Source organism: Desulfovibrio diazotrophicus (genome assembly GCF_902498985.2).
GTDB lineage: Bacteria > Desulfobacterota > Desulfovibrionia > Desulfovibrionales > Desulfovibrionaceae > Desulfovibrio > Desulfovibrio legallii.
The window spans coordinates 2046388-2104058 of sequence record NZ_OX346397.1; the positions used below are offsets into that span (position 1 = coordinate 2046388).

General features: G+C 62.6%; 44 protein-coding genes and 1 riboswitch (2 of these 45 only partly in view). Of the genes, 33 read left to right on the plus strand and 11 right to left on the minus strand.

The genetic code is table 11. The annotated features are described in order from the left end of the window. The 9 genes from J7I12_RS08865 to hypF form a co-directional block, all read left to right on the plus strand. Positions 1–374 carry the 3' portion of a thioesterase family protein gene (locus tag J7I12_RS08865; protein ID WP_118229309.1) on the plus strand. The gene continues 34 nt to the left of window position 1, outside the view, so only the last 374 of its 408 coding nucleotides appear in the window; its start codon lies beyond the left edge, outside the window; its stop codon occupies positions 372–374. A gap of 104 nt (positions 375–478) precedes the next feature. After that, complete coding sequence (locus J7I12_RS08870; RefSeq protein WP_118229310.1) at positions 479–1024, plus strand: NADPH-dependent FMN reductase; 546 nt, start codon at positions 479–481, stop codon at positions 1022–1024. Positions 1025–1330: 306 nt separating this feature from the next. Beyond that, on the plus strand, positions 1331–2410 hold the full coding sequence (locus J7I12_RS08875) for an iron-containing alcohol dehydrogenase family protein (protein WP_118229311.1): 1080 nt from the start codon (positions 1331–1333) through the stop codon (positions 2408–2410). Positions 2411–2569: 159 nt separating this feature from the next. Continuing rightward, a complete protein-coding gene (locus J7I12_RS08880) occupies positions 2570–3757 on the plus strand; it encodes a DegT/DnrJ/EryC1/StrS family aminotransferase (RefSeq protein WP_118229312.1) in 1188 nt (395 codons plus the stop codon). 65 nt (positions 3758–3822) lie between these two features. Beyond that, entirely contained in the window at positions 3823–5499 is a 1677-nt protein-coding gene (locus J7I12_RS08885; RefSeq protein WP_118229313.1) for a cytidine 5'-phosphate N-acetylneuraminic acid synthetase, read from the plus strand. 9 nt (positions 5500–5508) lie between these two features. Next, a complete protein-coding gene (locus tag J7I12_RS08890; protein ID WP_118229314.1) occupies positions 5509–6213 on the plus strand; it encodes a cytidylyltransferase domain-containing protein in 705 nt (234 codons plus the stop codon). A gap of 97 nt (positions 6214–6310) precedes the next feature. After that, the gene (locus tag J7I12_RS08895; protein WP_118229315.1) at positions 6311–6769 is read left to right on the plus strand and encodes a DVU0524 family FlgM-associated protein; all 459 of its coding nucleotides are present in this window, start codon (positions 6311–6313) and stop codon (positions 6767–6769) included. Between the two features lie 196 nt (positions 6770–6965). Continuing rightward, positions 6966–7277 carry a flagellar biosynthesis anti-sigma factor FlgM gene (gene flgM, locus J7I12_RS08900; RefSeq protein ID WP_288908567.1) on the plus strand — a complete coding sequence of 104 codons (312 nt, stop codon included), beginning with the start codon at positions 6966–6968 and terminating at the stop codon, positions 7275–7277. 177 nt (positions 7278–7454) lie between these two features. Beyond that, positions 7455–9908, plus strand: coding sequence for a carbamoyltransferase HypF (hypF, locus tag J7I12_RS08905; protein WP_302548442.1), 2454 nt, complete (start codon positions 7455–7457; stop codon positions 9906–9908). A 120-nt stretch (positions 9909–10028) separates the two neighbouring features. Here the strand turns inward: hypF and J7I12_RS08910 are convergent, their stop codons facing one another. The 5 genes from J7I12_RS08910 to J7I12_RS08930 all read right to left on the minus strand — a co-directional run bounded on the left by J7I12_RS08910 (position 10029) and on the right by J7I12_RS08930 (position 14964). Next, positions 10029–10718 carry an RraA family protein gene (locus J7I12_RS08910; RefSeq protein WP_302548439.1) on the minus strand — a complete coding sequence of 230 codons (690 nt, stop codon included), beginning with the start codon at positions 10716–10718 and terminating at the stop codon, positions 10029–10031. A 31-nt stretch (positions 10719–10749) separates the two neighbouring features. Next, positions 10750–12000, minus strand: a complete 1251-nt coding sequence (gene larAH5, locus J7I12_RS08915) for a nickel-dependent malate racemase, LarAH5 family (RefSeq protein WP_487125630.1) — start codon at positions 11998–12000, stop codon at positions 10750–10752. A 97-nt stretch (positions 12001–12097) separates the two neighbouring features. Next, entirely contained in the window at positions 12098–13378 is a 1281-nt protein-coding gene (locus J7I12_RS08920; protein WP_303192880.1) for an MFS transporter, read from the minus strand. Between the two features lie 136 nt (positions 13379–13514). Beyond that, positions 13515–14675 (minus strand): UxaA family hydrolase, encoded by a 1161-nt coding sequence (locus J7I12_RS08925; RefSeq protein ID WP_118229323.1) that lies wholly within the window; start codon positions 14673–14675, stop codon positions 13515–13517. A 4-nt stretch (positions 14676–14679) separates the two neighbouring features. After that, positions 14680–14964, minus strand: coding sequence for a UxaA family hydrolase (locus tag J7I12_RS08930; protein WP_118229324.1), 285 nt, complete (start codon positions 14962–14964; stop codon positions 14680–14682). 329 nt (positions 14965–15293) lie between these two features. Here J7I12_RS08930 and J7I12_RS08935 point away from each other — a divergent pair, with 329 nt between their 5' ends. The 9 genes from J7I12_RS08935 (at position 15294) to J7I12_RS08975 (ending at position 30252) form a co-directional block, all read left to right on the plus strand. Beyond that, positions 15294–16925 (plus strand): sigma-54-dependent Fis family transcriptional regulator, encoded by a 1632-nt coding sequence (locus J7I12_RS08935; protein WP_302549047.1) that lies wholly within the window; start codon positions 15294–15296, stop codon positions 16923–16925. A 116-nt stretch (positions 16926–17041) separates the two neighbouring features. Beyond that, a complete protein-coding gene (locus J7I12_RS08940) occupies positions 17042–18964 on the plus strand; it encodes a SurA N-terminal domain-containing protein (protein ID WP_487125631.1) in 1923 nt (640 codons plus the stop codon). Positions 18965–19083: 119 nt separating this feature from the next. Further along, on the plus strand, positions 19084–20913 hold the full coding sequence (glmS, locus tag J7I12_RS08945) for a glutamine--fructose-6-phosphate transaminase (isomerizing) (RefSeq protein ID WP_288908575.1): 1830 nt from the start codon (positions 19084–19086) through the stop codon (positions 20911–20913). Between the two features lie 77 nt (positions 20914–20990). Further along, the gene (locus tag J7I12_RS08950) at positions 20991–21788 is read left to right on the plus strand and encodes a type III pantothenate kinase (RefSeq protein ID WP_118229328.1); all 798 of its coding nucleotides are present in this window, start codon (positions 20991–20993) and stop codon (positions 21786–21788) included. Positions 21789–21847: 59 nt separating this feature from the next. After that, positions 21848–23149, plus strand: a complete 1302-nt coding sequence (eno, locus tag J7I12_RS08955; protein WP_118229329.1) for a phosphopyruvate hydratase — start codon at positions 21848–21850, stop codon at positions 23147–23149. A gap of 142 nt (positions 23150–23291) precedes the next feature. Then, positions 23292–24152 (plus strand): bifunctional methylenetetrahydrofolate dehydrogenase/methenyltetrahydrofolate cyclohydrolase FolD, encoded by an 861-nt coding sequence (folD, locus tag J7I12_RS08960; protein WP_118229330.1) that lies wholly within the window; start codon positions 23292–23294, stop codon positions 24150–24152. Continuing rightward, positions 24149–27103, plus strand: a complete 2955-nt coding sequence (uvrA, locus tag J7I12_RS08965) for an excinuclease ABC subunit UvrA (protein ID WP_118229331.1) — start codon at positions 24149–24151, stop codon at positions 27101–27103. The genes folD and uvrA overlap by 4 nt, the downstream gene beginning before the upstream one ends. 248 nt (positions 27104–27351) lie before the next feature. Then, positions 27352–28554, plus strand: a complete 1203-nt coding sequence (locus J7I12_RS08970; protein ID WP_118229332.1) for a saccharopine dehydrogenase family protein — start codon at positions 27352–27354, stop codon at positions 28552–28554. A 75-nt stretch (positions 28555–28629) separates the two neighbouring features. Then, a complete protein-coding gene (locus tag J7I12_RS08975) occupies positions 28630–30252 on the plus strand; it encodes a gamma-glutamyltransferase family protein (RefSeq protein ID WP_288908578.1) in 1623 nt (540 codons plus the stop codon). 89 nt (positions 30253–30341) lie between these two features. Here the strand turns inward: J7I12_RS08975 and J7I12_RS08980 are convergent, their stop codons facing one another. Together J7I12_RS08980 and J7I12_RS08985 are read right to left on the minus strand one after the other, a co-directional pair. Further along, on the minus strand, positions 30342–31379 hold the full coding sequence (locus J7I12_RS08980) for a CNNM domain-containing protein (protein ID WP_118229441.1): 1038 nt from the start codon (positions 31377–31379) through the stop codon (positions 30342–30344). Positions 31380–31718: 339 nt separating this feature from the next. After that, positions 31719–32519, minus strand: coding sequence for a DNA/RNA nuclease SfsA (locus J7I12_RS08985; protein WP_302549094.1), 801 nt, complete (start codon positions 32517–32519; stop codon positions 31719–31721). 86 nt (positions 32520–32605) lie between these two features. Between J7I12_RS08985 and J7I12_RS08990 the strand changes: the two genes are divergently transcribed. After that, positions 32606–33799: a pyridoxal phosphate-dependent aminotransferase gene (locus tag J7I12_RS08990; RefSeq protein WP_118229335.1), complete on the plus strand. Its 1194-nt coding sequence runs from the start codon at positions 32606–32608 to the stop codon at positions 33797–33799. A 291-nt stretch (positions 33800–34090) separates the two neighbouring features. Here the strand turns inward: J7I12_RS08990 and J7I12_RS08995 are convergent, their stop codons facing one another. Next, positions 34091–34552 (minus strand): nuclear transport factor 2 family protein, encoded by a 462-nt coding sequence (locus tag J7I12_RS08995; protein ID WP_242621184.1) that lies wholly within the window; start codon positions 34550–34552, stop codon positions 34091–34093. Between the two features lie 242 nt (positions 34553–34794). Here J7I12_RS08995 and cysK point away from each other — a divergent pair, with 242 nt between their 5' ends. After that, positions 34795–35709: a cysteine synthase A gene (gene cysK / locus J7I12_RS09000; RefSeq protein ID WP_118229443.1), complete on the plus strand. Its 915-nt coding sequence runs from the start codon at positions 34795–34797 to the stop codon at positions 35707–35709. Between the two features lie 134 nt (positions 35710–35843). On the opposite strand, the gene J7I12_RS09005 is transcribed toward cysK, so the two are convergent. Both J7I12_RS09005 and J7I12_RS09010 read right to left on the minus strand, forming a co-directional pair. After that, entirely contained in the window at positions 35844–36068 is a 225-nt protein-coding gene (locus J7I12_RS09005; RefSeq protein WP_118229336.1) for a hypothetical protein, read from the minus strand. A 183-nt stretch (positions 36069–36251) separates the two neighbouring features. Then, complete coding sequence (locus J7I12_RS09010; RefSeq protein ID WP_130957845.1) at positions 36252–37751, minus strand: M23 family metallopeptidase; 1500 nt, start codon at positions 37749–37751, stop codon at positions 36252–36254. Between the two features lie 240 nt (positions 37752–37991). On the opposite strand from J7I12_RS09010, the gene J7I12_RS09015 reads away from it, so the two are divergent. The 12 genes from J7I12_RS09015 to J7I12_RS09070 all read left to right on the plus strand — a co-directional run bounded on the left by J7I12_RS09015 (position 37992) and on the right by J7I12_RS09070 (position 55366). Continuing rightward, the gene (locus tag J7I12_RS09015; protein ID WP_118229338.1) at positions 37992–39317 is read left to right on the plus strand and encodes a helix-turn-helix domain-containing protein; all 1326 of its coding nucleotides are present in this window, start codon (positions 37992–37994) and stop codon (positions 39315–39317) included. A gap of 145 nt (positions 39318–39462) precedes the next feature. Next, a complete protein-coding gene (gene dnaN, locus J7I12_RS09020; protein ID WP_118229339.1) occupies positions 39463–40617 on the plus strand; it encodes a DNA polymerase III subunit beta in 1155 nt (384 codons plus the stop codon). Beyond that, a complete protein-coding gene (gyrB, locus tag J7I12_RS09025) occupies positions 40617–43022 on the plus strand; it encodes a DNA topoisomerase (ATP-hydrolyzing) subunit B (protein WP_118229340.1) in 2406 nt (801 codons plus the stop codon). Before dnaN ends, gyrB begins: the two co-directional genes overlap by 1 nt. A gap of 81 nt (positions 43023–43103) precedes the next feature. Next, a complete protein-coding gene (gene gyrA / locus J7I12_RS09030; protein ID WP_130957846.1) occupies positions 43104–45650 on the plus strand; it encodes a DNA gyrase subunit A in 2547 nt (848 codons plus the stop codon). A 51-nt stretch (positions 45651–45701) separates the two neighbouring features. Beyond that, a complete protein-coding gene (locus tag J7I12_RS09035; protein ID WP_498793580.1) occupies positions 45702–46478 on the plus strand; it encodes a tetratricopeptide repeat protein in 777 nt (258 codons plus the stop codon). A 6-nt stretch (positions 46479–46484) separates the two neighbouring features. Further along, the gene (purF, locus tag J7I12_RS09040) at positions 46485–47888 is read left to right on the plus strand and encodes an amidophosphoribosyltransferase (RefSeq protein ID WP_302548490.1); all 1404 of its coding nucleotides are present in this window, start codon (positions 46485–46487) and stop codon (positions 47886–47888) included. Between the two features lie 243 nt (positions 47889–48131). Beyond that, positions 48132–49391, plus strand: coding sequence for a histidine--tRNA ligase (gene hisS, locus J7I12_RS09045; protein WP_303192955.1), 1260 nt, complete (start codon positions 48132–48134; stop codon positions 49389–49391). Further along, positions 49384–51258, plus strand: coding sequence for an aspartate--tRNA ligase (gene aspS, locus J7I12_RS09050; RefSeq protein WP_242621186.1), 1875 nt, complete (start codon positions 49384–49386; stop codon positions 51256–51258). The genes hisS and aspS overlap by 8 nt, the downstream gene beginning before the upstream one ends. 159 nt (positions 51259–51417) lie before the next feature. Further along, a complete protein-coding gene (def, locus tag J7I12_RS09055; protein ID WP_118229345.1) occupies positions 51418–51936 on the plus strand; it encodes a peptide deformylase in 519 nt (172 codons plus the stop codon). Beyond that, positions 51909–52901, plus strand: coding sequence for a methionyl-tRNA formyltransferase (fmt, locus tag J7I12_RS09060; RefSeq protein ID WP_302548492.1), 993 nt, complete (start codon positions 51909–51911; stop codon positions 52899–52901). The genes def and fmt overlap by 28 nt, the downstream gene beginning before the upstream one ends. Positions 52902–53114: 213 nt before the next feature. Beyond that, entirely contained in the window at positions 53115–53978 is an 864-nt protein-coding gene (locus J7I12_RS09065) for a DUF116 domain-containing protein (RefSeq protein WP_302548494.1), read from the plus strand. After that, entirely contained in the window at positions 53978–55366 is a 1389-nt protein-coding gene (locus J7I12_RS09070; RefSeq protein WP_302548495.1) for an RsmB/NOP family class I SAM-dependent RNA methyltransferase, read from the plus strand. Before J7I12_RS09065 ends, J7I12_RS09070 begins: the two co-directional genes overlap by 1 nt. Positions 55367–55495: 129 nt before the next feature. On the opposite strand, the gene J7I12_RS09075 is transcribed toward J7I12_RS09070, so the two are convergent. Continuing rightward, a complete protein-coding gene (locus J7I12_RS09075; protein ID WP_118229349.1) occupies positions 55496–56410 on the minus strand; it encodes a sirohydrochlorin cobaltochelatase in 915 nt (304 codons plus the stop codon). Positions 56411–56444: 34 nt separating this feature from the next. After that, positions 56445–56646, minus strand: a riboswitch (cobalamin riboswitch). A gap of 288 nt (positions 56647–56934) precedes the next feature. Here J7I12_RS09075 and J7I12_RS09080 point away from each other — a divergent pair. Next, positions 56935–57671, plus strand: the beginning of a protein-coding gene (locus tag J7I12_RS09080; protein WP_118229350.1) for a 30S ribosomal protein S1. Its footprint extends 979 nt past the window's final position; the window shows 737 of its 1716 coding nt (coding positions 1–737); the start codon lies at positions 56935–56937; the stop codon falls past the right edge of the window.

The window sequence follows — 57671 nt, forward strand, 5'->3', positions numbered from 1 at the left end:
AAGAACTGGTGGTGACCCCGGCCATGCTGGCCAGCAGTGTGGGCAGTGGTTTGGTGGACGTTTTTTCCACGGCCATGATGGTGGCCTGGATGGAGGCCACGGCCGTAGAAGTGGTGCAGGGCCTGTTGGAAGACGGCCAGACTACCGTGGGCACGGGCATCCAGGTTGCACATCTGGCAGCCACGCCCTGCGGCATGGCAGTACGCTTTGAGGCCGAGCTCACGGACGTTTCGCCCAACGGCAAAGGCCTGAGCTTCAAGGTGGCCGCCTACGATGCCGCCGGGCTCATCGGCGAGGGCACGCATCAGCGCGTGGTGGTGCTGCGCGAAAAGTTTGAGGCGCGGGCTCAGGCCAAAGGCCAGGCCCCGGCGTAGAGCATTGCAACCCTGCAATGCCCGGCGGTTGCGTCAGCAGACGCCCGCCGGGCAGGCGGAAGCGGACATTCCCGCGCCGCCGTATATATAGATAAGGAGTTATTATGGCTGATCTGACCTTTGTGGGCATTTCCGGCAGCTTGCGGCAGGCCTCGCGCAATACGGGGCTGCTGCGCTGCTGCGCGGCCCATCTGCCGGCGGGCGTACGTATGGAAATTGCCGACATCAGCGCCTTGCCGTTCTATAATGCCGACCTGGAAAAGCCCAAGGCCGCGCAAGCCCTGATTGAGCAGGTCAGCAGGGCGGACGCCCTGGTGCTGGCCTGCCCGGAATACAACTATTCCCTGGCCCCGGCCCTGAAAAATGCCCTGGACTGGCTCTCGCGCGAACCCAATTTGGCCCCGCTCAACGGCAAGGCCGCCTGCCTGCTGGGCGCGGGCGGGGGCATGGGCAGCAGCCGCAGCCAATACCACCTGCGGCAGGTCTGCGTATACCTGAACCTGTGCCTGCTGAACAAACCGGAGGTCTTCTCCAACGCCTTTGGTCCGGCCTTTGCGGATAACGGCGACGTGCAGGAACCGGGCCTGACCAAACAGGTGGCTGACCTCATGCAGGCCCTGGCGGACCGGACCCGGCAACTGCGCGCCTAAAGCAGATCGGCCTTGAGAATAGCTCTTCTCAATGTTGCAATGCCTTAAAGCCGCCTGAAAATAGCCATTAACATGCTGAAAAAGCAGCATAACATCGCATGCTTGCCAGTACAGCGCGGATGGCGTATGCCCGGAAAACTCCGCGCCGCAGGCGCGGGAGCCCTTCCTGACTTTTGGTTCAGGGCACGCCTGTGGCGCCCCTGAACGGAAAAGTTTTTGCCGGGTGGGGAGGTGGGGGAAGAGAGCTTTTGTGCATAACAGTTCTCTTCCCCCCACAAAAACAAACTCTTCGGAGGACACACGGCCATGTATCGCAATGCGAAAAATGTGGGTTATTATATGATCGGCAAAGGATCCCTGTCGCAGCTGGGGGATCTGCTGGCCGTGCGGCGCAAGGCGCAGGCCGGGCCGGCGGTGTTTTTTCTGGACCATTATTTTGAAGGCAAAGACCTGGCCTCGCGCCTGCCGATGGAAAGCAGAGACATGCTCGTCTATGTGGACAGCAGTGAGGAACCCACCACCGAGGGCGTGGACGCCTACACCGCACAGGTCAAGACTTTTTTGCAGGGGGCCACGCCCTGCGCCATGCTGGCTTTTGGCGGCGGCTGCACCATGGACACCTGCAAGTGTGTGGGCAACCTTCTGACCAATCCCGGCAAGGCCGAGGACTACCAGGGCTGGGAACTGGTCAAAAATCCCGCCCCGTACAAAATAGCCGTGCCCACGCTTTCGGGCACAGGTTCCGAAACCTCGCGCACGGGCATTGTCTGCAACGAGGTCAGGAACATCAAGCTGGGCATGAACAGCGACTTCACCATGTTTGACCAGGTTCTGCTGGACCCGGACCTCACGGCCAGCGTGCCCCGCAACCAGTTTTTTTACACAGGCATTGATACGTATATGCACTGCTTTGAGAGCATCACGGGCTCCTACCGCAACGTGGTGGTGGACTCTTTGGCCGAAAAGGCCATTGACCTCTGCAAGCAGGTTTTTCTTTCGGCAGACATGATGAGCGACGAAAACCGTGAAAAGCTCATGATCGCCTCATTTCTGGGCGGCATGGCCGCCGGATTCGTGGGTGTGGTGCATCCCCTTTCCGCCGGGCTCAGCATGGTGCTGCACATGCACCACGGCGTGGCCAACTGCCATGCCCTGAGCGTGCTGGAAGACATTTATCCGCAGGAATACAAAGACTTCATGACCATGATGGAGCGCCAGGGCATTGATTTGCCCAAGGGCATCTGCCGCGGGCTTACTGACGCCCAGTTCGACGCCCTGTACGCGGCCAGCATTGTGCACGAAAAACCCCTGACCAACCGTCTGGGGCCGGACTTCAAAAAAATCCTCACCAAAGAAAACGTCACGGCCCGCTTCAAGCGCATGTGACGCGGCGTCCAGGCTGTCGCCCTGCGGGGCCGCTGCCGCCTTTGGCGGGGCGGTCCGGGGGCGGCGGCGCGTCCGACCCGCCCCAAGGCGGCAGGCCTACAATCCCGGCCCAAAGCCTCCGGCCGATAATCCGGCCCGATAATCCGGCAAGGAGCAACCATGGATCTCAAAATCAATTTCAGCGGCCGCGCCATCCGTTACACGGAAGAGGAAATCGCCGTGGTGGTGGAGGCCATGCGCCATGCCGACCCCCTGACCCAGGGGGAATACATGCGCGCCTTTGAAAGCAAATTTGCCGCATACCAGGGCGTGGCCCAAGGCAGTTGCTTCACCACCATGAACGGCTGCGCCGCGCTGGAAATGTCGGCCCAGCTCTGCTGCTTTACCCCCGGCGACGAAGTGGTCATGCCTTCGCACACCTTCACGGCCTCGGCCTATCCGTATGTCAAAAAAGGCGCGCGGCTGGTCTGGGCGGACGTGGACCTGCACACCCGCGTGGTCACGGTCGCCGACATTGAAAAAGCCCTCACGCCGCGCACAAAGGCCGTGGTGGTGGTGCACCTCTACGGCTACGTGGCGGATATGCCCGAAATCGCCGCCCTGTGCCGGGAACGTGGCCTCATCCTCATCGAGGACGCGGCCCAGGCCATCGGCACGGAAGTAGGCGGCAAAAAGGCCGGCAGTTTTGGCGACATGGCTGTGTTTTCCTTCCATTCACACAAAAACCTCACCACCCTGGGCGAAGGCGGCATGCTCTATGTTCGCGACCCCAAGCTGGCGGCCCTGGTGCCGGCCCTGCGCCACAACGGCCACTGCGCCTACGACTTTGCGCGCCCAGACTACTGGAAGCCGGCCATGGGCAATGTGGACATGCCCCTGCTGGACGGCCGCATGCTCCAGCCCAACAACTACTGCCTGGGCGAAGTGGAATGCGCCCTGGGGGCCAAACTGCTGGAACGCATCGACCAGATCAACGACGAAAAGCGCGCCAGGGCCCTGCGCTTTATCGACGGCCTGGCGGACTTTCCTGAGCTGGAATTCCACCGCGTGGACACCCGGCGGCACAACTACCACCTGCTGGCCGCCCGCATGACCACGGGGCCGGAAGCGCGCGACCGCTTCATCCGCGCCATGCACGACGACAAGGGCGTCAAATGCGTGGTGCAGTACATTCCCCTGGACCGCTATGACTACTACCGGCGTCAGGGCCTGGGCACGGCCCATTGTCCCAATGCCGACGCCTTTTTTGACAGCATGATTTCCTTCCCCTTCCAGCACTGGATGCCGGAGGAGGACTTCAACTACATGCTCGCCGCCAGCCGCGAGGTTCTCGCCGCGCTGCGCTGAAAAAGGTCTGCAGGGGCGGCGCGAGGCTTCCGCCCCTGCCCGCCCGTCAGACCCATAGGTTCCCCGTGAAAGAACGCTGCATCATCATTCCGGCCATCAAAAAGAACGCCGTCATCCCCGATCAGCTGGTCAAGCGACTGGCGGGCGTCACCCTGGTGGAGCGGGCCATCAACACGGCCCGCAGCGTGCTGCCCGGCACGGACATCGTGGTCCTTACCGACAGCCAGGAGATTGCACTCATCTGCGAACGCGCGGGCGTGGGCTTTCGCTGGAACCGCGACCTGCACTTCACCAGCCTGGACATTGTGGCCGAAATGCGCGGCCTGCTGGCAGAACTGGCCGCCGCCTACGAGCACGCCGTTATTTTGCGGGCCTCCTGCCCCCTGCTCACCTGGGTGGACGTGGAAGACGCCTGGAAAAAATACTGCCGCAGCGGCGCGGACAGCCTGGTCACGGTCAAGGAGATGCGCCAGCGCCTCTGGAACGTGCGCGGCGAAGGGCTGGAAAGCCTGCTCAGCCAGGATGCGGACCACCAGGGCGAACAGACGCTGGTGGTGGAAAGCCGCGCCCTGATCATCCTGCGCCTGGCCCTCCTGCGCGACAGCGCGGGCAGCGCCCCCCTGCGCTACGCGCGGGGCAGAATCGTGCCCTACTTCCTCAACGACCGGGGCATTGAAATCCAGGGCTATCAGGACTGGTGGATCTGCGAGCACCTGCTCCAGCGTCGGCACGTGGTCTTTGTGGTGGCGGGCTGGCCTGCCATCGGCATGGGGCACGTCTTTCGCGCCCTGATGCTGGCGCACGAGATCACCAACCACAAAATCACCTTTGTCTGCACCCGCGAAAGCGAACTGGCTGTGGAAAATATCGCCCGCCGCGACTACAAAATCGTCCGCCAGGGGCCTGAAGACCTGGCCGCAACCGTGCTGCGTCTGCGGCCGGACCTGGTGGTCAACGATATCCTCAACACCACCACGGCCTATATGGCCCGGCTCACGGCCGCCGGCGCGCGCTGCGTCAATTTTGAGGACGAGGGCCCCGGCGCGGACTGGGCCCGCCTGATTGTCAACGCCCTCTATGAAGACCGCCGCTCTACCGACCGCCTGCGCTGCGGGCCCGCCTATTTCTGTCTGCGGGACGAATTTCTGGCCGCCGCGCGCAATTCCTTTCGGCCACAGGTCAAAACCGTGCTCATTACCTTTGGCGGTACGGACCAGAACAACTGCTCCCGCCGGGTGCTGGACGTCATTGAGCCCATCTGCCGGGCTTACGGCATCACCATCCGCCTGGTGGCCGGACCAGGTTACGCCCACAAGCAAGGCATGGAGGCCCACTTGGCCGCCCTCAGAAATCCCCTGGTGGAGTTCACCTGGGCCACCAACGTCATGAGCCGCATGATGGAAGGCGCGGACCTGGCCATCTGTTCCGCGGGGCGCACGGTCTACGAGCTGGCCCACATGCGCGTGCCCGGCATGGTCCTGGCCCATCACGAACGCGAGGCCCGCCACACCTTTGCCCGTCCGCGCAACGGCTTCGCCTTCCTGGGCCTTATGGACCGGGTCAGCGACGCCAAGATCCGCAACGTCTTCCTGGCCATGCTCAAAACGCCCCGGCGCCAACGCTTCTGGAGCCGTCAAGACGCCCTGGATTTTACCGGCAACAAGGCCCGTGTAGTACGCCTTATGCTCGACCTGCTGGCCGAAGCCCCCGCCGCCGCGCCCACCCCCGCACCACAACCCTGAGGTCAGGCCATGTCCGCTCCCCACCCCCACGACAAGGTCGTCGCCATTGTTCAGGCCCGGCTGGGCTCCAGCCGTTTGCCCCTAAAGTCCCTGCTCTGCCTGCGCGACGTGCCCCTTATCGATTGGGTCGTCCGTCGCCTCAAAACCGCCGCCCGCCTGGATGGACTGGTGGTGGCCGTACCGGATACCCCCCTGGACCGCGTCCTGCTGGAGCACCTTCAGCGGCGCGGCGTGCCCTGCCTGGCCGGGCCGGAACAGGATGTGCTGGCCCGCTTCTGCCTGGCCGCCCGTCAGGCGGACGCCGGGCTGGTGGTGCGCGTCTGTGCGGATAACCCCCTTATCTGGGGCGAAGCCGTGGACCGCCTGGTGGACTTTTACCGCGCAGGCCGGTGGGACTACGCCTATAACCACATCCCCCGCAACAACCTCTGGCCCGACGGCCTCGGCGCGGAAATCCTCTCCCGCGAACTCCTGGACGCCCTGGACGCCCAGGCTCGCCAAACAGCCCAGCGCGAACACTGCCTCAACTACCTCTGGGACAATGCCGCCCGCTTCCGCCTGGGCACCTTCAACCCCACAGAACCGTGGCTGCAGCGCCCGGACCTCAAACTGGACGTGGACCAGCCCCAGGACTTTCAGCGCCTGGCACTGCTGCCCCTGCACCCCGATATGGACGCCCGCGCCATTGTGGACGCCTGTGACGGAGAACGTTAAGGAGCCCCTGCGGCAGTCCGCCGTTTACGGCGGGTCGTAACAGACTCTAAAGTTTTTTTGCAATTTGCCGACATAGCATGTGAGGACGGTACATGCCATGCCCGACACCACCACCGCACGTCTGCGCATTATGCTGCAAGGCTACGAACAGCAGCTTCTGGCAGCCCGCAGGCTGGCGCGGTTTCGGGTCCGACGGCGGCTGGCCGCGGGCGAGGATCCACGCGAACCCGATCCCCTGCCCAAACGGCACGCCACGGTGGAGCAAGTGGCCAGAGAACTGTACGATATGCTGCTTTACACGGGCAGCGACAACCCGGTGGTGGAAGACATCCGCCAGGAGTTGAGTCAGGAATTGGGCCGCGAAGTCCACTTCACCTACCCTCCGGACGGCAGTCTGTGCATTCTGGGCCAGGGGCCCGACGGCACAGGCGCCCTGACTCCAGAACAGCAGCGTGCCGCACGCCACGCCCTGTGGCGCATTACCCGCCGCCGTGTGGACAAGGGCGTGCTGCGCCCCGCCCCCGGCTTTTGTCCAGGGCATTCTGGAGCAGAGTAACGTTGAGAATATGTATTCTCAACGTTTACGGCACGCTCGTTCCGGCGTTTAACTGCGCAAATAAATTGCGCCTGCGCCTCCACGGCGGGCGTCTGCTTACGCAACCGCCAGGGCATTTCAACGTTGAAATACCCTAAAACCAACGACTGAATTTCCCGTGCGGCCTGTTTTCGACCGTGCCCGAGGGAGATACTTCATGAAAATAGACGCAAAAACATATACCCTTTTTGATCCCTATGCCGCCGGCAGCCTGGATAAAACCACCCAGGCCCGCACCGATGCCGCGGCCGCCGCTCCCCAGACCGAAGGCGGCGGCGATACGGTGAGCGTATCACAGGACGCCCTGCTCCTGACCGAAGCCCGCCGCACGGCCCAAAGCACACCCGACGTGCGCGCCGACAAGGTGGAAAGCCTGCGTCAGCAGGTGGCTGCAGGCACGTATGTTGTTGACAGTCGCCGCATTGCCGAAAGTCTGATCCGCGAAGAACCAGGCCTGTTCCAACTGTAGCCAAACCTTGGGCCAGGTTCTGAAGCGCCTTGCGACGGAGGCCCCGTTTTTGCTTCGGCGCGGGGGCACAGACATCCCGGCCATGGCTCCAGCATAGCGGCCGTTTCTGTCAGCAGGCGCACAAAGCCCGCGCTGCCGCCGCATGACAGGGCGCTCACCTTGCGTTATGCTGCCCCTATGAGCGAACAGACCTTGGAACGGCGGGCCTTTGTAGCCTGCGGGCAGGTGCAGGGCGTGGGTTTTCGCCCCTTTGTCTATCGTCTGGCCCACGAAGAGGGACTCACGGGCAGCGTGGGCAATACCTCCGACGGCGTGCGCATGGAAGTGCAGGGCCCGGCTCAGGCCGTGGCCGCCTTTGGCCGCCGTCTGCAAGACGAGCTCCCCCCCCTGGCCCGCCTCACCAACCTGCGCCAGGAAGCACTGCCCTTGCTGACAGGCGAAACCGCCTTCCGCATTGTGCCCAGCCAGGGGCACAGCGGCCACAGCGTGCTGGTCAGTCCGGATATGGGCCTCTGCGACCAATGCCTGGCCGATATGCGCGACCCCGCCAATCCGCGCTATGCCTACCCCTTCACCAACTGCACCAACTGCGGCCCGCGCTACACCATCACCCGCGCCATCCCCTATGACCGGGCCGTGACCAGCATGGCCTGCTTCCCGCTCTGCCCGCGTTGCGCCGCCGAATACGCCGACCCCCTGGACCGGCGCTTCCACGCCCAGCCCATAGCCTGCCCGGACTGCGGCCCCCGGCTCTGGTTTGTGACCCGGCCGGACAGGGAGGCCGGGCGCACGGCCCCGCCCCTGCTTGCCGGCCGGACCGCTGCGGCAGCCGCCCAGGCGGCCATCTGCGCCGCCGCGGATCTGCTCCAGGCCGGCGGGCTGCTGGCCCTCAAGGGCCTGGGCGGCTTTCAGTTGGCCTGCGACGCGCGTCAGGCGGAAGCGGTGCGCCGCTTGCGGCAACGCAAACAACGCCCGCACAAGCCCCTGGCTCTCATGGTGGACAGCCTGGAAGCGGCCCGCAGCCTGTGCGCGCTGACGCCGGAACACGAAGCCCTGCTGCAAAGTCCGGAAAAGCCCATAGTGCTCTGCCCCCGCCGCGCCAACGCGGCCCTGCCGCCGGAAATAGCGCCGGACACCACGCAGGTGGGAATCATGCTGCCCTATACCCCTCTGCACGCCGTGCTTTTTGATCTGCTCACAGCCCGCACGGCCCAGCCGCCCGTTTTGGTCATGACCTCGGCCAACGCCAGCGGCGAACCCATCTGCCTGGGCAACCGCGAGGCCCTGGCCCGTTTGCCCCATCTGGCCGATGCCTGGCTGCTGCACGACAGGGATATTCTGGTGCGCGTGGACGACAGCGTGGTCACCCTGCAGCCGCAGGAGGAGGCCCCCCACGCCGCCCAACCGCTTTTTTACCGGCGGGCGCGGGGCTATGTGCCGCGTCCGGTCTTTCTGCCGCCCACGGAGGCGCCCGCCCCCTGTGTGCTGGGCGCGGGCGCGGAGCTCAAGGCCACGCTCTGCCTCACACGCGGACGGGAGGCCTTTGTGGGCCAGCACATCGGCGACCTGGAAAACCCCGCCACGCTGCATTTTTATGAAGAGGTGGCCGCCCATCTGGAGGCCCTGCTGGAGGTGCGCCCGGCGGCCCTGGTCTGCGACCTGCACCCCGATTTTCTCTCCACCCGCTACGCGCAGGAGCGCGCCGCGCGGGAAGGGCTGCCCCTCTGGCAACTGCAGCACCACGCAGCCCACGCCGCCGCCGTCCTGGCGGAAAACGGCCGCTGCGAACCGGCCCTGGCGCTCTGCCTGGACGGCACGGGCCTGGGAACGGACGGCACGGTCTGGGGCGGCGAACTGCTGCTTGTAGATTTGGGTGCGCCGCGCTGGCAGCGCCTGGGTCGCCTGGCCCCTTTTGCCTTGCCCGGCGGGGACGCCGCCGTGCGCGAGCCCTGGCGCATTGCCCTGGCCCTGGCCCGGCAAGCGGGCCTGACCGAGGCTGCCGCCCCCTGGGCAACGGAAGCGGGCGACGCCGCCCGCGCAGCGGTGCAGGAAATGCTGCGCCGCAAGGTCAACTGCCCGCTGACCTCCAGCTGTGGACGACTGTTCGACGCCGTAGCCGCAACACTGGGCCTGTGCGCGCGCACCACCTATGAGGGGCAGGCGGCCATTCGCCTGGAGGACGCCGCCCGCAGGGCCACCGACGTGGAAGCGCCCACAGCCGCAGCCCTGCGGGGGAAAGACGCCCAGCGCACGTCCTGCTGGCCCTGGGAGCCTGTGCGACGCGGCGAACTGTGGGAGCTGGACAGCGCGGCCCTGTTCGCCCAAACGGTCACGGCCCAGCAACGCGGCCTGCCTACGGGAGAAATCGCCGCCCGCTTTCACCTCAGCCTGGCCCACGGTCTGGCGGATCTGGCGGCCCAGGCCGCGCGGGAGCACGGCGTGAACCTGGTGGGCCTTTCCGGCGGGGTCATGCAGAACGCCCTGCTGGCCCGGCTGCTGCCGCTGACCTTGCGGGCGCGCGGCCTGACGCCCCTCACCCACCGCGAGCTGCCCCCCGGCGACGGCGGCCTTTCTTTGGGGCAGGCGGTGTGGGGCCGCCGCCTGCTGGCGACGGAGGGCGGCGCAGGATAATGTTTGTTTAGGGGGGGAAGGGAACTTTTGTTCACAAAAGTTCCCTTCCCCCCCATCCTTCAAAAAACTTTTTTTCTTACAGGACCCGACGGCCCAGGTCTAAAAAGCCTCTGTTCCAAATCACTCCGTGCCGCAAGCGCTGTCGCGCACAACGCAACCGCCGCTCTCCAGCTTTTTGTACAGCCAAGCGTAGTCCAGTCTGCCCTCACGCGCGATCTGCGCCAGTTTTCCTTGTCCGTCTTCGGCCAGACGCCGCGCCTTTTCCGCTGCTTCCTGCGCCTCCTGCGGGCGCACGGCCACCAGACCGTCGGCGTCACCCACGATGATGTCGCCGGGGCTGACCACCACATTGCCCAGGGCCACGGGCACGTTGACCGCGCCGCAGGCGCTCTTGTACGGCCCGTTGGGCGAAACCGCGCGGGCGTAGACGGGAAAATCCAGCTGCCGCAATGCCGCGGCATCGCGCACGGCCCCATCAACGACAAAACCCGCCAACCCCCGACGCAGGGCCACGTTAGCCATGATCTCGCCCGTGACGGCGCGCTCCGTATACCCGGCGCAGGAAACCACCAGCACGTCGCCCGGCTGGGCGTTGTCCACAGCATAGTACAGCAGCAGGTTTTCGCTGGCGGGCAGATTGACGGTATAGGCCGTGCCCAGCAGACGGTCGCGGCCAAGGGGCTTGAGGGCCGAAGGCAACGCGGCGTTGCGGCCCAGTACATCGCAGATGTCGGCCACGGCCAGATCGGTAAACAGGGACAACAATTCGGAAGCGGGACGCACAAATTCACGGGTAATGCTGTAGCGCATGGAATATCCTTTCTGAACGCGCCGCGCGCCGTTATAAGCTGTAAAAAAATGTGGAATTGGCGTGGGTGAGTATGCCCACCCTGGCGGCGGGCTTTGCGGCAAGCCAGGCGTTGAGCGTTGCTTGCGCATCGCCTTTGCGCAGCAGGCAACGGGCCACATCGGCTTCCGCAAGGTCCGTGTGCAGTACCAGCTCATGGGCAGAAGCTACGCGACCAAACAAAAAGGCTTTGTGCGCCCCCATCTGAAACTCATGTTGCGCAAAGTCCCGCATCAAATCCTGCTGACTGTGAAACCGGCACACATACTCTTCGTAACGTTCGTCGCCAATGCCTTGGGCGCACTGGGCCACCAGCAGAATTTTGCCGTCGGGGGCGGCGCAGTGGCGGGCTGCATCCAAAGCCTTCTGGGCCTGATACAGACAAATATCCTTGGGCGCGCCGCCACAGGAGGCCACCACGATGTCAAACCGCTGCTTCAGCTCATGACCATAAAGACGGCTGGTTTCCTTGGCGGCATGGCGCAGCACGGTGGGCGGATCGCCCACAAACAGCGCCGCCGGCTCCTTGGTGGACGTAAGCGCCACGTTGACAGCCAGACGGACGCCCGCCAGTACGCCGGCCTCATTGAGATCCTCCCGCACCGGATTGCCTTCGATGTTGCCGGCGAAGGCCCCGTCACGGCACAGCATACTGTGGTTGCGGGCAATCATGGCGGCCGAAGCGCAGCCCACCACCACCCCTTTGGCCCCACCCGTGAATCCAGCAAACTGATGAGCGTCCACCATGCCCATGACAATCTTCAGGTCCGCATCGGCATAAGCAGCATTAATTTCCACCGGCGTGCCCCGACTCGTCACGCCCATTTGCCGCAGAGGCGAATGCTGGGCGTCATGGGCCACCACCGTGCAACCATCCAGATTTTCAGGCAGAATGCGCGCCAGCTGGGCCGCGTCCGGAGGTTCGTGCAGACCGCCGCCTACCACAATGCGCACATGCTCGTGCGGCAACTGGGGAAAAGCCCGAAAAATCCTCTCCAGCAGCGGGGGCAGCAAAAGTTTTATGGGGAAAGGCCGCGTTTCGTCCGGCACCGCAATGGCGACAGTGGCCGGCACGGCCATTTCCTCAAGGCGCGGGCAGCCCATCGGCGCGTCCAGGGCCGCGGCAAATGCGGCAAGGGGCGTAGCCAAAGGAGCAACTGCAGTCGGCCTGATGACAGTTACCGGAGTGGAATGGGGAAAATTTAGTAACAATTCCTGTTTACCATATTTTACCATCTGTCGCATTTGTGTATACTCCACTTGGCTACTGTTGGCCGCCCGTGCGGCAGCAGGTAGTGCGGCCCTGACTTGAAGGAAGCCGGGACCGCACTGCTGTTGTGGTTTAATGTCCGGCAGTTAACATGGACGTGTCTTCATCCACTCCATCGTCATCATCTGCCTCGCCCAGGTCCATGGGCTGCAGCTTGGGAATGACGAAGAGCACCGTGCAGGCGGCCAACAGTACCATGCAGCCGGCGATAATCAACGCACCGCTGAAAGAGCCGGTGACACTAAGAATAGTACCGGTAATCAACGGGGCGCAGATGCCGGCGGTGGCGCCGGCGGCGTTCATGACGCCGGCAATCCGCCCCGCGTATTTTTTGGGCGCCAGCTCCGTACAAATCGTCCAAAGCATGGTGGTGCCGGCCGATTCGCAGGCTACCGCCACTATCAGCAAAGAAATGCAGATGGCAAAGGACTTGGTGAACCCTACACCGATGACGGAAGAAGCCAGCAGCATCATGACAACGATGCAGCCCTTGCGCGCTGCGGTGACGGAATAGCCCCGGCGAATAAGATAATCTGAAAACATGCCAATGAGCGGTTGGCTTGCAAAACCGCAAAGCCACATGATGGAGTCGTAAGTACCCATCTGCATGGTGGTGAAGCCGTGCTCAAGGATTAAATATCCAGGCAACCACGTAACAAAGAAGTACAGAAGATAATCCTGGAAAAACTTAGCGAGCAGCAGGCCGTACATGCCACGCTGCCGCAGCAGACGCCCCCAGGGCACCTTGCGGGCCGGCGAAGACGTTGTAACCTTGTCCGTTTTCTTCTCTTTATATGAAACAAACCAAAGCAGAACCCAGAGCAAACTGCCAAGGCCAGTAAAGATAAAAGCAAATCGCCATCCCCAGTGGGTCAGCAAAAAAGCCATCAGCAGCGGACACACGGCAAAGCCCATGCGCAGGCCGGCAGTATATACGCCGGTAACAATACCGCGCTGTTTGGAAGGAAAACTGTTGTTCACCACCTTGGCGTTGACGGGGAAACTGGCGGATTCGCCCGCCCCCACGCCGATGCGCGCGATAATGAGGTGGATTTTATCATGGGCAAGACCGGTCAAAGCGGAAAATATGGACCAGATAAAAGCCGCCCAGCCCATAACGCGCCTTGCGCCAAACTTATCCGCCCAACTACCCGCAAAAATATTGCATATAAGGTATGGCCAAAAAAATGAGGAAAGCACCATACCCATTTCTGCAGGCGTCATGCCCAGTTCTTTGATAAGTGTGGGGGCGCTGATTGAGAGGCTGGCCCTGTCAAAAGCATTGATAAGCGTTCCGCTGAACAGCAGAAACACAATCCACACTCTATAGCGTGTCGAGGAATATTGTTCCATAACAAGTCCTTAAGCCACACCGTAAAACGGCATGGGGGTAGCGCGCTATTATAAAAGGAGGTATGCTGAGATCCGACACGTATCGCCTGCAGCCTGCCGTGGACAAATACTCACGGCAAGCTGCAGGCGGTGGTGGTTACGCGCTTTCGTACAGGCGGGTCATGATGAACTCACGATGGCCCAAAGCCTCTGCAGAAGTGTTGCGGCCATTGCAGGTGTGGAAGAGCATGTCCAGCAGCATGTCGCCGGCCTGGTCCATGTTGATTTCCCGACGCAGGATGCCGGAAACGTCCACATCAATGTGCTCGTTCATGGTGCGCACAGTGCGCGGGTTGGCGGAGAGCTTGATCACCGGCAGGATGGGGTTGCCGATGATGTTGCCCTGCCCCGTGGGGAAGAAGTGGGCCACAAAGCCGGAGGCGGCGCAAAGGGTCACCATCTCGGCAGCGGCAGAAGAAGAATCCATGAACCACAGACCGGGGCCGGTGGGGCTTTCAGCCTTGTCCAGGCAGCCAATGACCGGAGCCTTGCGGCCGATCTTCTGGATATTGCCCAGGGCCTTTTCCTCAATGGTGGTCAGGCCGCCTTCAATGTTGCCCTTGGTGGGCTGGGAATCGCACAGGTCGTTGGTCTTGTGGTCGTCCACCACCTTGGCGTAACGATCGAAGAAAAACTTGAACTTGGCGCGCACTTCGTCGTTGGCACAGCGGGCCATGACCAGATGTTCGCCGCCGGTGATTTCCGTGGTTTCGCCGAAGAGGGTAGTGGCCCCGGCTTCCCACAGCTTGTCAAAAGCGTTGCCCACCGTGGGGTTGGCGGCAATGCCCGACGTGGTGTCGGATTCGCCGCACTTAGTGGAAACCCACAGCTCGTCCACGCGGCACTCGGTGCGCTGCAGCTCGGTGGCGTAGTGCACAAATTCCTTGGCCTTGAGCGAAGCGGCGCGGATGGTCTCCAGGTCGCCGTGCTGCTCAATGCCGAAGCCGGCCACAGGCTTGCCGGTTTTGGCAATGCCGTCCACCACGCGCTGGGTCCACTGGGGTTCGATGCCGATAACCACCACAGCGGCCACGTTGGGGTTGCAGCCCACGCCGATCAGCGTACGGAAATGCAGGTCCAGGTCTTCGCCGAACTGCAGGCGGCCGTAGGCGTGGGGCAGGGCCAGGGTGCCCTTGATGTTGTTGGCCACGGCCTCGCAGGAGGCGTTGGAAAGGTCGTCCAGGGGCAGGATGAGCACATGATTACGGATGCCTACCCGGCCATTGTCGCGGCGATAGCCCATAAAAGTCTTTTGCATCGGATTACCACCTCTTGGTTTTGACATTGTGAACGTGCAGGTGCTCGCCACGCTTGATGGGCTTGACCACCTTGCCGATGTCCGTACCGTACTTGATGACTGTATCGCCCTCGGCCAGGTCCTTAAGGGCAATCTTGTGCCCGATGGGAATGTCGTCAAGGGTGGCCATTTCCACACTGGAATCGCCGTCCATGATCCAGCCGTTGAGCTTATCGCCCTTTTTCACCCCTTCGACCACGACAACGCCGACGCTGTCGCCGGGCTCGTGCACTACAAAATGGGTTACCATGCCATTCTCCTTCATAGTACTGTTAGTAATACGCTTTTTTAAAATCAAAGCGGGCCTTAATGTTATCCTTCCACAATGCATAAAATAATATCAGAATACTACATACAATTTGTTTCATAAAAACCACTTCATAAATTATTATTTATCCAAAAACATCATTCTGGCCTTATACTAGCAAGCAGCATGCCAACACCATCCAACACCGGAAACTGGCGTTGCCTCTATATTTTTTTCACATTCATGTTTGTTTAACCAATCAACATGTTGACTTTTAAGCAGTGATGTCCATATACAGGCAGCAAAAAGCCCATATATAAACAGGAGCCCCCATGCCCTATCAGATCAGCCCCAACGGCCTCAGCAATCCTTCCCTTACGGTGGGGCAGGTACTGCACCATCTTGCGCGCCTGGTAACGGAAAAGATGGACCGCAACGCCTTTTTCCAGATCCTGGCCAAGCAGCTTCGTGTTTTATTTCACTACGACCGTTTCTGCATCAATCTCTATGACGCCGAGCGGGAATTTCTGAACCTCTTCACCGCCGCCGACGGCACCGTGGTGGAATCCCTCTCCAACACCCGTATTGCCCAGAACACGGTAGCCGGCCTGGCCATAACCTCCCGCAAGCCCGTGGTCATCAACGATCTGGCCTCACAGGGTTTCGGCATGGCGCCCCTTTCTCTGGCCACAGTGGGCCTCAACGCCACCATTGCCCTGCCCCTGATCATCAACCGCGAGGTCATCGGCACGCTGCACGTTTCCTTTGTCCGCCAGCCGGAAAACGTGGTGGAGATTCTCAACTTTCTGCTGGAGCTGAGCCCGGTGCTGACCACCTTTCTTTTTGCTGTGCTGGCCGAAGAGCGCGCGGCCAACGCCCGCGCCGCCCAGCCCCCCGACCCCGAAGCAGGCGAAAATGCCGCCGGCAAGGCCCGCCTGGAAAGCCGCCTGTTGGAAACCCCGGACATGGCCCGCATCACGGGCACGGCGCGCAAGGTGGCCAAGCTGCACATTCCTGTGCTCATCACCGGCGAAACGGGTACGGGCAAGAGCATGCTGGCCCGCTGGCTGCACCGTCACAGTCCCCGTCGCGGGCACAACTTCGTCAAGGTCAACTGCCCTTCCTTGGCCCCCACCCTGTTTGAAAGCGAAATGTTCGGCTATGCCAAAGGAGCCTTTACCGGGGCCACGGCCAAGCGCACGGGCCGCATCGAGATAGCCCAGCACGGCACGCTCTTTCTGGACGAAATCGGCGACCTGGCTCCGGAAATGCAAAGTAAACTCCTGCAGGTGCTGGAAGAAAACTCCTTTGAGCGCGTGGGCGAGGCCACGCCCATCGGCGTGGACATCCGCGTGCTTTCGGCCACCAATGTGGATCTGGCCGAAGCCATGGCCGAGGGCAGGCTACGCCGCGACCTCTACTACCGCCTGGGCTCCGTGGTGCTGCACATGCCCGCTCTGCGGGAGCGCAAGGCCGACATCCCCTTATTTGTGGACTACTTCATCAAGCAGTTCGCTGCGGAATACGAGCTGCGCCCGCCCCGGCTGCCGCACAGCGTGGTCCAGACCCTTTACGAACACGCCTGGCCCGGCAATATCCGTGAGCTGCGCAACGTGGTCAGCCGCATTTTGCTCCACTCGCTGGACGCGGCCGTGACCGACGCCTTTGTGCGCGAGGCCCTGCACCTCTGGGCTGCCCCCCAGGAGGACGACCAGCCGCAACCCGCCGCCACTCGCGGAAATTGCACTGCCACACCGCAGGCCGCAGCGCCCGCAACGCCGTCCCATCCCGCCCCGGCCACGCTGCCCACGCTGGAGGAAAACGAACGCGCCCACATCCGCCGCGCCCTGGCCGCCACGGGCGGCAAAATCGCCGGTCCGCACGGGGCCGCCGCCCTTTTGGGCGTGCCGCGCAGCACCCTGCAACACCACATGCGCAAACTGGGCCTGGCTGCAACCTCCTAAAACCGCCTTTTTCCCGTTCCCGCAGCGGGCCGGTCGCGCCCCCGGCTTGAATTTCGCGGGCAGTGGGCATATCATGTCCCCTTGCGTAACAGAAATCAGCGCTTTTCGGAGTCCGCATGCTCGAGTATATCCGTTCCAATGCCCAATCCTTCGGCGTCAAACTGGTCTTCGGCGTCATCATTCTCGTCTTCGTCTTCTGGGGCGTGGGCAGCTTCAGCGACAAAGGCGGCCGCAACTTGGCGGCCACAGTCAACGGCGAGCCCATTACGGCGCGGGATTTTGAAATGGCCTACCGCAATGCGGAAGAATCCCTGCTGCGCAACAACCCCGGCCTCACCCGCGAACAACTCAAGGCCCAGCAGCTGGGGCGGCAGGTACTGCGCGACCTGGTGACGCAAAGCCTGCTCAGGCAGGAGGCCGCCCGCATGGGCATCAGCGTGAGCCCCCTGGAGTTGCGCCTGGCCGTGGGCCAGATCAAGGCCTTCCAGAATGACAAGGGCGACTTCGACCCGGCGGCCTACAAGCGTGTGCTGCAGGCCCAGCGCCTCAGTCCTGCGGATTTTGAACAAGAGACCAGCGCGGACCTGCTGCGCCGGAAGCTCTTTGCCCTGGTGACGGCCGGGGCCTGGACAGACCCCGCCGAAGCCCGGCAGCGCTATAACTTTCTGCGTCAGAAACGCACGGTAGACTATATCTTTTTGCCCGCGTCCAACTTTATGGACAAGGTCAAACCCACCGATGCCCAGGCTCAGGCCTATTATGAGGCCCACAAAGCCGCCTTTGCCGTGCCCGCCAAGGTCAAGGCGGCCTATATCCGCGTGCGGCCCCAGGATCTGGTCAATCCTGAAAACATTGACGCGGCCGCCGCCCGCCGGTGGTACGACGCCAATAGCGCCCGCTTTACCCAGGAGGAGCAGGTCAAGGCCGCCCACATCCTGGTGCCCCTGGCCGAAGACGCCCCCCAGGCCGAGGTGCGCAAGGCGCAGGAAACCGCGGCTTCCATAGAGAAGGAGCTGGCCGCCGGTAAGAGCTTTGCCGCCGTGGCCGACGCCCACAACGGCCCCAATGCCGCCGGTCCCGGCGGAGAACTGGGCTGGCTCAAGCGCGGCGCCACGGTCAAGCCCTTCGAGGATGCGGCCTTTGCCCTGGCCCCCGGCCAGGTCTCTGCCCCTGTACGCAGTCCCTTCGGCCTGCACATCATCAAGGTGGAAGAAAAAAAGTCCGGCGGCGTCACCCCCTTTGAAAAAGCCCTGCCCGATGTGCGCCGGTTCATGGCTGCCGAACAGGGCGCGGACAAACTCCACGACGTGCTGGACAGCCTCATTGAGGACAACATCCTGGGCAAACCCCTTGCGGCCAGCGCCCGGCGCTTTGGCCTCACCGCCGAAGAAACGGACCTCGCCGCCGCGACGGAGCTGGAAAAGACCCTGGGCGTCAAGCCCGATGCGGCCCAGACCCTGGTCAACATGCCGGCTGGCGCGCCCCTGGATACGGCGCTGGAAGCGGGCGACGCCTATGTGGTGGCCCGAGTGCTGGCGGCCGAACCGGCCGCCACGGAATCCTTCGACAAAGTTAAGGACAAAATTTTTGCCGCGCTGACGGAAGAGCAGGCCCTGGCCACCGCCCTCCAGGCTGCGGCAGAACGCCGCAAAGAGCTGCGGGACGGCCCCCTCAACCCCACCTTTAAACAGGGTCTGGGGGCGCGCACCCCCGCTCCGCTGGAACGCGGCGGCGCGCTGGAGGGCTTTGCTCCAGAGCCGGCTCTGGCCGAGGCCGTCTTCAGCGCCCCTGTGGACGCCTGGCTGCCCACGGCCTATGCCGTGCAGAACCTCAAAGAAGGCAAGGGCGCGCTGCTGGCCCATGTGGCCGCTGTACTGCCGCCCGACGTCAAGGAATGGGAAACGGTCAAGGACATCATGCAAAGCGCCGTCACCCGCGAACGGAGCGAAGGGCTGTTCGAGGTCTTTATGCAGCGCCTGCTGGTCAACGCCAAAATCGAAGTGAACAATCCGGACCTGGTGGACAGAAAGAACATGTGATTCCAGGGCCGGGCTTTGCCCGGCCCTTTCCCTTATATCCCCACGCGGAAGGTTCCCTTCCCTCCCCCCGAAAAAATCCCCGGCTCGGCCGGAACCAACGGACATCAAGGAGATACGCCATGTGCGGCATTATCGGCTATGCGGGCCACAGGCCCGCGGTTCCCGTAGTGGTGGAGGGTCTGCGCCGTCTGGAATACCGCGGCTATGATTCCGCCGGTGTGGCCTTTTTGCGCCAGGGCGCGCTGGACGTGGTGCGGGCCACGGGCAAACTGGCTGCGCTGGAAGAAAAACTGGCCCACGAAGAAGGCGTCACCACGCCCACCTGCGCCATGGGCCACACCCGCTGGGCCACCCACGGTGTGCCCGCCGAACGCAACGCCCACCCCCACCGCTCCAACGATGGGGCCCTGGCCATGGTGCACAACGGCATCATTGAAAACTACCTGGAAATCAAGGCGGACCTTACGACCAAAGGCTACACTTTCAGCTCTGAGACGGACACCGAGGTGCTGGTCAACCTCATTGCCGAGCGCCGCAAAACCGAACCAGACCTGTTGCACGCCTTTGCCGCGGCCCTGCGCGAGGCCCACGGGGCCTACGCCGTGTGCCTCATGTGCCGCGATGAGCCCGGCGTCATCTACGCCGCACGCATGTCCGCCCCGCTCATCTTCGGCCTGGGCACGGGCGAGCACTTTGTGGCCTCGGACATTCCGGCCTTTCTGCCTTACACCCGGCAGGTGATTTTTCTGGAAGACGGCGAGCTGGTGCGCGCCACCGCCGCAGACTATGCCGTCCTCAAACTGGCGGACCTGCGCCCGGTGCAGCACGAGGTGCAGACCATCCAGTGGGACATGCAGGCCGCGCAGAAAGGCGGCTACCGCCACTTCATGCTTAAGGAAATTTTTGAACAGCCCCGCGTGATCACCGACGGGCTCACGGGCCGCGTGAGCGCCGACCACAGCGCCGTGCGCCTGGCGGAGCTGGACGCTTTGCCCGTGCCACGCCGCCTGCACATTGTGGCCTGCGGCACCTCCTACCACTCCGGGCTCTGGGCGCGGCACTTGCTGGAACCTTGGGCCGGCGTGCCTGTGCAGGTGGAAATCGCCTCTGAATTCCGCTACCGTGAAAGCCTGCTCCTGGACAAGGACGACATGGTGCTGGTCATCAGCCAGAGCGGCGAAACCGCCGACACCCTGGCCGCCCTGCGCCGCGCGCGGGAATGCGGGGCCACGGTGCTGGGGCTCTGTAACGTGGTGGGCTCTTCCATCGCGCGCGAGGCTTCGGCCGTGCTCTACACCCAGGCCGGGCCGGAAATCAGCGTGGCTTCCACCAAGGCCATGTGCAGCCAGATGCTCATGCTGGCCCTTATGGCTCTGTACTGGGGCCGGCGGCAGAACACCCTGCCGCTGGAACAATGCCGCGCGCTGTTGCGCCAGCTGGAAAATCTGCCCGCCATGCTGGACGACGCCCTGCCCGCCATGCACGCCACCGCGCGCGAACTGGCCCGCAAGTACGCCCAGGCCCGCAACTTCTTTTACCTGGGGCGCGGCCACTGCTACCCCCTGGCCCTGGAGGGCGCGCTCAAACTCAAAGAGCTTTCCTACATCCACGCCGAAGGCTATGCCGCCGGCGAAATGAAGCACGGCCCCATTGCCCTCATCGACCCGGCCTTCCCCACCTTTGCCCTGGCCCTGGACGACGGGCTGCTGCCCAAGGTGGTTTCCAATATGGTGGAAGTGCAGGCCCGGCAGGGCAAGGTCATTGCCCTGACCAACCCCGGCGTGGAGCCGGAGGCCGAGGACGTCTGGCGCATCCCGGCCCTGCCCGCGCCTCTGGCCGGCTTTATGGCCCTGCCCGCCCTGCAGCTCTTCAGCTATGAAATGGCCGACTACCTGGGCAAGGATGTGGACCAGCCGCGCAATCTGGCCAAGAGCGTCACCGTGGAGTAAGGCCCGGCGCGCCTTGCCTCCAGGCGGTGAATGGGGCATACTGCGGCAGCGCGTGCGGACGCCGCAGGGGGGAAAATATGGGGTGCGAACTTCTGCTGTTTGATATCGGCAACACATCGGTCAAAATCGGCCTAGCCGACGCGCGTCGGGTGGTCGCCTCCTACACGCTGCACACGGACGTGGGGCAGACGGCGGACAATCTGGGCCTGACGCTTTTGCCCCTGCTGCAGCACGCAGGCGTGACGCCGGGGCAGCTGGTCGGCTGCGTGGCCTCTTCGGTGGTGCCGGGTTTTGATCCCCTGCTGCGCGAGGCCGTGGCCCGCTACCTGGACCGCCCCCTGCACCGGGTGGGCAAAGATCTGCCCGTGCCGCTGGAAAACCGCTACGAACGCCCCTGCGAGGTGGGGGCCGACCGTCTGGTGGGCGCTTATGCGGCGCGGCGGCTGTTCCCTGAAGTTCCGTCCATCCTGGTGGTGGATTTCGGCACGGCGGTCACCCTGGACTGTGTGAGCGGCGATGCCTACCTGGGCGGCCTGATTTTTCCCGGCCCGCGCACGGCCCTGGCCGCGCTTTCGGGCGCGGCGGCCAAGCTGCCGCGCATCAATCTGGACGTGCGCGCCACAGAGCCCTCGCCGGGCCGCAACACCAGCACCAGCATGCGACACGGGCTGGTCTTCGGCTTTGCCAGCATGGTGGAAGGGCTGGTCCAGCGGCTCAAGCGCCAGCTGTCCGGCCCGGTCAAAGTGCTGGGCACGGGCGGCTTTGCCGACGCCATCGCCCGTGTGAGTCCGGTCTTTGATCAGGTGGCCCCCATGCTCTTGCTTGAAGGGCTGCGCCGCCTGTACTACGAACAGCGGGACACGCTGGACCGCTGACCCCGCGCCGTTCGCGCGCTTTTTTCGCAATCACCGCCCGCAGGGCAAAAGGAGCCATCATGAGCAGCATCGCCTCGGTTTTCGGCCGTGAGATTCTTGATTCGCGCGGCAACCCCACTGTGGAAGTGGAAGTGACGCTGGAATCGGGCCACAGCGCCAGAGCCGCCGTGCCTTCCGGCGCGTCCACCGGCAGCCGCGAAGCGCTGGAAATGCGCGACGGCGACAAAAAACGCTTTGGCGGCAAGGGCGTGACCAAGGCCGTGGAGCACGTCAACAGCGAAATTGCCGACGCCCTCACGGGCATGGACGTGCTGCGCCAGGTGCAGATTGACAATACCCTCATTGATCTGGACGGCACGGACAACAAATCCCGCCTGGGGGCCAACGCCATGCTGGGGGCCAGCATGGCCTGCGCCCGCGTGGCCGCGGAATACCTGGGCCTGCCCCTCTACAAATATCTGGGCGGCATCAACGCCAAGGTCCTGCCCGTGCCCATGATGAACATCGTCAACGGCGGCGCGCACGCTCCCAACAACCTGGACATTCAGGAATTTATGATCATGCCCGTGGGGGCCATGACCTTCCGCGACTCCCTGCGCATGGGCGCGGAAATCTTCCACACCCTGCAGGCCATCCTCAAAAAGGACGGCCACGTCACCAGCGTGGGCGACGAGGGCGGCTTTGCCCCCAACCTCAAAAACCACGACGAGGCCTTCACCTACATTATCAAAGCCATTGAAGAAGCGGGCTACAACCCCGGCCGTGAAGTGGCCCTGGCCATAGACGCCGCGGCTTCAGAATTTTACAAGGACGGCGCTTACGTGCTGGCCGGTGAAGGCAAAACCTTCAACAACGCCGAAATGAGCCAGTGGTTGGCCGAGTTTGCCGACAAATACCCCCTTATCTCCATTGAAGACGGCATGGCTGAAGGCGACTGGGACGGCTGGGGCATGCTCACGGGCGCTCTGGGCGACCGCATCCAGCTGGTGGGCGACGACGTTTTCGTCACCAATCCGGCCATTCTGGCCGAGGGCATTGACGCGGGCGTGGCCAACGCCATCCTCATCAAACTGAACCAGATCGGCACAGTCACCGAAACCCTGGACACGGTGGAAATGGCCAAGGAGGCCTCCTACAGTACGGTCATCTCCCACCGCTCCGGCGAAACCGAAGACAGCTTCATTGCCGACCTGGCCGTGGGCCTCAATGCCGGGCAGATTAAAACCGGCTCCCTCTGCCGTTCGGAGCGTATGGCCAAGTACAACCAGCTGCTGCGCATTGAAGAAGAGCTGGACGAGGACGCCGAATTCTTCGGCCCCATCATGGCGGAATACTACCTGCAGGAAGGGGGGGACGAGTAGCCTCGTCCGGTTTGCCCCTGTCGGCAGGGTACCAGCATCTTGTGCAGGGAAGACAGTTGCGGGGGAGGCGGCCCTTTTGCAAAAAGGGCTTCTTTCCCCGCAAAATTTTCGCCGCGCACGTTCCTTGTGTTCTGGAGACGACATGATTCTGATTGACGGCAAAGCAACGGCGGCGGCCCTGCGGGCCGAACTGGCCGAGGCCGTGGCCGCGGCGCGGTCCGACGGCGCGCGCGCGCCAGGCCTGGCGGTGATTTTGGTAGGCGAAGACCCGGCCTCGCAGGTCTATGTACGCAATAAGGAGCGAGCCTGCGCCGAGGCGGGCATAGTTTCCTTTCCGCACCATCTGCCCGCCCAGACCAGCCAGGCGGACCTGCTGGCCCTGATCCGCGCCTGCAATGCAGACGCCAACGTGGACGGCATCTTGCTGCAGCTGCCCTTGCCCGGCGGCCTGGACGCCCAGGCCTGCCTGCTGGCCATTGATCCGGATAAGGACGTGGACGGCTTCCACCCCATGAATGTGGGGCGGCTTTCCCTGGACCTGCCGGGATTTGTTTCCTGCACGCCCGCCGGGGTCATGGAGCTTTTGCGGCGCTACGAGCTGCCCACGGCGGGTCAGCGGGCCGTGGTGGTGGGGCGCTCCAACATCGTGGGCAAGCCCCTGGCCATGCTCTTGTCCCGCCCCGGCCCCTACGGCGACGCCACAGTCACCGTGTGCCACTCCCGCACGCCCGACCTGGCGGCGCAGTGCCGGCAGGCGGACTTTCTGTTTCTGGCCCTGGGCCGGCCGCGCAGCATCACCGCCGACATGGTGCGCGAGGGCGCTGTAGTTATTGACGTGGGCATCAACCGCACCCCGGAGGGCCTTTGCGGCGACGCGGACTTTACCGCGGTGAGCAAAAAGGTCCGGGCCATCACCCCGGTGCCCGGCGGCGTGGGGCCCATGACCATTGCCATGCTGCTGGCCAATACCGTGCAATCCTGGCGGCAACGCCTTTCCTTATGAGCGAAGCAAAAAAGCCCTGCATCCACATCGTCAAGGCCCGGCAGCACAATCTGCGCAACATCAGCCTGGATATCCCCAGAGACGAGCTGGTGGTGGTCTGCGGGCCTTCGGGTTCCGGCAAGTCCACCCTGGCCTTTGACATTGTCTATGCCGAAGGCCAGAGGCGCTATGTGGAATCCCTCTCCACCTACGCCCGCCAGTTTCTGCCCCAGATGGACAAGCCCGATGTGGAAAAAATTGAGGGCCTTTCCCCGGCCATTTCGCTGGAGCAGCAGAGCGTTTCGCGCAATCCGCGCTCCACAGTGGGCACGGTGACGGAAATCTACGACTTTCTGCGCGTGTTCTACGCCCGGCTGGGGCGCATGTACTGCCCCCAGTGCGGACGGCCCATTGAGGCCCGCGCCGCGGACGAAATCATTGCGGACATTCTGGCCCTGCCCCAGGGCGAAAAATTTATGGTGCTGGCGCCGCTGGTAGAACTGCAGAAGGGCACGCATCAGGACAAGTTTAAAAAACTCAAGGCCGAAGGCTTTGCCCGTGTGCGGGTGGACGGCGCGTTTCATACTCTGGACGCCCTGCCGGAGCTGGACAAGAATAAAAAGCACAGCATTGACCTGGTGGTGGACCGCCTGGTCAACAAAGAGGGCCTCCGCGGGCGGCTGGCCGATTCTGTGGAACTGGCCCTGCGCTTCGGCGACGGGCGCCTGGTGGTGCACCGCCCCGGCCTGCCGGAAGCGGAGCAGGACGCGGTGCAGTCCACTACCTCGGTCTGCCCGCACTGCCATATTTCCCTGCCGGCCTTGAGTCCGCAGCTGTTTTCCTTCAACGGGCCGCAGGGGGCCTGCCCCCGCTGCGTGGGCCTGGGCGGGGTGGACTACTTTGAGCCGCGCCTCATTGCTCCCAACATGGGCCTGGCTCTCAATGCCGGGGCCCTCTTGCCTTGGACGGGCAAGTCCTTTGCCCGCTATGCGGCGGCCCTCAAGGCCCTGGGCAAACGCTTCCGGTTCAGTCTTGACACGCCGCTGGAAAAATTTTCCGAAGACGCCCTGGCCGCCCTGTTTTACGGCGAGGACGAGCACGGCCGCCCGGCGCGGACCTCGCTGGGCCTGCGCCGCAACTGGATGGGCGGCAGCGTGGCCCTGGGCGCGGCGGGCGACTACCAGAGCGAGCATTTTTCTGAAGTTCTCAAAACACAGGGCCGGGTGCAGGCCGACGAACACCGCTGGCCCGGCGTCATCCCCCTGCTGGAAAGCGGCATGCAGTACGGCGAAGCCTGGCGCGAGGCGCTGGCGCGCTTTCGCCAGACCATGGCCTGTCCGGACTGCCGCGGCGCGCGCCTCAACCCCGGCGCTCTGGCCGTACGCGTAGACGACCTGAACATCGCCCAATTCTGCGCTCTTTCCGTGGAACGCGCCCTGGACTGGCTGGCCCGGCGTCGCTTTACGGGCCGCCACGCCCTCATCGCCGAACCACTTTTGAAAGAACTCACCCACCGTCTGTCCTTCATGCGCAATGTGGGGCTGGAGTACCTCTCTCTGGGCCGCTCCATGGCCACCCTTTCCGGCGGCGAGGCCCAGCGCATCCGTCTGGCCTCACAGCTGGGCTCCGGCCTGGTGGGCGTCACCTATGTGCTGGACGAACCCTCCATTGGCCTGCACCCCCGCGACAACGAACGCCTGCTGGGCACCCTGCGTTCTCTGCAGGCCCGCGGCAACACCGTGCTGGTGGTGGAGCACGACGAGGCCACCATCTGCGCGGCGGACACAGTTATTGAGTTGGGCCCCGGCTCCGGCGCGCAGGGCGGCGAAATCATGTTCCAGGGCTCTGTGGACCAGCTCCTGCGGGCGGACACGCTCACGGCCCGCTACCTGCGCGGCGACGCCAGCATCCCCCTGCCCGACCAGCGCCGCGAGGGCAAGGGCGCGCTGCTGCTCCACGGCATTACCACCAACAACCTGCAGAACATCGACTGCCGCATCCCCCTGGGCGTGCTCACCTGCGTTACGGGGGTTTCCGGTTCGGGCAAAAGCTCGCTGGTGGTGGATACCCTCTACAAACATCTGGCCCTGAGTCTGGGCCAACGCGTGGATCAGCCCGGCAGCATAGCGGGCCTGAGTTATACCAAGGACGCCGCCCCTGTGGAGCGCATTGTGGCCATTGACCAGACCCCCATCGGCCGTACCCCGCGCTCCAACCCGGCCACCTACACCAAAATCTTTGACGAAATCCGCAACATCTTCGCCCTGACGCCCGACGCCCGCAAACGCGGCTACAAACCGGGGCGCTTCAGCTTCAACGTGCGCGGCGGCCGCTGCGAAGCCTGCGGCGGCGACGGCCAGATCCGGGTAGAAATGCACTTTCTGCCCGATATCTACGTCACCTGCGACGTCTGCAAAGGCCGCCGCTATAATCACGAAACCCTGGAAGTGCGCTACAAAGGCCTGAATATCGCCGACGTGCTGGAGCTTACCGTGCGCCAGGCGCGGGAGCTTTTCAGCAGCTATCCCGCCCTGGAGCGCCGCCTGGCCGTGCTGGAAGAAGTGGGCCTGGAGTACCTGCGCCTGGGCCAGCCCGCCACCACCCTTTCCGGCGGCGAAGCCCAGCGCATCAAAATCTCGCGCGAACTGGGCAAACGCTCCCTGCCCGGCACCATGTACATTATGGACGAACCTACCACCGGCCTGCACATGCACGAGGTGGGCAAGCTCATCAAGGTGCTCCACGCTCTGGTGGACCGGGGCGCCAGCGTGGTGGTCATTGAGCATAATACAGATATGATCCTGGCCGCGGACCATGTGCTGGACATGGGTCCCGGCGGCGGCGAAAACGGCGGGCGCATCGTGGCTGCGGGCACACCTGAGGCCATTGTGGCCGACCCGAACTCCGTCACCGGGCGCTTTCTCATGCAGGAACGCCTGGACAGGACCAAACGCCGGCCGCAGCCCGCGTAGCTGCAGCCAGAGAAAGAAAAGCCGCCGGAGGCGGCTGGGGGACACAGGCCCCGCTCTCCCCCTCCCCGGCGCGCAGGGCCTTGCGGTCAGCGCCATAGCAACATGAATGCCCGGCGACCCTCTTCCGCAGGCGCACAGGACGTTTCACAGACCTCCGCCCATTGCCTTCACGGGCTGCGGCGGTGTAGCCTGCGGGGCAGGCGCTTTCCTGTCCCAGGCAACCTTTGCAACAGATGAGGTTAGACATCATGGCCAATCTTCTGATCATCGGCGCGGGCGGCGTGGGCAGCGTGGTGGCCCACAAGTGCGCCCAGGCAGCCAAATACGAGCAGGCCTTCAGCAGCATCACCCTGGCCAGCCGCACCCGCGCCAAGTGCGACGCCATTGCCCAAAGCGTCAAAAAACGCCTGGACGTGGACCTCAGCACCGCGCAGGTGGACGCGGACAATGTACCCGAACTCTGCGCCTTGCTGCGCGACGTAAAGCCCGACCTGGTCTGCAACGTGGCCCTGCCCTACCAGGACCTGCACATCATGGACGCCTGCCTGGAATGCGGCGTGCACTATGTGGATACGGCCAACTACGAGCCCTTGGACACGGCCAAATTTGAATACAAATGGCAGTGGGCCTACAACGAACGCTTCCGCGACGCGGGGCTCACGGCCCTGCTGGGCTCCGGTTTCGACCCCGGCGTCACCAACGTCTACGCCGCCTGGGCCCTCAAGCACCAGCTGGACGAAGTGCACGTACTGGACATTATCGACTGCAACGCCGGCGACCACGGCCAGCCCTTTGCCACCAATTTCAATCCGGAAATCAATATCCGCGAAGTCACGGCCAGGGGCCGCTACTGGGAACGCGGCGAATGGGTGGAAACCGACCCCCTGTCCTGGTCCATGACCTACGACTTCCCCGACGGCATCGGCCCCAAAAAATGCTACCTCATGTACCACGAGGAACTGGAATCCCTGGTGCGCAACCTCAAGGGCGTCCGCCGCGCCCGCTTCTGGATGACCTTTTCGGAAAACTATCTCAACCACCTCAAGGTGCTGGGCAACGTGGGCATGACCCGCATTGATCCCGTCAAATTCCAGGGGCAGGACATCGTGCCCATACAGTTTCTGGCCAAGCTGCTGCCCGACCCGGCTTCCCTGGGCCCGCTCACCAAGGGCAAGACCTGCATCGGCGACGTGCTGCGCGGCGTAAAAAACGGCAAAGAAAAAACGGTCTATATCTACAATATCTGCGACCACGAAGTCTGCTACGCCGAGGTGGGTTCCCAGGCCATTTCCTACACCACGGGCGTACCCGCCATGATCGGCACCAAAATGGTGGCCTCAGGCCAGTGGCGCAAGCCCGGCGTCTGGAACATGGAACAGATGGACCCGGACCCCTTTATGGAAGACCTCAACCGCTACGGCCTGCCCTGGCAGTGCGTGGAGGTAAAATAACCCGCCAACGGCTTTGCGCGAACACGGGCGGCCCTTGTGCCGCAGGGGCCGCCCGCAAGACCAGGAAGTCCCGCCATGCGCCATCCCTTTGATTTTGACCCCCTTTACGCGCCCCACCCTTCCCGCAGAATACCCATCTACGCCCGCAACGGCATGGTGGCCGCTTCTTCCGCCCTGGCCTCCGCGGCGGGTCTGGCCATGCTGCGCCAGGGCGGCAATGCCGTGGACGCCATTGTGGCCACGGCCGCAGCCCTCACCGTGCTGGAGCCCACCTCTAACGGCTTGGGCAGCGACGCCTTTGCCCTGGTCTGGCAGAACAACGCCCTGCACGGGCTCAATGCCAGCGGCCCCGCGCCCCAGGCCATTTCCATCGAAAAGGTTCTGGCCCGCCACGGCGGCCCCGCCATGCCGCGCTACGGCTGGACGCCCGTGACCGTGCCGGGCGCGGTGGGGGCCTGGGCCGCACTCTCCGCCCGGTTCGGCAAACTGCCCTTCGCCACGCTGCTGGAACCGGCCATCGCCTACGCCAGTGAGGGCTACCCCGTGCCGCCCATGCTGGCCTTTCTGTGGGGCGAAGCCTTCCAGACCCTGCGGGAACACTGCACCGGGCCGGAATTTGCCGCCTGGTACAGCACTTTTGCGCCCCAGGGACGGGCCCCGCTGGCGGGCGAAATTGTGCGCCTGCCCCACCACGCCCGCAGCTTGCAGGCTATAGCCCAAAGCCGCGCCGAAGATTTTTACCGCGGCGACCTGGCGGCCCGTATAGCAGCAGAAAGCGCCGCCTTTGACGGCTACCTCTCGGCCGCGGACCTGGCGGCCTTCCAGCCCCAATGGGTAGACCCCATCAGCGTGAGCTACCGCGGCTGCGAACTGTGGGAAATACCGCCTAACGGCCAGGGCATCACAGCGCTCATGGCCCTGAACATCCTCAAGGAATTTCCCCTGGAAAGCCTCGACGCCGTGGAGGCCCGCCATCTGCAATGGGAAGCCATGAAGCTGGCCTTTGCCGACGCCCGCCACTACGTCACCGACAACCGCCACATGGCCGTGGACTACCACAACTTTCTCGAGCCGGCCTTCGGCGCGGCCCGCGCCCGCCAGATCACCAGCCAGGCCGCCCTGCCCGCGCCTGTGCAGCTGCCCAAAGGCGGCACGGTCTATCTGTGCGCAGCCGACGCACAGGACAACATGGTTTCCTACATCCAGAGCAACTATATGGGCTTCGGCTCCGGCATTGTGGTGCGCGACACGGGCATTGCCCTGCAGAACCGGGGCGCGGATTTTTCCCTGGACCCCCAGCACGCCAATTGCCTGCAGCCGGGCAAAAAAACCTACCACACCATCATCCCGGCCTTTATCACCAAGGGCGGCCGCCCCATAGGGCCCATGGGCGTCATGGGGGCCTACATGCAGCCGCAGGGGCACGTGCAGGTCATGTGCAATCTTGTGGATTTTAAGCTCAATCCGCAGCAGGCCCTGGACGCGCCGCGCTGGCAGTGGGTGGGCGACCGCCGCTTTCTGGTGGAGCCGTCCTTTCCTGTGGAAACGGCCCGCCAGCTGGCGGGCAAAGGCCATGAGGTGGAAGTGGCCCTGCAGAGCACGTCCTTCGGACGGGGCCAGCTTATCCTGCGCCTGGACAACAACGTGCTGGTGGGCGCTGCGGAACCGCGCACAGACAGCAATATCGCCTGTTATTAAAGTGGAATAGCTGTGGGGGGAAGGGGACTTTTGTGAACAAAAGTCCCCTTCCCCCCACGCCCCCATCCCTCAAAAAACTTTTTTCTGCTCTAGATTTTGCCGCGTGTGGCGGCCTCCCTGCGGCGACGGGCCAGGGCGCGCAGGTCTTCCACATTGTCGCTTTCGTCCACAATTTCGCTGCCCAGAATCTCTTCCACCACATCCTCCAGCGAAACCACGCCCGCAAGGCCGCCGTATTCGTCCAGCACGGCAAACAGATGCTCGTGCGCCTCCAGCATCTCACGCAAAAGCACGTCCAGCGTCTGATTTTCCAGAATAAAATTAATGGGCCGCAGAACAGCCGCAAGCGGCAGCCCGCCCTGACCATCACGCAGGTTGCGGGCCAGGGCGCGGCGCTCCACAAAGCCCACAATATCCTCGTTATCGTCCCCGTACACCGGCACGCGGCTGAAATGCCAGATGCGCGGGTCATTATAGGCCGCTTCCACAGTTGCGTTTTCCGGCAGCGAAAAAACCACGGTACGCGGGGTCATGACGTCATAGACGCGCTTCTGGTCCAGGGCCAGCACGTTGCGGATAAAGGCTTCCTCATAGGGCTTGATGCGCCCGGCCTGGCGCGACAGGCTGGCGACGGCGCGGATGTCGTCCTCCGAAACCATCGGCCCGGAAGCGCGCGGCCGCACCACCAGGCGGCTGATACAGGTCGTGACCCACAACAAGGGCGCCAGCAGCCGGGTAAGCACAGCCAGAGGTCGGGCCATGACCACGGCCAGGGCCTCGGTATGGGCCACCCCCAGGCTCTTGGGCAGAATCTCGCCCAGAATCAGCAGCAAGCCCGTAAAGCCCACGGCAAACAAAGCCGTGAAGTCCGGCCCGAATTGCGCCAGAAAAGCCGCGCCCGCCACCGTGGCCCCGGCCGTATTGGCAATGGTGTTAAGGGTAAGAATAGCGGCAATGGGCCGGTTGACCTCCAGCCGCAGCTTGTAGAGCACCGCGCCCGCTGGCCGGCCGGACCGCCGCAGCCGCTCAATGGCAGACCACGGCAGCGTATAGAGCACGGTTTCCGCCAGGGAACACAAAAAACACACGGCAATGGCCAGAGTGATGGAAAGAACCAGGGTCAGCATAACGTCTTCCTGCATGAAGCCTGCGGGGCGCACGCGCCGCCGTCCGCCCAGCATAAGCCGCGCCCGGTCCGCTGGCAACGGCCTTCTTGCGGCCTCCGGGCGCATAAGCCCCGACCGCTGCGCGGTCATGGGGGGGCTCGCAATCCCTTTCAGAACACTGTGAAGCGCGGGAGAGATTGGGCTGCCAAGACGGCTTTGGGCAGGCAGGATACAGGAAGGCCGCGCGCAAGTGCGGGAGAAATTTTACGTTCAGACAAGGAATGGACTGCCCGCAACGGGTCTGGACCAAAGAGCGTTGTCCCCGTTTTGACGCCGCCTGAGCACAAAAGCCCCCCGCGCTCAGGCCAGGGGAAGCGCCTCCCCCAGATCCACCCCATTCTGACCAACCAAAGCGCGGAAGGGATATATTTCCACCCCGCTCCGCCTAGCGGCCGCATACAGGGCGGCGTACTCCGGGTCAATGCAGTCCGCCGGGGCAAAGCAATGGCCGTCGGGCCGCTGCACCAGATAAAACATGGCGGCCCTTTGACCGTGGGCCACAATATCCATGAGCTCCCGCAAATGCTTGCGCCCGCGTTCGCTGGCCGCATCCGGAAAACAGGCCGCATCGTCTTCCACCAGGGTGACGTTTTTGCACTCTACCCAAAGAGGCGGCAGGCCCGGCCCGCTGAACAGACCGTCCAGGCGGCTCTGGCCGCGCCGGGCCTCGCGGGTCAGCTGCGTATAGCCGACGGCAAAGGGCAGCCGACCGGCCTTGAAGGCCGCTTCAAGCATTTTGTTGGGCACGGAGGTATTGACGCCCACCCAAAAGCCGTCTTCCGCACCCGGCGGCAGATCAGGCGGCGGCGGACAGGCCGTACGGGCCAGCCAGACGCCTTCCTGGGTATATTTGAGCTTGCGGGCGGGATTGGCCGCCGGCGAGGCCAGCACAGGCGCGCCAGGCCGGGTCAGGCCCAGCATGCTGCCGGAATTGTTGCTGTGGATCCAGAGCGGCCCTTGCGCCGTACGTATTTCCACGCTGAAGCGGTTACGCCGCTGCACAAAGGCCCCCACCACGCAGCCGGACGGCAAAGGCAGCAAAGGCGGTCTGTCCGCGTCTGCTGGCGGCGCATTGCCGGTTCTGTTCTGGTTCTGGCGCATTTACACCCTGGGCTGAAATTGATAAAACTCTTCACGGTCCGCAGGCGCGGGCCGCAATCGCCCCCTTTGTGCCGCAAGGAGCCCCCATGCAGATATCGCACCGTCTGAGCAATATCAAACCTTCCCTGACCCTCAGCGTCAACAGCCGCGCGCTGGAGCTCAAAGCGCAGGGCGTATCCGTCACCAGCCTGGCCGTGGGCGAACCGGACTTTCCCACTCCTCCGCACGTCTGCGCTGCGGCCAAGGCCGCCATAGACGCCAACTTCTGCCACTATACCGCCGTGCCCGGCATCCCGGAGCTGCGCAAGGCCGCAGGCGACTACTTCGGACGCGCCTACGGCGTGCCCGTACCGCGAGAATCCATCATCATCGGCGCGGGCGGCAAACACTGCCTGTATAATTTCATCCAGACCACCATCAATCCCGGCGACGAGGTGCTTTTGCCCGCCCCCTACTGGCTGAGCTACCCGGACATGGTCATGCTGGCCGAAGGCGTACCCGTGCCCGTGTCCGCCGGGCCGGAGCAGAACTTCAAGGTCACCCCGGCCATGCTGGAGGCCCACCGCACGGCCAAGACCCGCCTGCTCATCCTCAATTCGCCCAGCAACCCCACCGGGGCCGTCTACACTGAGGCGGAGTTCACGGCCATCATGGACTGGGCCCTGAGCCAGGGCATCTTTGTACTCTCGGACGAAATCTACGACCAGCTCGTGTTTTCGCCGGCCACCATGACCAGCGCCATTGGCTGGTTTGCCGAATACCCCCGGCAGGTGGCCGTGCTCAACGGCCTTTCCAAAAGCTATGCCATGACCGGCTGGCGCGTGGGCTTTCTGGCCGCGCACCCGGATTTGATCAAAAAAATTTCCTCCATGCAGGGGCACAGCACGTCCAATATCTGCTCCATCGCGCAAAAGGCGGCCCTGGCGGCCCTTACCGGCCCCATGGACGGTGTGCGCGAAATGTGTCGGGCTTTCCAGCGCCGCCGCGACCTGGCCATGCATATTATCGAGGACTGGCCCTTTGCCGTCTGTCCCAGGCCGGACGGAGCCTTCTACCTCTTTGTGGACGTGCGCAAATGCTTCGGCCGCCTGGCCGCCAATTCCACAGACATCTGCACCCGGCTGCTGGACAAGGCCCATGTGGCTGTGGTGCCGGGAGCGGCCTTCGGCGACGATAACTGCATCCGCTTTTCCTACGCCGTGGCCGACGACGTGCTGGCCAAGGCCCTGGACAGGATTGGCGCGGAACTGGCCGTGCTGGCCGAAGCCGCTCAGAACTGATCCGCCGAACCGCATTGCGGTTATGCGAAAGAATCAAGGGCGCGGCACCGACTTACGGCCCCGCGCCTTTTTCATTGTACCGCCGCAGCAAGGAAAACGAGAGCAGATTACCTTTGAGAATATGCATTCTCCAAGGTTACGGCACGCTCGTTCCAGCGCTTCACCGCGCAACTACATAGCGCTGCTGTCTTGGCCCGTAACTTCCTTCGTCGTAACGGGCCAAGCTCCTGCGTCGCAACGGCTGAAGCTGTGCTTGCGCAACCGCCAGGGCATTGCAACGTTGCAATGCCGCTACTGGATTTTGCAGTTGCCGTCGGCGCAGTCCACCGAAGGAATGACCGGCGTGGCCTGGAACAACACCACTTCATCCCGCCCCTTGTCTTTGACCAGCACCAGCGTAAAGCGCATCAAGCCCTGCGGTAGAGGGGGTTCGGCGCGGCCCCTGAGGGTGCCGTTGCCGGTGATCAGCGTGGCGTCGCCGATAATGGTCGTGCGGGCATTGGTGAAGGAAAGGCGGTCGATGACCATTTCCTTGTTTTTAATGGTGGCGATAAAGTGCTCTTTGTCCTGAATATGCCCATTGGCGTTGATATGCCAGTAGTTGGGGGCCAGCAGGGTTTCCAGTGCCGGAATATCACCCGTCATGACGGCTTCCGTGTACAGCGCCACCGTGTCTGCCCTGGCCTGGGCCGCTACGGCCGAACCCAGCATAAGGGTAAAAATCAAGGCGGCGGCAGAAAAAATCTTCATCATATACGCTCCGGTGTTCCGCCGCGCAGTCGGCGCGGCACAAGGTGAAACGGCCCCGCCCCTGACGCCCGTACGCTCGCGGCAGAGACCGCGCGTCTGCCAAACCCCGGTAGGGGAAAATTGCCAAGGCGGACGCTTTCCTCTATTCTACCCTTCAAGTTTCGGGTAAAAAACGTCCAATGTAAAGCAATCCCGAATTTTTCGGCGGCGTGCGCGCCGCCTTTGACGCAATGCGAGGCTTCACCATGCTGACCACAATTCTTCAAACCATCGGCAATACACCCATGCTGCGCGTGGAGCGCTCCAGCGATCTGCCGGGCACTGTCTGGCTCAAACTGGAAAACCGCAACCCTGGCGGGTCCATCAAAGACAGAGTAGCCTTCCATCTTATTGAAGACGCCCTGCAGGAAGGCAAAGTGGAACCGGGCGGCCTGCTGGTAGAACCCACCAGCGGCAATATGGGCATCGGCATCGCCCTGGTGGCCGCCGTGCGCGGCCTGCGCTGCATCCTGACCATGCCGGAATCCATGAGCATAGAACGCCGCAACCTGCTCAAGGCCCTAGGAGCCTCCGTCGTCCTCACCCCCGCCGCCCAAGGCATGAGCGGCGCCGTGACCGAAGCCCAACGCATCGCCGCCGCTGAAGACGGCTGCATCCTCGGCCAGTTCACCAACCCTGAAGCCGTCCAGGCCCACTACAAAACCACCGGGCCGGAAATCTTCAAAGACAGCGTGGGCCACATGGACGCTCTGGTGGCCGGCGTGGGCTCCGGATCCTCCATTACCGGCACCGGGCGTTTTCTCAAAGAACATATCAAAAACTTCCGGGTTATCGCCGTGGAACCTGCGGCCTCGCCCGTACTCTCCGGCGGCAAAGCCGCACCCCACCTCATCCAGGGCATCGGCGCGGGCTTTATTCCCAAAATCCTCGACCGCACCCTGCTGGATGAAATCATCCTCGCCGACGGCGAGGAAGCCATGCGAACCTCCCGCGAGCTCATGAAACAGGGCGTCGTGGCCGGCATCTCCACCGGCGCAAACGTCCGCGCCGCCCTCAGCGTGGCCGCCAGACCGGAAATGCAGGGTAAAAACATCGTTACCTTCGCCTGCGATACCGGCGAACGCTATATGTCTACCCGCTTGTTTACGGATATGCAGTAACCATCGTGTAGTGTGGGGGGAAGGGAACTTTTGTGCACAAAAATTCCCTTCCCCCCACACCCCCATCCTTCAAAAACCCCCATTCTCCCACAGAACCGCGCCGGGCCTACCCTGACTGAAAAATAAAGATCTCCCTACGCCCAGCCGCCCGCTACTACCCCAATACCCAGAATATTGGCGGCAGCCAGACGCCACTGGGTCTGCATAAAAGAGGTGGCGCTGTCCTGAGAAAGCAGCTCATCCGCAGCTGCGGTACTGTCATTGATGATGGAAGGATAAAAACCGATGACCTCGGTGCTGTCCGGCGGCGTGTTCTGCAACACCAGTGTCAGCCCTGTCATGGGGACGAAGACGGTCATACGTCCTCCGAAGATGGAAATTCCGCGTAATTAAAGCCGAAACTTCCTAGAGCAGTTAACGAATGAAATGAGCTAACTGCTCTGCAAGGATTTTCTTGAAAATCCTTGCCACGAAATGCGAGAAGGCAGGCTTTTGCCTGCAGTAATCGAGCATTTTAAGTGTTAAATGCTCTAAAGACAACTTCAGCGATGCCGGCGGCGCGGCTTATCCCGCTGCGGCTCTTTGTCGGCATCCTTATCCTGACTGATGACTACGGGAGCTTCCGGAACCAGACTGTCCACCGTGTAAAGCCCCAACGACTGTTCGCCATTGAGATAGGCCAGTTCCTGTTCCATCACCTTGTGAAAGGCGGACAAGGATTTTTTGCTCACCGGCGCGCCGCGAGGGTTAATGGCCTTGACCGGATTAATGAATTTGCCCCCCTGGCGTAGACGGAAATCCAGATGCGGCCCGGTGGAAAGCCCGGTGCTGCCCACAAAGCCGATAACCTGCCCCTGTCGCACGCTCTGCCCCTTACGCAGGCCGCGCGCAAACCCAGAAAGGTGGGAATACAGCGATTCCAGCCCGGAACCGTGCCGCACTATAATCTGGTTGCCATAGCCCCCGGCCCAGCCCTTATGCGTAACCACCCCACGACCCACGGCCTTGACGGGCGTGCCCGTGGGCGCGGCGTAGTCCACACCCTGGTGGGGACGACTATACCCCAAGATGGGGTGTTTTCGGCTGTTTGTAAAGCGGGAGGTAATTCGGGTAAAGGCCAAAGGGGCCTGCAGCAAAGTCTTACGCAGATTTTCGCCCTTGGCGTTGTAGTACTGGGCGGGATTATCGCCGTCGTGGAACAGGTAGGCTTCGTAGGTGCTGCCCTTGTTGGTGAAGTGGGCGGCCAGAATGCGCCCATAGCCCTTGTAGTCGCCATCGCGGTAGCGTTTTTCCACCAGGACGGAAAAGCTGTCTCCTGGCTGCAGATCGCGGATAAAGTTGATTTCTGCGCCAAAAAGTTCAGCCAGCCTGAGGGCCATTTGCGGGCTTTCGCCCACATCCGCCACGGCCTGAAAAAGGTTGTCGGTGATGGTGGCCGTTACCGTGTTCAGCAAGGTGACGTATTCAATGGCCTCTACCCTGGCGGAAGGCGCTTCCTGCCCTTCCACAACCAGACGGCGGCGGCTGTCGATCTCGTATTCAAACCGCTTGACCCGGCCCGTACCCGCATCCGTGACAATGACATAGGGTTGCCCTTCACGGAAGGCCCGCATGGAAAACACCCGCCGGGCGGCGCTCACATATTCCTGTGCGCCGTCGCTGCCCGCCTCGGCCAGCAGCTTACCCACCGTATCCCCTTTTTCCAGGGTGCCGCGCACCACAGCTTCCCCCGGCGCAGCCCCCGCGTCCGCAGCGTCGGCCGCAGCATCCGCGGCTGCAGCGGCATTTTCCTCAGAATCGGCAGCAGACACGGCAGCATCCGCCGAAGGTCTGGCTGCCCCCTCCGGCGCTTCTGCAGGCTGTTCCGACGGCCCTTCCTCATTCTGTGCAGGGACCGATGAAGTGGGCGCATCCTGCACTGCCTCTGATACGGCAGTCTTGTGAATCTGCGGCCGCTGGCCGGCGTATCGCACCAGCACAACGGCCAGCAAAACCACAGCCGCCGCCAGTACCAGCCAGACCTTTTTCTTGGGGAACCACATCGTTGCAGCATACCCGCATCAAAAACCCTTGTCCAGATGTCCTTATGCCGATCCAAACGCCATAGCCCGGCACTGTGCAGCCCAGCGCTTCCCGCAGGCTGCAAGGGGCCACAAGAGCACACACTTGTTTCATGACTTCTTCTATGCTATGTGCTATCTTTGTTCTTCCAGACCGACGCCGTGCGGACAAAGGAAAAACACGACTTTTGCGCAGGGCCGCGGGCAGGGCCCGACCATCGTATGTTAAAACAATCATTGCGGGATATACTGGCGCGCCATCCGGCTCTGGCCGGGGAAACCTGGCTGGAGTGCCTTACCCTGCGCCAGGAGGAAGATATCCTGCGGGTGGGCTTTCCCCACAAATATTTCGCACTTTGGTTCGGCCAGCACAAACAGGCACTGTTTGAAGAGGTCTGCAAACGCTGTTTTACCGCGGGCAACAACCCTGCCATTGTCTACGAGCACGCTGCCCCGCACGCGCCGGCCGCCCGGCATGAATTTCAAGAATACAGGCCGCTGAACGAAACCGCCGCTTCCATAACCAACGGCATGGCCCAAGAGGAAGAAGACGTTTTTACGGCTTTTCTCTGCAACAACAAAAACGCTTTTCCCCTTACCGCGGCACGCCAGATAGCCGCAGGCCGCGCGGGGCGCAGCTATAACCCCTTTTTACTTTGCGGGCGCAGCGGTACGGGCAAAAGTCAGCTTTTACGCGCCATGGCCGCCATGCTCAGCAGAATCTGGGGCAAAACCAGAGTAATGCACGCCGATGCAGCCCGCTTTTGTACCGAAAATCCGGCCTGGGCCCGCAAGCCGGAACTGCTCTGGGAGCGCTACCAGGTTCTTTTGCTGGACGATATTCAGGATATTACCAATGAAACGGCCTGGCAAAACAAACTTATCGTCTGTATGGACGCCTGCCCCCGGGCCGTTACGACTTCAGACGTCGGCGCCGCTCCGCAAATGGTTTTTGCCTGTTCCGGCAGGCCGCAAACCCTCAAAGCCCTGGACGAGCGTCTGCGCTCCCGCCTGGAAAGCGGGCTGGTGGTGGAGCTTATGGAACCGGACCTGGACGTGCGCCTGCGCTATCTGCAGATCAGCTGCAAGGAGCGCGGCCTGCGCCTCACCCGCGACCAGCTGCTTTTTCTGGCCCAGCGCTGCACTCAGTTCCGTTTGCTGCAGGGGCTGTTGCTCAAGGTGGAGGCCTTTGCCACCGTCAAGGGATGCACCCTGACCCGCACGGACCTGGAAAATATCGTGCGCACGGGCCTGGTGGACAAAACTCCGGACTGCCGGGAAATTATTAATGAAGTGGCCTTTGCCCTGAATCTTGACCCAAAAGAGACCCTGACCGGAAAACGCAGGCCGGACCTGGTTCTGGCCCGGCAGGTGGCCATGTACGTTTGCCGCCGCAAACTGGGCCTCTCCTACCCGGAACTTGGCCGGGCTTTTGGCGGCAAAGACCACAGTACTGTCATCCATGCCATTAAAAAAATTAACAAACTTTTAGTTAGTGACAAAAGCGTCAGGCAATTGGTGACAAAGGTGGAAGCAAAGCTGCCCTGAAAGGAAAAAAACAAGTACAGCCGCGCAAATTGTGCCTTCCGTTCCTGGCCAGAGCGGTGGAGTGTTCCAAAAAAAATGAATAATTGTCAGTTGTTATATGGCTTACGCACAAACTGACAGCCCTAATAACAAGTAAGGAAATTTTATGAAACTTACTGTAAACAAAGAGCAGATCATCGAAGGTCTGCTGAAGGCCGCAGCTATTCTTCCTGCCAAAGCCGGCACGCAGTATCTGCGCTCCATCTGGCTCAAGGCCGAGGACGGCCGTCTGGAAGTGATGGCTACGGACGCCACTTTGGAATTTACGGGCCGGTATCCTGCGGAAGTGGAGGAACCCGGCCTGGTGGGCGTGCAGGGGCGCGCCTTTGTGGACTTGGTGCGCCAGCTGCCTGGCGGTCTGCTGCGCCTTTCTCTGGATGCGGCTTCGGGCAACCTGCACCTGGAGCAGGGTCGGCGCAGCTACAAGCTGCCCGTGAGCGGGGCGGAATGGTTTCAGAATGTTTCTGCCTTTCCGGAAGAAAACGCCGTGGCCTGGTCCGGGGATTTTCTGCAGGACGTGTTGGACAAGGTTTCTTTTTGCATTGACGATGACGACAGCCGCGACGCCATTGCCTGCCTCTGTATGAAGCCGCAGGAAAATGGCCGTATTGACGTCTGCGGGCTCAACGGCCACCAGTTTGCCCTGGTTTCCTTTACCCACGATGACTTGGCCGCCCGCCTGCCGCAGGAAGGCATGCTCATTCAGAAAAAGTATTTACAGGACATCAAAAAATGGCTGGGCGTGGACGAAATTGAGTTGAACCTCACGGACAAACGCCTTTATCTGCGCACGGTCAACGGCGATGAAACGCTGAGTCTGCCCCGGGCCGGTCACCAGTATCCGGACTACAATGTTTTTCTCGGCCGCCTTACGGACGAAAGCATGCGGCCCATGAGCCTGGATCGCAAAGAGCTCATGGAGGCCCTGGGCCGCATCCTCATTTTTAATACGGAAAGCGACCGCTGCACCTACATGGACCTGAGCGCCGCGGAAGTGCAGCTTTCCGCCCAGGGCCAGGACGTGGGTTCGGCTAATGAAAGCCTGGAAGTAAGCTACACGGGCGATATTCAGCGTATTGCCTTTCCTACCCGCAATCTTTTGGATATTCTGGGGCATTTTGTTTCCGCCAAGGTAGAGATGCTGCTTACCGGCACGGAAGGCCCCTGCGGCATCCGCGGTGCGGAAGACCCGGACTATACGGTCATCATCATGCCCATGCGCATTTCTGAAACGACCTATTACAGTGAGGAAGACGTTTAATGGCTCCTGACACCTCCGGCAACGGCGGCTACAACGCCTCTTCCATCACCATTCTTGAGGGCCTGTCGGCCGTGCGCAAGCGCCCGGCCATGTATATCGGCTCCACGGACGGGCGGGGCCTGCACCATCTGGTTTATGAGGTGGTGGATAACTCCATTGACGAGGCCATGGCGGGCTATTGTTCGCACATTACCGTCATTCTGCATGCGGACAACAGCGTTACCGTGCGGGACGACGGCCGCGGCATTCCCGTGGACCTCCATCCCAAGGAAGGCGTGCCTGCCGTTCAGGTGGTCATGACCAAGCTGCACGCCGGCGGCAAGTTTGACAATTCGAGCTACAAGGTTTCCGGCGGTCTGCACGGCGTGGGCGTGTCCTGCGTTAACGCTCTTTCTGAAGAGCTCACCGTCACTGTGCGGCGTGACGGCAAGCGCTATCGGCAGCACTATTCCCGTGGGGTGCCGCAGGATGAGCTTGCGGTCATCAGCGAGGGCGTGGAAGGTCACGGCACTACCGTGACCTTCAGGCCGGACGAAGAAATTTTTGAAGTCCTGGAGTTTTCTTACGAGACGCTCAAAAAACGCTTTGAAGAGCTGGCCTATCTCAACAAGGGCCTGACCATCGAATGCGTGGACGAACGTACCGGTGAAAACCACATGTTTCACGCCGAAGGCGGTATCCGGCAGTTTGTGGGCGACCTCAATTCCGGCGAACAGGGCATTCACCCCATTATTTTCGGCGAAGGCATGGTGGACAATGTCACCGTGGACTTTGCCCTGCAGTACAATGCGGGCTACAAAGAAAATATCCTCACCTTTGCCAACAACATCCGCACCAAGGAAGGCGGCACCCACCTGGTGGGCTTTCGCACGGCCCTGACCCGCGCCATCAACGCCTACATCAAGAGCCAGCCGGACCTTTCTAAAAAAATGAAAAACACGGCCCTTTCCGGCGATGACGTGCGCGAGGGCCTTACTGCCGTGGTCAGCGTCAAGCTGCCCCAACCCCAATTTGAGGGCCAGACCAAGACCAAGCTCGGCAACAGCGAAGTGGCCGGCCTGGTGGCCGGTGTGGTCTACGACCGCCTCAATGTGTATTTTGAAGAAAACCCCAAGGATATCCGCCTGATCATCGACAAGGCCGTGGACGCCGCCCGTGCGCGCGACGCGGCCCGCCGCGCCAAGGAGCTGGTGCGGCGTAAGGGAGCGCTTTCAGACAACGCCCTGCCCGGCAAGCTGGCCGACTGCCAGAGCAAAGATCCCGGCGAATCTGAATTGTTTATCGTGGAGGGCGACTCCGCAGGCGGTTCGGCCAAGCAGGGCCGTAACCCCAAAAATCAGGCTATTCTGCCTTTGCGCGGCAAAATTCTGAATACCGAGCGCACCCGTTTTGACCGCATGCTGGCCAACAAGGAAGTAAAGGCCCTCATCACGGCTATGGGCGCGGGCATTGGCGAAGAAGACACGGATCTGGACAAGCTGCGCTACCACAAAATCATCATCATGACTGATGCCGATGTGGACGGCGCGCATATCCGCACTCTGTTGCTGACCTTCTTTTTCCGGCAGTATCAGGAAATGGTGGAGCGCGGCTTTGTCTACATTGCCCAACCGCCTCTTTACCGCGTGCACAATTCCCGCATGGAACGCTTTATCAAGGATGACCCGGAACTGAACGAGTTTCTGCTTTCCCGCGTGAGTGAAGACGTGGCTGTGCTGGCCGCCAACGGCAAGGTTTACAGCGGCAAGGTCATGGTGGAGCTCATGGAGCGCATTGAAAAGCTGGAAAACCGCATCAACGATGCGGAACTGGGCGGCAACCCGCGCGAGCTCTTCCTCACCTTGGTCACCTATTCCCGGCAGATAGACCCGGAACTGCTCCAGAACAAGGACGAAGACCTGCTCCGGTGGCTCAACGAACACGATTATATGCTTACTCTGGAACGGGAACAGAGCGAAGACGAAGAGGAGCGCCTCTTCGCTGTCTTTGAAAATTCCGGCGGCCACCACACCAGGCGCGGTATGGAATTTTTTAACTCGCGCCTCTACCGCCAGACCTGGCAGATGTTTGACGACCTGCGCCAGGAATGCGGCGGGCTCAATTTCCGCCTGCGTCGTAAAGACGGCGAAGCTGAAGCGGAAAGTCTTTTTGCCCTCATGGGCATGGTGCTGGACGAAGCCCGCAAGGGCATCAATATCCAGCGCTATAAAGGCCTGGGCGAAATGAACCCGGAACAGCTTTGGGTCACCACTATGAACCCTGAAAACCGTGTGCTTCTTCAGGTTTCTGTGGAAGACGCCAATGAAGCCTCCGACGCTTTTGAAGAACTCATGGGCGACCGCGTGGAACCCCGCCGGGAGTTTATCGAGCGCAACGCCCTGGCTGTGCACGATTTGGATATTTAAGAATTGCGGAGGAAGAGCCTTTTTTAAAAAAGGCTTCTCTCCCATAAAAAGCATTGCAATTATCAAGCAGCGAGGCCTGTAGTGGCAGAAACGCAGCAGCAAGTCAGTATTGAGAAAGAGCTCCGCAAGTCCTATTTGGAGTATTCGCTTTCTGTAATCATCGGACGCGCCATTCCTGACGCGCGCGACGGTCTCAAGCCTGTGCACAGGCGCATTTTGTATGCGCAGTACGAGCTTTCCAACGCTTACAATCGGCCGCACAAAAAGTCGGCGCGCATTGTGGGTGATGTGATCGGTAAGTATCACCCGCACGGCGATTCGGCGGTATATGATGCTCTGGTGCGTATGGCGCAGGATTTTTCCATGCGCGATCCCCTGGTGGACGGACAGGGCAACTTCGGCTCCATTGACGGCGACGCCCCGGCGGCCATGCGTTACACAGAAGTGCGCATGTCGCGTCTGGCGCAGGAGTTTTTGAACGATATCGATAAAAACACCGTCGATTTCCGGCCCAACTACGACAATACCCTGCAAGAACCGGCGGTCATGCCCACCAAGGTGCCCAACCTGCTGCTCAACGGCAGTTCGGGCATTGCCGTGGGCATGGCCACCAATATTCCGCCGCACAATCTGGGCGAGCTCTGCGAGGCCCTGCTCTATTTGCTGGACAATCCCCAGTGCGGGGTGGACGACCTCATGGATTTTGTCAAGGGGCCGGACTTTCCCACCCGTGGCTTTGTCTATGCGGGCAAGGGTCTTTACGACGCCTACCATACGGGGCGCGGCACGGTGAAGGTGCGCGGCCGGGTGGAAATTGAAGACCGCAAAAAGGGCGCGCAGGCCATTATTATCCGCGAAATCCCCTTTGGACTGAACAAGTCCTCTCTGGTGGAAAAGATCGCCGCATTGGTCAACGACCGCAAAATCGACGGTGTTTCCGACCTGCGGGACGAATCGGACCGTAAGGGCATCCGCGTGGTTATTGACCTCAAGCGCGGCACCATTCCGGATCTGGTCGTCAATGCCCTGTACAAGTTCACGCCGCTGGAGACGAGCTTCGGCATCAACATGCTGGCCGTGGTGGACAACCGGCCGCAGCTGCTTACTTTGAAGACAGCGCTGGCCTGCTTTGTGGACCACAGGCGCGAGGTGGTTATCCGCCGCACGCGCTATGATCTGGAAAAAGCCGAGGCCCGGGCCCATATTCTGGAAGGCCTGCGCATAGCCATTGACAATATTGACGAGGTGGTGGCGCTGATCCGCGCTTCGGCCAATCCGGACGAAGCCAGGGCGGCCTTGATGGCCCGGTTTGAACTTTCAGAGTTACAGGCCAGGGCCATTCTGGATATGCGTCTGCAGCGGCTCACGGGCCTGCAGCGCGATGAGCTTATGGCCGAGTACAAGGATTTGCTGCAGAAAATCCAGTTTTATAAGTCTGTGCTGGACAATGCGGAAGTGCTGCGCGGGGAGCTTAAAAAAGAGATTACGGAACTCCGCGATACCTTTGCCACGCCCCGGCGTACGGAAGTGCTGCGCGAGGCCCTCAACAGCATAGACATTGAGGACCTGATTCCGGACGACGAAATGGTCATTACCCTTTCGCGGCGCGGGTACATGAAGCGCACGGCGCTGGAAAACTACCAGCAGCAGAAGCGCGGCGGCAAGGGCATTGCGGCCCTGCATACGTCGGAAGACGACTATGTGCAGGAATTTCTCACCACCACCAACCACCAGTATCTTTGCCTGTTTACTAACAAGGGGCGCATGCACCAGCTCAAGGTGCACCAGGTGCCCGAGGGCAGCCGCACGGCCAAGGGCGTGCATATCAACAATCTGCTGCCGCTGGAGGAAGGGGAATGGGTCACCACGGTGCTGGCCCTGCGGGAATTTGCCGAAGACAAGTTCTTCCTCTTTATCACCAAGCGCGGCATGGTCAAGCGCTCCTCGGCTTCGCTCTACGCCCGCTGCCGCAAAACCGGCCTTATGGCTGTGGGGCTGCGTGAAGATGACGAACTGGTGGTGGTGCGCTCCATCCGCGACAACAGTCATATTGTGTTGGTCACGGCCGACGGCTTTGCCATCCGTTTTGCCTGCCAGGACGTGCGGTCTATGGGCCGCGTGGCCACGGGCGTCAAGGGCATTGCCCTGCGGCGGCACGATGCGGTGGTGGCCGGGGTCATCCTCAAGGATGTGGACCAGACCACGGAAATTATGTCCATTTCGGCCAATGGCTTCGGCAAACGCACCAGCGTCAAGCTCTACCGCGTTCAGAGCCGGGGCGGCAAGGGCATTATCAACTTCAAGGTGACCGCCAAAACCGGCCATGTGGTGGGCGCCATGCCCGTGCGGGACAATGACGGCCTCATTTTGCTCACCTCCACCAACAAGGTGGTGCGCATCGGGGTGGAAGACGTGCGCAGCAAGGGCCGGGCCACCATGGGCGTCATGCTGGTGCGCCTGGACGAAGGCGCGCGCGTGGTGGGCTTTGACCGTGTGGACGAGGGCGGTCAGACCGGGCGCGATGTGAGCGAGGATATGGACGACGCCCCCGCCATGGCGGAACATCCCGCTGCGGATGGCAGCACGCCGCAAGCGCCGCAGAGCGAACCCGGAGATGGGGAGAACTAGCTCGTGAGGGCAGGGTCGGTCGGCGCGCCGGGTCTCCCCGTTCGGCAGGTTTTGTGGGCGCTGCTGGTTTTGTGCGGCTTTGCGTTGCTGACGGGCTGCAATCGGGATCTGACCGGAGACGATCTCACGGAGGCCCGCGCCGCCGTGGCCCGACAGGACTGGTCTTTGGCCGAACGGCTGCTGGAGCGGTTTTTGCGGGAAGAACAGAACCCGGATCAGCGTTGGGAAGCCTGGCGGCAACTGCTGGAGGTGGTCAACGCCGCGGGGCAGGAACCCAGGGCCAGTCTGGAGCTGCTGGAAACCATGCTTGAGGAATATATGGACAACGACGCCCGCGCTGCCGTGATTTTGTGGCGCATGGGTGAAGTGAACGAAAGCCTGCACCGGCACGAGGCCGCGGCCGACGCCTGGAATGCCTATGTAGGCCTGGCTGGTCTTTCTCCGGAGCAGAGCGTGGAAGGGTACCGCAGGCTGTCGGGCATGCAGTTCAAGTTGCGGCGCTTTGACGCAGCCGAAGACACCCTGCAGCAGTGTCTGGCCCTGCCCGTGGCGGAAAAGGAAACCCTGCTTTGCGCGTATGATCTGGCGGACCAGAACGTGGCGCGGCAACGCTGGCAGGAGGCTGCGGACCTTGCGCAGCAGATTCTGGACAGCGCGCCGGACACGCCTTTGAAGGGGCTGGCGGGCTATGTGCTGGCGGACGCTCTGGAACAACTGGGCAAAACCAGAGAAGCCCTGAAACAGTTTGAACTTGCGCGGGACGCGTATCCCAACCCCCCGGTCATTGACAACCGGATTATGCACCTGCGCGGGAAAATGAAGAAGTAACAGTGTATGATCAAGCACGAATGTGGCGTTTTCGGCATTTATGATCATGACGAGGCAGCGCGCCTGGCCTATTTTGCCCTTTATGCGCAGCAGCACCGGGGGCAGGAAAGCGCGGGCATTGTCACCTGTGACGCCGACGGCGTGCACGAGCACAAAGGTATGGGGCTGGTGCCGGACGTGTTCGACGAAGCGGACCTGCAGGCCCTGACCGGGCGCATGGCTGTAGGGCATGTGCGCTACTCCACCACGGGCCGTTCGGTCAGCGCCAACGCCCAGCCCTTTCTGGTGCGCTACAAAGGCCACGACGTGGCCCTGGCCCACAACGGCAACCTGGTCAATGCCGGGCAGCTGCGTCAGGATCTGGAAGACGAAGGGGCCATCTTTGCCACAGGCAACGATACGGAAGTGTTTATGCACCTGCTGGTGCGTGCCCTGCGCCACAACGATATGCCCGGCGCCATCAAGGAGGCCTGCGCCCGCGTGCGCGGGGCCTACTGTCTGCTGGTCATGATGGACGGCGTGCTGGCGGCCGTGCGCGATCCTTTTGGCTTTCACCCCTTGGCTATGGGGCGCAAAAACGGCAGCGTGGTTTTTGCTTCCGAGACCTGCGCCTTTGATTTGCTGGAAGCCGAATACGAGCGCAGCGTGGGCCCGGGCGAGATCGTCATTGTAGACCAGACCGGTGTGCACAGCGACCGTTTGCTGGGCCAGCCCCCCGCCTGCAGGCGGCAGTGCATTTTTGAATTGGTTTATTTTGCCAGGCCCGATTCCTATATTTTTGACGAGCAGGTCTACCTTTGCCGCAAAAAAATGGGCTGGAATCTGGCGGGAGAATCCACTCCAGAGGTGGATTACGTCATGCCATTCCCCGATTCCGGCGTATATCCGGCTCTGGGTTTTGCCCAGCGTTCCGGTCTGCCTTACGAACACGCCATGATCCGCAACCACTATGTGGGCCGTACCTTCATCCAGCCTTCCCAGAGCATGCGCAGCTTTGGCGTGCGGGTCAAAATAAACCCCGTGCGCGAAATGATCGAAGGCAAGCGCATCTGCATTATTGACGATTCCATCGTGCGCGGCACCACCATGACCACCAGGGTGAAAAAACTGCGCGAACTGGGCGCCAAAGAAGTGCACATCCGCATTTCCTGTCCGCCCGTGAAGTTTCCCTGCCACTATGGCATAGACTTTTCTTCGCGTGGCGAACTCATTGCCGCCCAGCACAGTCTGCCGGAGATAACCAGCAGTCTGGGCGCGGATTCTCTGCACTATCTGAGCGTAGAAGGCCTGCTGGGTTCCGTAAGTCGTCCGGACGATTACTGTCTGGCCTGCTTTACCGGCGACTACCCCGTGCCCTGCGAGGATTGCGGCGACAAATTCCGCTTTGACGCCCCTTGCGGCCAGCGCTAGTCCACGGTAACTATACCCCGTTTTGCAGGAGAAAAATCCTCAAATCTGCTGCAGAGGCCTGACGGAAAGCTGTCTTCGGCGGTTTTTGGGGCATGACCCTCAAAAAAATTTGCATTTTTTTGCGGCTTTTTTTGATATATTGGAGCACCAGAAAAAGTTTCAGGAGGCGGGGGCGCGGGGGAGGAGACCCTTTTACAGGAGTCCCTTCCCCGCACTTCTCCCTTCCCTTCCCCAGGGGACAGTATGAGCATTACGCGCATCAAGGGTTTTGCGGATATGTTTCCGCCGGAAAGCGATACGTTCACGCGCCTGGAAAACACGGCGCGGGAGGTGTTTTTTCGCTACGGTTTTGTGGAGCTACGCACGCCCATTGTGGAGTTTACGGAGCTGTTTCAGCGCTCCATCGGCGAAGAAACCGATGTGGTGCAGAAAGAAATGTATACCTTTGCGGATAGGAAGGGGCGTTCACTGACCTTGCGGCCTGAGGCTACGGCCGGGGTTATGCGAGCCTATATTGAGGCAGGTCTGGTCAACAGGGAGGCCGTCAGCCGTCTGTTCACCACGGGCCCCATGTTCCGTTACGAACGGCCGCAAAAGGGGCGCATGCGCCAGTTTCATCAGATTAACTGCGAGTGCCTGGGCAGACACAGTCCGTACACGGATGCGGAGCTGATCAGCATGCTGCTGCGTTTTCTGGGCGCGTTGGGCCTGCGGGATCTGACCCTGAAGCTCAATTCTTTGGGCTGCGCTCAGTGTCGGCCTCGCTTCCGCGAAGCGCTGCTGGCCTATCTGGCCGGGGTGGACAAGGCGGCCCTCTGTCCGGACTGCGCCCGCCGGGTGGAGACCAACCCCCTGCGCGTGCTGGACTGCAAACAGCCCGGCTGTCGGACCATTACGGACGCGGCCCCGCATTTGCTGGACTACAATTGTCCGGAGTGCCGGGCGCACTTCGACACGGTGCTGGACCTGCTCACAGCGGCGGGCCTGCCCTATGAGCTGGACCACCGCCTGGTGCGCGGGCTGGACTATTATTGCCGTACCACCTTTGAGGTGGTGAGCGGCAGCATCGGCGCGCAGGCGGCGGTGGCTGGGGGCGGTCGGTACGACGGCCTGGTGAAGAGCCTGGGCGGGCCGGACGTGCCCGGCGTGGGCTTTGCCTGCGGCATGGAGCGCCTGGCGCTTATGCTGGAGGGGCGCGCGGCCGCGCCTCAGGATTTTTATCTGGTCTGCATGGACGAGCTCAGCCGCCGGGAAGGCTGGCTGCTGGCTCAGGGCCTGCGGGACGCTGGCCTGCGCGGCGTTATGAACAGCAGCGAAGGCGGCTTCAAGAGCCTTATGCGCCAGGCTGGCAAGTCCGGCGCGCGCTATTGTCTGATATTGGGGCCGGACGAACTGGCCCGCGGCGAAGTGGTGGTTAAACATCTGGAGAGCGGCCGGCAGCAGAGCGTGGTCCGGGCCGGACTTGTGGACTTTTTGCAGGCGGGAGCCGAAAGCAATGACTGAGCAGATGGACGCGGCGGCGCAGGACCGCCAGCAGCAGGATGTGCAGCAGGAGCACCGTAAATACGTTACCGACCTGGGCGACTGGCGGCGCACGCAGCACTGCGGGCAGCTGACCATTGCCGACGATGGGGCGGAAGTCTGCCTTATGGGCTGGGTGCAGTACCGGCGCGACCACGGCGGGCTGATTTTTGTAGACCTGCGTGACCGCGAGGGTCTTACTCAGGTGGTCTTCAGCCCGGACATGGCCCCGGCGGCTCACGCCAATGCGCACATTCTGCGCTCGGAATACGTGCTGGCCATCAAGGGCAGGGTGCGGCCCCGCCCAGAGGGCATGGTCAACCCCAACCTGGTTACGGGTCAGATCGAGGTGGTCGTCTACGAATGGAAGCTGCTCAATACCTCCAAAACGCCGCCTTTCCCCATTGAGGACCGTTGCGATGCGGGCGAAAATCTGCGTCTGGCCTGGCGCTATCTGGATCTGCGCCGACCGCGCATGCAGGCCAACCTGCGTCTGCGCCACCGGGTGGCCCAGTGCGTGCGGCGGTTTCTGGACGAGAACGGCTTTACGGAGGTGGAAACCCCTGTGCTCACCAAGTCCACGCCCGAAGGGGCGCGGGACTTTCTGGTGCCCAGCCGGCTGAATCCCGGCGAATTCTACGCCCTGCCCCAGTCGCCGCAGATTTTCAAACAGCTGCTCATGGTGGCCGGTCTGGAGCGCTATTTTCAGATCGTGCGCTGCTTTCGTGATGAAGATCTGCGCGCCGACCGCCAGCCGGAGTTCACCCAGGTGGACATGGAGATGAGCTTTGTGGATGAAGAACAGGTCATGGCCGTGGCCGAGGGCCTGATGGAACGCGTGTTCCGCGAGGTCATGGGCCTGGAGATTCCCCGGCCCTTCCCGCGCCTGACCTGGGACGAAGCCATGAGCCGCTACGGCGTGGACAAGCCCGACACCCGCTTCGGGCTGGAGCTGGTGGACGTGACCGCCATTGTGCACGGTTCCGGCTTCAAGCTCTTTGCGGCGGCCCCCCTGGTCAAGGCCATGAAGGTGCCCGGCGGCGAGAGCCTGAGCCGTAAAGAAATTGACGGCTTTACTGAATTTGTGAAGATCTACGGCGCGCAGGGCCTGGCCTGGATCAAGATCAAGGCCGACGAATGGCAGTCGCCCATTGCCAAGTTCCTTTCTGCAGAAGAACGCCAGGGCATTGCCAAGGCTCTGGATCTGCAGGCGGGCGACATTGTCTTTTTTCAGGCCGGCGATCCGGCCATGGTCAACGCCGCCCTGGGCAATCTGCGCGTGCATCTGGCCGGGCGTCTGGGGTTGATTCCCGAAAACAGCTTCAATTTCCTTTGGGTGACGGATTTTCCCCTCTTTGAGTATGATGCGGAGGAAAAGCGCTACGTAGCCTGCCACCACCCCTTTACCGCGCCCGCGCCCGGCCATCTGGAGCTCATGCGCGAGGATCCGGCCAAGGCCCGCGCCCGCGCCTATGATATGGTGCTCAACGGCAACGAGGTGGGCGGCGGCTCCATCCGCATCCATACGGGCGAAGTGCAGCGTCGCATGTTTGCCGCCCTGGGCTTTTCTGCGGCGCAGGCCGAAGCCCAGTTCGGCTTTCTTATTCAGGCCCTGGAACAGGGCGCGCCGCCCCACGGCGGCCTTGCCTTCGGCCTTGACCGCCTTATCATGTTGTTGACAGGGGCGGGCAGCATTCGCGACGTCATTGCCTTCCCCAAAACCCAAAAGGCCACCTGCCTCATGACCGAGGCGCCTTCTCCCGTGTCGGCCAAACAACTGCGTGAGCTGGGGTTGCGCCTGCGCGAACAGCCTGCCCCGGCGGAGCAGCCAGCCCCGCAGCCAAGCTGACGCGCTGCAAGAAGGGCCAGGGGGCTTGTCCCCCGGGGCCCCCGCTTTCGGGATGCGTACGCATCCTTATGCACGGCGGCCATTGCTTTTCCGCTGCCTGTCGGCGGGAAGGACAATGGCCGTACCGCCTCGCGGGTGTGCCGCCACAAGGATACTGCCATGCTACTGGACATTGTGACTTACCCGGACCCGCGCCTTAAAGAGGTCTGCGCGCCCATTCAGGAAATAACGGAGGATATCCGCCGCCTGGCGGCGGATATGCTGGAAACCATGTACGCCGCGCCCGGCGTGGGTCTGGCCGCGCCGCAGGTGGGCCGCAATATCCGCATGCTGGTCATGGACCCTTCCGTGCAGGATGGCGAAAAAAATCCCCGCGTACTGATCAACCCCGTGCTCGCCCTTTCGGGCGAAGAAGTGCGCAGCGAGGCCGAAGGCTGCCTTTCCGTGCCCATGAATTACCGGGCCGACGTCAAACGCATGAGCAAGGTGCACCTGACCGCCACAGACCTGGATGGCAAGCGCATTGAAGAAGACCTGGAAGATTTTCCCGCCATTGTGCTGCAGCACGAATACGACCACCTGGACGGCATCCTGTTTATCGACAAAATCAGCCGCCTGCGGCGCAGCCTTTACGACAGCAAGGTAAAAAAGTGGCTCAAGCGCAAAACTGCCGCCTAGTGTTCATGGGCACGCCGGACTTTGCCGTGCCCACCCTGCGCCGTCTGGCCGTCTGGCCGCGCGGCAGCCTCGTCGCCGTCTACACCCAGCCGGACAGGCCCGCCGGGCGCGGCCACAAGCTCAGCATGCCGCCCGTCAAAAGCGCGGCCCTGGAACTGGGTCTGCCCGTCGAACAACCGGAAAGTTTTAAGGATCCCGCCGCCGTGGCCCGTCTGGCCGCCTACGCCCCGGACGTGCTGGTAGTGGCCGCCTACGGCCTGCTGTTGCCCCAGTCTGTGCTGGATCTGCCCCGTCTCGCCCCCCTTAACGTGCACGCCTCCCTTTTGCCCCGCTGGCGCGGGGCAGCGCCCATCCAGCGCGCCATTATGGAGGACTGGCAGCCCGATGCCCGCACAGGCGTTTCCATCATGCGTGTGGTGCGCCAACTGGACGCCGGTCCGGTATACGCCAGCGCCTCCCTGCCCCTCAATGACCACACTGCAGGCAGCCTACACGACGCCTTGGCCCAACTGGGCGCAGACCTCCTGCCCCAGGTGCTGGACGCCCTGCTGGAAGGCCGCGCCACAGCGGAGGAACAGGATGCCGGCCGCGTCACCTACGCCGCCAAAATGGGCAAACAGGATTCCGTCATTACCTGGAACCGCCCGGCGGTGCAGGTGCACGCCCATATCCGCGGGGTCACGCCCTGGCCCGGCGCGCGCGTAGTCCTGCACTTCAGCGGTCAGGACAAAACTTTTCCCTGCACTCTGGCTCCGGGCAGGTTGGCCGAGCCCTGCCCCGGCGTCAGCCCCGGCACGCTCGACCATGCGGATGACACGCTGCGCGTGGCCTGCGCCGACCGTTGGTACGCCTTGGGCGCGCTGCGTCCCCAGGGCCGCAAGACCATGTCCGCCCGCGACTTTGTCAATGGCGCGTTGCGCGGCCTGCGGCCCGGACCCTGCGGCTTGGTGGAACAGGGGGAATAAAAAATCTGCCTCCGGCTGTGCCGGGAGGCGCGGCTCCGGCATTCCGCTTTCGGGCGCGTGGCGGCAATGTGGGGCATTTTTTCTTCTGTACAGGGTACGTCAGCGGATTTTTCTGGAAAGAGAAAATTTTTTGCGGGGTGGGGCGTAGGCGAGGTTCGCGTTTTTCCAGCGAGCGCTCCCGCAGCCTCTTTTTCCCGCGCTGGATGAGGGTCTATGGCGTTTCTGCGCAAGTCTCCGTATTCCTTGCCGCCGGCGCAGTACGGCGGCGCGCGCAAGCGGGTCTTCATCGGGCTCATGTTGGGTTCGTGTCTGTTGCTGTGCCTGGCGCTGGCAGTGTTTTTGATTTTGCCCTGGACGGGGTTTCTGGGGGTGCGGCACTGGCTGCCGGCAGTGAGCGTCAGCGTGGCGGCGGCGGCCATGCTGGCGGTTTTGGGGCTGTGCCTGAGCCTGGTTTTTCATATCTATACGGGGCGGCCTTTGCCGGGCGGCGGCGGCGTGCGGCACATGACGGTGCGGCTGTTTTTTCCGCTCATGGAGATGCTGGCCAAGCTGGTGGGTCTGGACCGGGCGGCGGTGCGGCGGTCGTTTGTCAAGGTCAACAACGAAATGGTGCTGGCGGCGCGCGAACCGGTGCGGCCGGAGCAACTGCTGGTGCTCTTGCCCCACTGTCTGCAGCGCAGCGCCTGCCCACACCGGTTGATGCACAATGCGGACCACTGCCGCCGCTGCGGGGCCTGCCCGGTAGGGGCGCTGCTGGACCTGCGCGACGCCTACGGGGTGCGGCTAGCCATTGCCACGGGCGGCACCATTGCCCGGCGCATCGTGGTCCAGGCCCGGCCGCGCTGCATTATTGCCGTGGCCTGCGAACGCGACCTGACCTCCGGCATTCAGGACAGTTACCCTGTCCCTGTGTTTGGCGTGCTTAACGAGCGGCCCCACGGCCCCTGCCTGGACACTTTGGCGCCGCTGGACGCCATTGAGGCCGCCATCAGGCTGTTTCTGGGGCTGGGCCCTGCGCCGGGCCGGATGGTTGCCGGGTCTGTGGCGGCGGCAGGCAGCGCGCCGGGGAGCAAATAATGGGTTTTCCAAAAGGGTTCGGCAAGTTGCGGGTTACGGCCCGCAATGCGGCTTTGCGGACTTTGCTGCTGACGGACGCGGGTATGCCCGTGCAGGCGGCCCTGGATATGGCCTTAGGTGCGGCCCCGCACGCCCCTGCGGGACAGGCTGGCAGTGCAGCCTTTGGCACGGCTTTGGCGGCGCGGGACCGGCATTTGTGCGCAGAACTGGCTTACGGCTGTCTGCGGGCGGAAATCCGCATTGATTATGTGCTGGGACGGGTATTGCCCAGGCCAGGAGGTCTGCCGCGCCCCTTGCGGCACATTTTGGCTTTGGGGGTCTATGGACTGCTGCTGCAGGACAGAACGCCCCCCCACGCCGTGCTGCACGAGGCCGTGGAACAGGCGCGGACCCTGTACGGACCACGGCTGGCCGGTCTGACCAACGCCGCGTTGCGTTCCGTGCAGCGCTTGGGAGAAGCCCCGCGCCATGAGGATTTTTACCGTCAGGGGGCGGCGGACCCGCTGGGCGCGCTGGCCCTGTTCTGCGCGGCTCCGGACTGGCTGGCCCGGCTCTGGGCGCGGGCCTATGGCGAAGCGGACGCGGCCCTGTTGTTGCGGCGTTCCTGCGGCCGCCCCTGGAGTGGACTGCGGGTCAATGCCCGCCGCCCTGAAGGCGCCGCCTTGCTGACGGCCTTGCGCGCCCTGCCCGGCGCGGCGGCCGTGGGCGATTGGGGCGTGGCCTTGGGGCCGGGGGAGCTGCCGGAAAGCGTGATGGATCGGCCGTTAGCCCACTGGCAGGCCCAGGGGGCGCTTTCGTTTCAGTCCGCAGGGTCGCAGCGCGTCCTTGCGGCCTTGGACCTGTACGCGCTGGAGGGCCCGGTGTGGGACATGTGCGCGGGCTACGGCGGCAAAACTGCGGCTTTGCTGGAGCGCGGCGTGGCCGTGGGCCTTTGTACGGACAGCAGCTTCGGGCGACTGCGGGCCCTGCCGGGGCACTGCGCTCGTCTGGGTCTGCACCTGCCGTCCGTGTGCCTGCCGCCCGTGTGCCTAGCGGACGCCGCGCGTCCGCCCCTGGCCCGCTGGCCCGGCTCTGTGCTGCTGGACGCGCCCTGTTCCGGCCTGGGCGTGCTGGCCCGTCGGCCGGACATCCGGCGTCGGGGGCCGGAGCGCCTGGCGGCGCTGACCGCCCTGCAAGGCCGGTTACTGGAGCGGGCAGCTGCCTTGCTGGAGCCTGGCCGCTGCCTGGCCTACATCACCTGCACCCTCAACCCCGACGAAAACGAGGGGGTCGTGGCAGGCCTGTTGCGGCAACATCCCGACCTGCGCCTGGAACAGCGCTGGCAGACCCCTCACGACCATCCTTGGCTGGAAGGCATGTTTGGCGCGCTGCTGCGGCGGCGGGCATAGGGCGAATACTTTGCGGGGGAGGGGACTTTTTTACTAAAAAGCGTCCCCTCCCCCGCACGTTCTTCCTCGCAAAAACTTTCCCCTGCCGCAAGGCGGGGGAAAGTTTTTGCAGGGTGCAGAAAGGATTTGTTACTGCTTTCTGGGTTCCTTGGTCAGGTCGTCGGAGGCGCTTTTGGCGTGCTGCACCAGCAGGGCGCGGGCGCCGGGCACCTGGCCCAGACCCTTAAGGTTGGCGGTCACCTTGAAGCCCGCGGCCTTGAGCTGAGAGGCCCAGGAATCGGCTTCGTCTCCGGCCAGGTCGTTGCGGGCATGGTCGCCGGCCACCAGCATGAGCGGCGCGATGACCACAGACTTGACCTTGGCGGCCTTAAGTTCTTTGAGCAGGTCGTCGAAGCTGCGTTCGCCTTCTACTGTGGCCATGAAAACATGTTTGTCCTGGTTGTGGAACAGGGCGCGCACGCCTTCAAAGGTCAGGCCGGCGCGGCCGTGTTCCTGGCCGTGCCCCATGAGGACAAGGGCGGCGTTTTTGCCGCGCAGGGCCTTGGTGTCCTCAAGAATGGCGGAGGCCAAGGCCTGGGCGTCGGCTTCAGATTCAAGCATGGGGCGGCCCAGATAGACGGCCTCAAAACGGCCGGGATTTTTTTGCAGGTCAATGAGCACGGCGCGTTCCAGAGCGGAAAATTCTTCGCCGGCCATGACGTGCAGGGACTGCACGCGCACTACTTTTACGCCGTCTTTGGCGAGTTTGGCGAGGCCGTCGCTGATGCCGCCCACAGGGCGGCCCTGAGCGGCGATTTTTTTGCGGATGATCTGCGAGGTATAGGCCCAGACCACAGGCTGGCCGGGGAAGGCCTGTTTAAACTCCTGGTCCACGGCCTGCATGGCGGGCAGGGCTTCGGGCACGCTGGTGCCGAAGGCCACCAGCAGAACGCCCTGCTGGGGCGCGTCGGCGGCGTGGGGCGCGGCGGGCGCGGCCAGGGCCGCAAGGAGCAGGAGCAGAAGCAGGAACAGACGGGAGCCCGCAAAGGGCGAAAAACGCGGCATGGCAACCTCCTCAATGGCGCGTTGACAGGTTGAAAAAGGGCATAAACGCCCAGCGGGTATTCGGACTTGAGGGGTTGGCCTCGGCTTCGCCTTCACCGCTTGCGCGACTGGCTGTCGCGCGCCTGCCGGGCTGCCCGACGGACGCGAAGAAGCCTTGTACCCTCTTACCGCAGCGCGACTGTTTCCGATTTGCACGGAATTCCCCGCAGCGCAAAACAGACCGTCTTTGCCGAAACATTTCAGCAAGGACGGCGCAATGCCGGGGCGCATGGCGCCGCATAAACGCGCCCGCGCCCGCCTGACGGACGGCCGCGGGCGGCAGCCTTCCGGGCACTACAGGCGTGACTGTTCTTACCGCAGAGGATACCAGGCCGGGGCAAAAGTCAAGGCCGGCGGCCTGCGCTGGAGCCGTTTTTTTGGCTTCCTGTGCCCATTTGCGCGGATTTTCCCTTGTTCTTTTGGTAAAATCCTGCTACTAAGTCAACCTCCCTGGTTGGGGGAAATCATGTTTGGAGGCTGGACATATGGCAGGTTTGGAAACCGGGCACGACAGCGAAATCAATTTCGAAAGCGCCCTTGAAAACTATCTCAATCCCGATTTTGGCGACCTTGAGGAAGGCTCCATCACCAAGGGCGAGATTGTCCGCGTGGACGACGACACGGTGCTGGTGGACGTGAACTTCAAGTCCGAGGGGCAGATCCCCGCGGCAGAGTTCCGCGATCCCGCCGGCAACATGACCGTCAAGGTGGGCGACAAGGTGGACGTCTATGTGGTTCGCAAGAACGAAAACGACGGCACCATCACCCTTTCCTTTGAGAAGGCCAAGCGCATGCAGGTCTTTGACCAGCTCGAGGCCGTACAGGAGACCAACAAGGTCATCAAAGGCCACATTGTGCGCCGCATCAAGGGCGGCTACACGGTGGATATCGGCGGGGTGGAGGCGTTTTTGCCCGGTTCGCATGTGGACCTGCGCCCGGTGCCCGATATGGACGCCCTGGTCAACCAGGAGTTCGAGTTCCGCGTGCTCAAGATCAACCGTCGCCGCAGCAACGTCATTGTTTCGCGGCGCGTGCTGCTTGAGGAAGAGCGCGACTCCAAGCGGCAGGAGCTGCTGCGCACCCTGGCCGAAGGCCAGATTGTGCAGGGCAAGGCTAAAAACATCACCGAATATGGCGTGTTTGTGGACCTGGGCGGTCTGGACGGCCTGCTGCACATCACGGACATGAGCTGGAAGCGCATCCGCCATCCCAAGGAAATGAT

Excerpts from the sequence above, each read along its gene's own strand:
- J7I12_RS08870 (WP_118229310.1), top strand. The coding sequence starts at position 479 with ATGGCTGATCTGACCTTTGTGGGCATTTCCGGCAGCTTGCGGCAGGCC.
- J7I12_RS08875 (WP_118229311.1), top strand. The coding sequence starts at position 1,331 with ATGTATCGCAATGCGAAAAATGTGGGTTATTATATGATCGGCAAAGGA.
- J7I12_RS08880 (WP_118229312.1), top strand. The coding sequence starts at position 2,570 with ATGGATCTCAAAATCAATTTCAGCGGCCGCGCCATCCGTTACACGGAA.
- J7I12_RS08890 (WP_118229314.1), top strand. The coding sequence starts at position 5,509 with ATGTCCGCTCCCCACCCCCACGACAAGGTCGTCGCCATTGTTCAGGCC.
- J7I12_RS08895 (WP_118229315.1), top strand. The coding sequence starts at position 6,311 with ATGCCCGACACCACCACCGCACGTCTGCGCATTATGCTGCAAGGCTAC.
- flgM (WP_288908567.1), top strand. The coding sequence starts at position 6,966 with ATGAAAATAGACGCAAAAACATATACCCTTTTTGATCCCTATGCCGCC.
- hypF (WP_302548442.1), top strand. The coding sequence starts at position 7,455 with ATGAGCGAACAGACCTTGGAACGGCGGGCCTTTGTAGCCTGCGGGCAG.
- J7I12_RS08910 (WP_302548439.1), bottom strand. The coding sequence starts at position 10,718 with ATGCGCTACAGCATTACCCGTGAATTTGTGCGTCCCGCTTCCGAATTG.
- larAH5 (WP_487125630.1), bottom strand. The coding sequence starts at position 12,000 with ATGCGACAGATGGTAAAATATGGTAAACAGGAATTGTTACTAAATTTT.
- J7I12_RS08920 (WP_303192880.1), bottom strand. The coding sequence starts at position 13,378 with ATGGAACAATATTCCTCGACACGCTATAGAGTGTGGATTGTGTTTCTG.
- J7I12_RS08925 (WP_118229323.1), bottom strand. The coding sequence starts at position 14,675 with ATGCAAAAGACTTTTATGGGCTATCGCCGCGACAATGGCCGGGTAGGC.
- J7I12_RS08930 (WP_118229324.1), bottom strand. The coding sequence starts at position 14,964 with ATGGTAACCCATTTTGTAGTGCACGAGCCCGGCGACAGCGTCGGCGTT.
- J7I12_RS08935 (WP_302549047.1), top strand. The coding sequence starts at position 15,294 with ATGCCCTATCAGATCAGCCCCAACGGCCTCAGCAATCCTTCCCTTACG.
- J7I12_RS08940 (WP_487125631.1), top strand. The coding sequence starts at position 17,042 with ATGCTCGAGTATATCCGTTCCAATGCCCAATCCTTCGGCGTCAAACTG.
- glmS (WP_288908575.1), top strand. The coding sequence starts at position 19,084 with ATGTGCGGCATTATCGGCTATGCGGGCCACAGGCCCGCGGTTCCCGTA.
- J7I12_RS08950 (WP_118229328.1), top strand. The coding sequence starts at position 20,991 with ATGGGGTGCGAACTTCTGCTGTTTGATATCGGCAACACATCGGTCAAA.
- eno (WP_118229329.1), top strand. The coding sequence starts at position 21,848 with ATGAGCAGCATCGCCTCGGTTTTCGGCCGTGAGATTCTTGATTCGCGC.
- folD (WP_118229330.1), top strand. The coding sequence starts at position 23,292 with ATGATTCTGATTGACGGCAAAGCAACGGCGGCGGCCCTGCGGGCCGAA.
- uvrA (WP_118229331.1), top strand. The coding sequence starts at position 24,149 with ATGAGCGAAGCAAAAAAGCCCTGCATCCACATCGTCAAGGCCCGGCAG.
- J7I12_RS08970 (WP_118229332.1), top strand. The coding sequence starts at position 27,352 with ATGGCCAATCTTCTGATCATCGGCGCGGGCGGCGTGGGCAGCGTGGTG.
- J7I12_RS08975 (WP_288908578.1), top strand. The coding sequence starts at position 28,630 with ATGCGCCATCCCTTTGATTTTGACCCCCTTTACGCGCCCCACCCTTCC.
- J7I12_RS08980 (WP_118229441.1), bottom strand. The coding sequence starts at position 31,379 with ATGCTGACCCTGGTTCTTTCCATCACTCTGGCCATTGCCGTGTGTTTT.
- J7I12_RS08985 (WP_302549094.1), bottom strand. The coding sequence starts at position 32,519 with ATGCGCCAGAACCAGAACAGAACCGGCAATGCGCCGCCAGCAGACGCG.
- J7I12_RS08990 (WP_118229335.1), top strand. The coding sequence starts at position 32,606 with ATGCAGATATCGCACCGTCTGAGCAATATCAAACCTTCCCTGACCCTC.
- J7I12_RS08995 (WP_242621184.1), bottom strand. The coding sequence starts at position 34,552 with ATGATGAAGATTTTTTCTGCCGCCGCCTTGATTTTTACCCTTATGCTG.
- cysK (WP_118229443.1), top strand. The coding sequence starts at position 34,795 with ATGCTGACCACAATTCTTCAAACCATCGGCAATACACCCATGCTGCGC.
- J7I12_RS09005 (WP_118229336.1), bottom strand. The coding sequence starts at position 36,068 with ATGACCGTCTTCGTCCCCATGACAGGGCTGACACTGGTGTTGCAGAAC.
- J7I12_RS09010 (WP_130957845.1), bottom strand. The coding sequence starts at position 37,751 with ATGTGGTTCCCCAAGAAAAAGGTCTGGCTGGTACTGGCGGCGGCTGTG.
- J7I12_RS09015 (WP_118229338.1), top strand. The coding sequence starts at position 37,992 with ATGTTAAAACAATCATTGCGGGATATACTGGCGCGCCATCCGGCTCTG.
- dnaN (WP_118229339.1), top strand. The coding sequence starts at position 39,463 with ATGAAACTTACTGTAAACAAAGAGCAGATCATCGAAGGTCTGCTGAAG.
- gyrB (WP_118229340.1), top strand. The coding sequence starts at position 40,617 with ATGGCTCCTGACACCTCCGGCAACGGCGGCTACAACGCCTCTTCCATC.
- purF (WP_302548490.1), top strand. The coding sequence starts at position 46,485 with ATGATCAAGCACGAATGTGGCGTTTTCGGCATTTATGATCATGACGAG.
- hisS (WP_303192955.1), top strand. The coding sequence starts at position 48,132 with ATGAGCATTACGCGCATCAAGGGTTTTGCGGATATGTTTCCGCCGGAA.
- aspS (WP_242621186.1), top strand. The coding sequence starts at position 49,384 with ATGACTGAGCAGATGGACGCGGCGGCGCAGGACCGCCAGCAGCAGGAT.
- def (WP_118229345.1), top strand. The coding sequence starts at position 51,418 with ATGCTACTGGACATTGTGACTTACCCGGACCCGCGCCTTAAAGAGGTC.
- J7I12_RS09065 (WP_302548494.1), top strand. The coding sequence starts at position 53,115 with ATGGCGTTTCTGCGCAAGTCTCCGTATTCCTTGCCGCCGGCGCAGTAC.
- J7I12_RS09070 (WP_302548495.1), top strand. The coding sequence starts at position 53,978 with ATGGGTTTTCCAAAAGGGTTCGGCAAGTTGCGGGTTACGGCCCGCAAT.
- J7I12_RS09075 (WP_118229349.1), bottom strand. The coding sequence starts at position 56,410 with ATGCCGCGTTTTTCGCCCTTTGCGGGCTCCCGTCTGTTCCTGCTTCTG.